General features: G+C 62.4%; 50 protein-coding genes and 3 pseudogenes (2 of these 53 cut by a window edge). 27 read left to right on the forward strand and 26 right to left on the reverse strand.

Translation table 11 applies throughout. The features are described 5' to 3' along the window. The 4 genes in view from NKH71_RS15830 to NKH71_RS15845 are tightly spaced (at most 25 nt apart) and all read left to right on the forward strand, a layout consistent with a single transcriptional unit that may run on beyond the window. Positions 1-648, forward strand: the 3' portion of a protein-coding gene (locus tag NKH71_RS15830) for an ABC transporter ATP-binding protein (protein WP_352495758.1). The gene continues 351 nt to the left of window position 1, outside the view; 648 of the gene's 999 nt are visible here — the last part of the coding sequence; the start codon falls outside the window, past its left edge; its stop codon occupies positions 646-648. A gap of 14 nt (positions 649-662) precedes the next feature. Continuing rightward, a complete protein-coding gene (locus NKH71_RS15835; RefSeq protein ID WP_352484000.1) occupies positions 663-1,613 on the forward strand; it encodes an ABC transporter permease in 951 nt (316 codons plus the stop codon). Then, on the forward strand, positions 1,603-2,418 hold the full coding sequence (locus tag NKH71_RS15840; RefSeq protein WP_352483989.1) for an ABC transporter permease: 816 nt from the start codon (positions 1,603-1,605) through the stop codon (positions 2,416-2,418). The genes NKH71_RS15835 and NKH71_RS15840 overlap by 11 nt, the downstream gene beginning before the upstream one ends. A 25-nt stretch (positions 2,419-2,443) precedes the next feature. Next, positions 2,444-3,871, forward strand: a complete 1,428-nt coding sequence (locus NKH71_RS15845) for a gamma-aminobutyraldehyde dehydrogenase (RefSeq protein WP_352483988.1) — start codon at positions 2,444-2,446, stop codon at positions 3,869-3,871. Between the two features lie 49 nt (positions 3,872-3,920). On the opposite strand, the gene nhaA is transcribed toward NKH71_RS15845, so the two are convergent. The 5 genes from nhaA to NKH71_RS15870 form a co-directional block, all read right to left on the reverse strand. Then, entirely contained in the window at positions 3,921-5,114 is a 1,194-nt protein-coding gene (gene nhaA, locus NKH71_RS15850; protein WP_352860112.1) for a Na+/H+ antiporter NhaA, read from the reverse strand. 91 nt (positions 5,115-5,205) lie between these two features. Beyond that, a complete protein-coding gene (locus NKH71_RS15855; protein WP_023676342.1) occupies positions 5,206-5,769 on the reverse strand; it encodes an ActR/PrrA/RegA family redox response regulator transcription factor in 564 nt (187 codons plus the stop codon). Between the two features lie 63 nt (positions 5,770-5,832). Continuing rightward, positions 5,833-7,158, reverse strand: a complete 1,326-nt coding sequence (locus NKH71_RS15860) for an ActS/PrrB/RegB family redox-sensitive histidine kinase (RefSeq protein WP_352717814.1) — start codon at positions 7,156-7,158, stop codon at positions 5,833-5,835. A gap of 91 nt (positions 7,159-7,249) precedes the next feature. Continuing rightward, positions 7,250-9,826, reverse strand: coding sequence for an ATP-dependent helicase HrpB (hrpB, locus tag NKH71_RS15865; protein ID WP_352790622.1), 2,577 nt, complete (start codon positions 9,824-9,826; stop codon positions 7,250-7,252). A gap of 75 nt (positions 9,827-9,901) precedes the next feature. Beyond that, entirely contained in the window at positions 9,902-10,792 is an 891-nt protein-coding gene (locus NKH71_RS15870) for a DMT family transporter (protein ID WP_352640679.1), read from the reverse strand. Between the two features lie 26 nt (positions 10,793-10,818). Here NKH71_RS15870 and NKH71_RS15875 point away from each other — a divergent pair, with 26 nt between their 5' ends. The 14 genes from NKH71_RS15875 to dhaK all read left to right on the forward strand — a co-directional run bounded on the left by NKH71_RS15875 (position 10,819) and on the right by dhaK (position 23,524). Then, positions 10,819-11,508 (forward strand): PIG-L deacetylase family protein, encoded by a 690-nt coding sequence (locus NKH71_RS15875; RefSeq protein ID WP_352895152.1) that lies wholly within the window; start codon positions 10,819-10,821, stop codon positions 11,506-11,508. A gap of 212 nt (positions 11,509-11,720) precedes the next feature. Next, a complete protein-coding gene (locus NKH71_RS15880) occupies positions 11,721-13,052 on the forward strand; it encodes an ABC transporter substrate-binding protein (RefSeq protein ID WP_023717957.1) in 1,332 nt (443 codons plus the stop codon). Between the two features lie 122 nt (positions 13,053-13,174). Further along, entirely contained in the window at positions 13,175-14,122 is a 948-nt protein-coding gene (locus NKH71_RS15885; protein WP_031211681.1) for a carbohydrate ABC transporter permease, read from the forward strand. Continuing rightward, positions 14,119-15,069, forward strand: a complete 951-nt coding sequence (locus tag NKH71_RS15890; protein WP_023717959.1) for a carbohydrate ABC transporter permease — start codon at positions 14,119-14,121, stop codon at positions 15,067-15,069. The genes NKH71_RS15885 and NKH71_RS15890 overlap by 4 nt, the downstream gene beginning before the upstream one ends. After that, positions 15,066-15,266 (forward strand): hypothetical protein, encoded by a 201-nt coding sequence (locus NKH71_RS15895; protein WP_023717960.1) that lies wholly within the window; start codon positions 15,066-15,068, stop codon positions 15,264-15,266. Before NKH71_RS15890 ends, NKH71_RS15895 begins: the two co-directional genes overlap by 4 nt. Before the next feature lie 3 nt (positions 15,267-15,269). Continuing rightward, entirely contained in the window at positions 15,270-16,382 is a 1,113-nt protein-coding gene (locus tag NKH71_RS15900) for an ABC transporter ATP-binding protein (protein ID WP_352495753.1), read from the forward strand. Beyond that, positions 16,375-17,388, forward strand: a complete 1,014-nt coding sequence (locus NKH71_RS15905; RefSeq protein ID WP_352895153.1) for an ABC transporter ATP-binding protein — start codon at positions 16,375-16,377, stop codon at positions 17,386-17,388. The genes NKH71_RS15900 and NKH71_RS15905 overlap by 8 nt, the downstream gene beginning before the upstream one ends. A 67-nt stretch (positions 17,389-17,455) precedes the next feature. Beyond that, a complete protein-coding gene (locus NKH71_RS15910) occupies positions 17,456-19,099 on the forward strand; it encodes a dihydroxyacetone kinase subunit DhaK (protein ID WP_352483979.1) in 1,644 nt (547 codons plus the stop codon). Positions 19,100-19,180: 81 nt separating this feature from the next. Then, positions 19,181-19,783 (forward strand): dihydroxyacetone kinase subunit DhaL, encoded by a 603-nt coding sequence (gene dhaL, locus NKH71_RS15915; RefSeq protein WP_352483978.1) that lies wholly within the window; start codon positions 19,181-19,183, stop codon positions 19,781-19,783. After that, positions 19,780-20,169 carry a dihydroxyacetone kinase phosphoryl donor subunit DhaM gene (gene dhaM / locus NKH71_RS15920; protein WP_172220312.1) on the forward strand — a complete coding sequence of 130 codons (390 nt, stop codon included), beginning with the start codon at positions 19,780-19,782 and terminating at the stop codon, positions 20,167-20,169. Before dhaL ends, dhaM begins: the two co-directional genes overlap by 4 nt. Before the next feature lie 22 nt (positions 20,170-20,191). Beyond that, the gene (locus NKH71_RS15925; protein ID WP_023717966.1) at positions 20,192-20,494 is read left to right on the forward strand and encodes an HPr family phosphocarrier protein; all 303 of its coding nucleotides are present in this window, start codon (positions 20,192-20,194) and stop codon (positions 20,492-20,494) included. After that, a complete protein-coding gene (ptsP, locus tag NKH71_RS15930; RefSeq protein ID WP_352790626.1) occupies positions 20,478-22,079 on the forward strand; it encodes a phosphoenolpyruvate--protein phosphotransferase in 1,602 nt (533 codons plus the stop codon). Before NKH71_RS15925 ends, ptsP begins: the two co-directional genes overlap by 17 nt. Before the next feature lie 9 nt (positions 22,080-22,088). Next, complete coding sequence (locus NKH71_RS15935; RefSeq protein ID WP_352790627.1) at positions 22,089-22,511, forward strand: hypothetical protein; 423 nt, start codon at positions 22,089-22,091, stop codon at positions 22,509-22,511. A gap of 26 nt (positions 22,512-22,537) precedes the next feature. Next, positions 22,538-23,524 carry a dihydroxyacetone kinase subunit DhaK gene (gene dhaK, locus NKH71_RS15940; RefSeq protein ID WP_352790629.1) on the forward strand — a complete coding sequence of 329 codons (987 nt, stop codon included), beginning with the start codon at positions 22,538-22,540 and terminating at the stop codon, positions 23,522-23,524. 282 nt (positions 23,525-23,806) lie between these two features. Here the strand turns inward: dhaK and NKH71_RS15945 are convergent, their stop codons facing one another. Continuing rightward, entirely contained in the window at positions 23,807-24,604 is a 798-nt protein-coding gene (locus NKH71_RS15945) for a DUF2259 domain-containing protein (protein WP_352790630.1), read from the reverse strand. Between the two features lie 171 nt (positions 24,605-24,775). Between NKH71_RS15945 and NKH71_RS15950 the strand changes: the two genes are divergently transcribed. Further along, positions 24,776-26,683: a propionyl-CoA synthetase gene (locus NKH71_RS15950; RefSeq protein WP_352790632.1), complete on the forward strand. Its 1,908-nt coding sequence runs from the start codon at positions 24,776-24,778 to the stop codon at positions 26,681-26,683. A gap of 128 nt (positions 26,684-26,811) precedes the next feature. Beyond that, a complete protein-coding gene (locus tag NKH71_RS15955; RefSeq protein ID WP_023717973.1) occupies positions 26,812-27,576 on the forward strand; it encodes a metallophosphoesterase family protein in 765 nt (254 codons plus the stop codon). Between the two features lie 102 nt (positions 27,577-27,678). Here NKH71_RS15955 and NKH71_RS15960 read toward each other — a convergent pair whose 3' ends face one another. Further along, complete coding sequence (locus tag NKH71_RS15960; protein ID WP_023717974.1) at positions 27,679-27,846, reverse strand: Thivi_2564 family membrane protein; 168 nt, start codon at positions 27,844-27,846, stop codon at positions 27,679-27,681. A gap of 222 nt (positions 27,847-28,068) precedes the next feature. Here NKH71_RS15960 and NKH71_RS15965 point away from each other — a divergent pair. Then, positions 28,069-28,401: pseudogene (locus NKH71_RS15965) on the forward strand (BA14K family protein); the annotation flags it as partial. Positions 28,402-28,510: 109 nt separating this feature from the next. Here the strand turns inward: NKH71_RS15965 and NKH71_RS15970 are convergent. Both NKH71_RS15970 and NKH71_RS15975 read right to left on the reverse strand, forming a co-directional pair. Next, complete coding sequence (locus NKH71_RS15970; protein WP_352495744.1) at positions 28,511-28,699, reverse strand: hypothetical protein; 189 nt, start codon at positions 28,697-28,699, stop codon at positions 28,511-28,513. Between the two features lie 164 nt (positions 28,700-28,863). Next, positions 28,864-29,929 (reverse strand): annotated as a pseudogene (locus tag NKH71_RS15975) (sensor histidine kinase). A 166-nt stretch (positions 29,930-30,095) separates the two neighbouring features. Between NKH71_RS15975 and NKH71_RS15980 the strand changes: the two are divergent. Then, on the forward strand, positions 30,096-31,400 hold the full coding sequence (locus NKH71_RS15980; RefSeq protein WP_352895154.1) for a glucoamylase family protein: 1,305 nt from the start codon (positions 30,096-30,098) through the stop codon (positions 31,398-31,400). Positions 31,401-31,442: 42 nt separating this feature from the next. Here the strand turns inward: NKH71_RS15980 and NKH71_RS15985 are convergent, their stop codons facing one another. The 6 genes from NKH71_RS15985 to NKH71_RS16010 all read right to left on the reverse strand — a co-directional run bounded on the left by NKH71_RS15985 (position 31,443) and on the right by NKH71_RS16010 (position 39,055). Next, positions 31,443-33,863, reverse strand: coding sequence for a polysaccharide biosynthesis tyrosine autokinase (locus NKH71_RS15985; RefSeq protein WP_352591603.1), 2,421 nt, complete (start codon positions 33,861-33,863; stop codon positions 31,443-31,445). 149 nt (positions 33,864-34,012) lie between these two features. Continuing rightward, positions 34,013-34,909, reverse strand: a complete 897-nt coding sequence (gene galU, locus NKH71_RS15990; RefSeq protein ID WP_352790635.1) for a UTP--glucose-1-phosphate uridylyltransferase GalU — start codon at positions 34,907-34,909, stop codon at positions 34,013-34,015. Positions 34,910-34,985: 76 nt separating this feature from the next. After that, the gene (locus tag NKH71_RS15995) at positions 34,986-35,936 is read right to left on the reverse strand and encodes a glycosyltransferase family 2 protein (RefSeq protein ID WP_352790637.1); all 951 of its coding nucleotides are present in this window, start codon (positions 35,934-35,936) and stop codon (positions 34,986-34,988) included. Then, positions 35,926-36,876 carry a glycosyltransferase family 2 protein gene (locus NKH71_RS16000; RefSeq protein WP_352790639.1) on the reverse strand — a complete coding sequence of 317 codons (951 nt, stop codon included), beginning with the start codon at positions 36,874-36,876 and terminating at the stop codon, positions 35,926-35,928. The genes NKH71_RS15995 and NKH71_RS16000 overlap by 11 nt, the downstream gene beginning before the upstream one ends. After that, positions 36,876-37,871 (reverse strand): glycosyltransferase family 2 protein, encoded by a 996-nt coding sequence (locus NKH71_RS16005; RefSeq protein WP_352895155.1) that lies wholly within the window; start codon positions 37,869-37,871, stop codon positions 36,876-36,878. The genes NKH71_RS16000 and NKH71_RS16005 overlap by 1 nt, the downstream gene beginning before the upstream one ends. A gap of 11 nt (positions 37,872-37,882) precedes the next feature. Next, the gene (locus NKH71_RS16010; protein ID WP_352790643.1) at positions 37,883-39,055 is read right to left on the reverse strand and encodes a glycosyltransferase family protein; all 1,173 of its coding nucleotides are present in this window, start codon (positions 39,053-39,055) and stop codon (positions 37,883-37,885) included. 292 nt (positions 39,056-39,347) lie between these two features. On the opposite strand from NKH71_RS16010, the pseudogene NKH71_RS16015 reads away from it, so the two are divergent. Then, positions 39,348-40,400: pseudogene (locus NKH71_RS16015) on the forward strand (polysaccharide pyruvyl transferase family protein); the annotation flags it as partial. Positions 40,401-40,622: 222 nt separating this feature from the next. On the opposite strand, the gene NKH71_RS16020 reads toward NKH71_RS16015, so the two are convergent. The 8 genes from NKH71_RS16020 to NKH71_RS16055 all read right to left on the reverse strand — a co-directional run bounded on the left by NKH71_RS16020 (position 40,623) and on the right by NKH71_RS16055 (position 49,379). Then, positions 40,623-42,086, reverse strand: coding sequence for a lipopolysaccharide biosynthesis protein (locus NKH71_RS16020; RefSeq protein ID WP_352790644.1), 1,464 nt, complete (start codon positions 42,084-42,086; stop codon positions 40,623-40,625). Then, positions 42,083-43,252 carry a glycosyltransferase gene (locus NKH71_RS16025; RefSeq protein ID WP_352790646.1) on the reverse strand — a complete coding sequence of 390 codons (1,170 nt, stop codon included), beginning with the start codon at positions 43,250-43,252 and terminating at the stop codon, positions 42,083-42,085. Before NKH71_RS16025 ends, NKH71_RS16020 begins: the two co-directional genes overlap by 4 nt. Before the next feature lie 187 nt (positions 43,253-43,439). Further along, positions 43,440-44,519, reverse strand: a complete 1,080-nt coding sequence (locus NKH71_RS16030) for a glycosyltransferase (protein ID WP_352790648.1) — start codon at positions 44,517-44,519, stop codon at positions 43,440-43,442. Between the two features lie 31 nt (positions 44,520-44,550). Then, positions 44,551-45,882, reverse strand: a complete 1,332-nt coding sequence (locus NKH71_RS16035; RefSeq protein ID WP_352790650.1) for a UDP-glucose dehydrogenase family protein — start codon at positions 45,880-45,882, stop codon at positions 44,551-44,553. Positions 45,883-45,967: 85 nt separating this feature from the next. Then, positions 45,968-46,834, reverse strand: a complete 867-nt coding sequence (gene exoK / locus NKH71_RS16040; RefSeq protein ID WP_352483971.1) for an endo-1,3-1,4-beta-glycanase ExoK — start codon at positions 46,832-46,834, stop codon at positions 45,968-45,970. 136 nt (positions 46,835-46,970) lie between these two features. Further along, on the reverse strand, positions 46,971-47,372 hold the full coding sequence (locus NKH71_RS16045) for a hypothetical protein (protein ID WP_023717989.1): 402 nt from the start codon (positions 47,370-47,372) through the stop codon (positions 46,971-46,973). Between the two features lie 256 nt (positions 47,373-47,628). Continuing rightward, positions 47,629-48,651 (reverse strand): glycosyltransferase family 2 protein, encoded by a 1,023-nt coding sequence (locus NKH71_RS16050; protein ID WP_352790652.1) that lies wholly within the window; start codon positions 48,649-48,651, stop codon positions 47,629-47,631. Positions 48,652-49,049: 398 nt separating this feature from the next. Further along, the gene (locus NKH71_RS16055; protein WP_352895156.1) at positions 49,050-49,379 is read right to left on the reverse strand and encodes an exopolysaccharide production repressor protein; all 330 of its coding nucleotides are present in this window, start codon (positions 49,377-49,379) and stop codon (positions 49,050-49,052) included. A gap of 548 nt (positions 49,380-49,927) precedes the next feature. Here NKH71_RS16055 and NKH71_RS16060 point away from each other — a divergent pair. Next, on the forward strand, positions 49,928-50,605 hold the full coding sequence (locus NKH71_RS16060) for a sugar transferase (RefSeq protein WP_292659405.1): 678 nt from the start codon (positions 49,928-49,930) through the stop codon (positions 50,603-50,605). A gap of 193 nt (positions 50,606-50,798) precedes the next feature. After that, the gene (locus tag NKH71_RS16065; protein ID WP_084642532.1) at positions 50,799-52,022 is read left to right on the forward strand and encodes a polysaccharide biosynthesis/export family protein; all 1,224 of its coding nucleotides are present in this window, start codon (positions 50,799-50,801) and stop codon (positions 52,020-52,022) included. Positions 52,023-52,146: 124 nt separating this feature from the next. Here the strand turns inward: NKH71_RS16065 and NKH71_RS16070 are convergent, their stop codons facing one another. Continuing rightward, positions 52,147-53,418 (reverse strand): O-antigen ligase family protein, encoded by a 1,272-nt coding sequence (locus NKH71_RS16070; protein ID WP_352790656.1) that lies wholly within the window; start codon positions 53,416-53,418, stop codon positions 52,147-52,149. Between the two features lie 330 nt (positions 53,419-53,748). Between NKH71_RS16070 and NKH71_RS16075 the strand changes: the two genes are divergently transcribed. Then, positions 53,749-54,501, forward strand: coding sequence for an SDR family NAD(P)-dependent oxidoreductase (locus NKH71_RS16075; protein ID WP_352483967.1), 753 nt, complete (start codon positions 53,749-53,751; stop codon positions 54,499-54,501). Positions 54,502-54,541: 40 nt separating this feature from the next. Here NKH71_RS16075 and NKH71_RS16080 read toward each other — a convergent pair whose 3' ends face one another. Both NKH71_RS16080 and NKH71_RS16085 read right to left on the reverse strand, forming a co-directional pair. After that, positions 54,542-55,123, reverse strand: a complete 582-nt coding sequence (locus NKH71_RS16080) for a DUF1349 domain-containing protein (protein WP_352790657.1) — start codon at positions 55,121-55,123, stop codon at positions 54,542-54,544. Between the two features lie 46 nt (positions 55,124-55,169). Further along, on the reverse strand, positions 55,170-56,606 hold the full coding sequence (locus tag NKH71_RS16085; RefSeq protein ID WP_352591647.1) for an aldehyde dehydrogenase family protein: 1,437 nt from the start codon (positions 56,604-56,606) through the stop codon (positions 55,170-55,172). A gap of 177 nt (positions 56,607-56,783) precedes the next feature. Here NKH71_RS16085 and NKH71_RS16090 point away from each other — a divergent pair, with 177 nt between their 5' ends. Next, on the forward strand, positions 56,784-57,502 hold the 5' portion of the coding sequence (locus NKH71_RS16090; protein WP_352483965.1) for a hydroxyacid dehydrogenase. 313 nt of this gene lie beyond the right edge of the window; only the first 719 of its 1,032 coding nucleotides appear in the window; it begins with the start codon at positions 56,784-56,786; its stop codon lies beyond the right edge, outside the window.

Below are 57,502 nucleotides of genomic sequence, written 5' to 3' on the forward strand. Positions count from 1 at the left end.
GCGCTGGCGCTGGTGCGGCTTCCCGGCTACGGCGCGCGTCGCCCTGGCCAGCTTTCCGGCGGCCAGCGCCAGCGCGTCGCGCTCGCCCGTGCGCTGGTCAACCAGCCCAAGGTGCTGTTGCTCGACGAGCCGCTCGGCGCGCTCGACCTCAAGCTTCGCGAGAACATGCAGGAGGAGTTGAAATCGCTGCAGAAGGCGCTCGGCATCACCTTCGTGTTCGTCACCCATGACCAGGGCGAGGCGCTGTCGATGGCCGATCGCGTCGCCGTCTTCAACGACGGCAAGATCATGCAGATCGGCACGCCGGAAGACATCTACCAGCGCCCCAAGACCCGCTTCGTCGCCGATTTCGTCGGCTCGTCCAACGTACTGCCGCCGGATTTCGTCCAGCGCTATGCCGGCCAGCATCGCTGGGGCAGCCTGCGCCCTGAATCCATTCGCATCGGCCGGGCGGCCAAGGGCGACGGCGTTGCGGCTCGCCTGGTGTCGACCAACTATCTCGGCGCGACGATAAGACTGGCGCTCGATGCCGAAGGCTTGCGGCTGCATGCCATCGTGCCGGCGGGTGCTGCCTTGCCCCGGGAAGGCGAGGCGGTGGTGCTCACCTTCAACCGCGAGCATTTGCATCTGATGGACGAGCTGGGATGAGCCTGGACGCCGCCATGCCGCGGGCCACGACCCCCGCCATCCTGCCGGGAAGCGGCGGCCTGCGCGGCGCGCTCTCCGACCTCTTCTGGCGCCGGCCCCAACTCCTGCTTCTGCTCATGCTGCTGCCGCCGGTTCTTTGGCTCGGCATCGTCTATATCGGCTCGCTGTTCGCGCTGCTTTTGCAGAGCTTCTTCTCGATCGACGAGTTCTCCGGCCTCATCAACCGCGAGTTCACGCTGAAGACGTATGGCGACCTGCTGCAGGCCGCCAATCTCGACATCATCCTGCGCACGGTAACGATGGCGGCGCTGGTGACGTTTGCGTCGGCGGTCATTGCCTTTCCCATCGCCTATTACGCGGCGCGCTATGCGCGCGGCCGTTGGAAGGCGTTGTTTTATCTCGGCGTCATGCTGCCGCTGTGGTCGAGCTACCTGGTCAAGATCTATGCCTGGAAGCTGATCCTCGCCAAGGAAGGCATCCTGACGTGGCTGCTGACCAAATTGCATCTTCTGTGGCTGCTTGATGCCTGGCTGTCGCTGCCGATCGTCGGCGGCAACTCGCTGTCGGTATCGTCCACCGGCACCTTCATCGTCTTTGTCTATGTCTGGCTGCCGTTCATGATCCTGCCGGTGCAGGCGGCCCTCGAGCGCGTGCCGGGCAATCTGGTCGAGGCTTCTTCCGATCTCGGCGCGTCACCCGGCCAGACCTTCCGCAACGTGCTGTTCCCGCTGGCATTGCCGGGTATCGTCGCCGGTTCGATCTTCACCTTCTCGCTGACGCTCGGCGACTACATCATTCCGCAGATCATCGGCACCTCGCGGCTGTTCATCGGCCAGGCCGTCTATTCGCAGCAGGGCACCGCCGGCAACATCCCGCTCGCCGCCGCCTTCACTGTGGTGCCGATCGTCATCATGGGCTTCTATCTCTGGGGCGCCAAGCGCATGGGGGCCTTCGATGCGCTCTGACCGCGGCCAATCCGCGCCGATCGGCCTGAAGCTCGCTGCCACCGGGGGCCTGCTTTTCCTGCACCTGCCGATTCTGCTGATCTTCGTCTATGCCTTCACCACCGAGGAGAAGAGCTTCGTCTGGCCGCCGCCGGGCCTGACCACGCAATGGTTCGCCGTCACCTGGAACCGCCCCGACGTCTGGCAGGCGCTGTCGCTGTCTGTACGGGTCGCGGCGATCTCGACCGCCATCGCGCTGGTCCTCGGCACGCTCTGCGCCGCCGCCGTGTCCCGCACAAAATTCTTTGGCCGCGAAACCATCTCGCTGCTGGTCATCCTGCCGATCGCGTTGCCCGGCATCATCACCGGCATTGCGCTGCGCTCGGCCTTCGCGCTGGCCGAAATCCCGTTCTCGTTCTGGACGATCGTCCTCGGCCACGCCACCTTCTGCGTGGTCGTCGTCTACAACAATGCGGTCGCCCGTTTCCGCCGCACGTCCGGCTCGATGATCGAGGCGTCGATGGATCTCGGCGCCGACGGTTTCCAGACCTTTCGGCATGTCGTGCTGCCCAACATCGCAACCGCGCTGCTGGCCGGCGGCATGCTTGCCTTTGCGCTGTCCTTCGACGAGGTCATCGTCACCACCTTCACCGCCGGCCAGCAGCAGACGGTGCCGATCTGGATGCTCGAAGAGTTGATCCGTCCGCGCCAGCGTCCGGTCACCAATGTCGTGGCCATGGTGGTGGTGCTGGTGACGCTGCTTCCCATCCTCGCTGCCTATTACCTGACCCGCGACGGCGACCAGATCGCCGGTTCGGGCAAATGATCTCGTTCATAAGGGAGAGACTTCCATGGACACGCAGATGCTGATCGGCTCGAAATTCGAAAAAGGCACCGAGACCGAGGAACCGATCCTCAACCCGAAGACCGGGGCGAGCATCCTCAATCTGCCCGAGGCCAGCCCGGCGCAGATCGAGGCGGCGGTGCTTGCCGCCGAAAAAGCCTTCGTCACCTGGTCCCGCACAACGCCGGCGCAGCGCGCCGGCTATCTCCTGAAGATCGCCGATCGCATCGAGGCCGCGGCACAGGATTTCGCGGCGCTCGAGGCGCTGAACTGCGGCAAGCCGATCAATGCCGTGCTTAATGACGAGATCCCGGCGATCGTCGACTGCTATCGCTTCTTTGCCGGTGCGGTCCGCTCGATGCCCGGCCAGGTCGCCGGCGAATACATTCCCGGCCACACCTCGATGGTCCGCCGCGACGCCATCGGCGTTGTCGCGTCGATTGCGCCGTGGAACTATCCGCTGATGATGATGGCCTGGAAGCTGGCGCCGGCGATTGCCGGCGGCAACACCGTCGTCTTCAAGCCGTCGGAACAGACGCCGCTGACCGCGCTGAAGCTTGCGAAAATCCTTGCCGAGATCCTGCCGGAAGGCGTCGTCAACGTCGTGCTCGGCCGCGGCGACAGTGTCGGCAACACGCTGATCAACCACCCGAAGGTCAACATGATCTCGATCACCGGCGACGTCGCCACTGGCAAGAAGGTGCTGCAGGCCGCCGCCAAATCGGTCAAGCGCACACATCTCGAGCTCGGTGGCAAGGCGCCCGTCATCGTCTTCGACGACGCCGATCTCGGTGCAGTGGTCAACGGTCTGCGCGCCTTCGGCTATTACAATGCCGGCCAGGACTGCACCGCCGCCTGCCGCATCTATGCCGGCAAGAAGATCTACGACAAGCTTGTCGCCGACCTCTCCGCTGCGGTCTCGACCATCAAGTATGATCGCCCCGACGATACCGAGAACGAGATCGGCCCGCTGATTTCGCGTCGCCAGCGTGATCGCGTCTCGAGCTTCGTCGAGCGCGCGTCTGAGCTCAAGCACATCGAGATCACCACGGGCGGCAAGCCGGGCGAGGGCTCCGGCTTCTTCTACCAGCCGACCGTCGTCGCCGGCGCGCTGCAGGAAGACGAGATCGTGCGCCGCGAAGTGTTCGGCCCGGTGGTCTCGGTCACCCGTTTTTCCGAAGTCGACGAGGCGGTGAACTGGGCCAATGACTCTGACTATGGCCTGGCGTCATCGGTGTGGACCAAGGACGTTTCGCGCGCCATGGCGACGGCCGCCCGCCTGCAATATGGCTGCACCTGGATCAACACCCACTTCATGCTGACAAACGAGATGCCGCATGGCGGGTTGAAACAATCCGGCTACGGCAAGGACATGTCGCTCTATGCGCTGGAGGATTATACAGCCGTCCGCCACGTCATGATTGCGCACGGGTAGGGTCCAGATGCGGGAGAAGGTGGCCTGAAGGCCGGAAGTGGCGGCGCGACTATTCTTCCGCCTCGTCCGTCCCGTCCGCCGCCGGCGCCACCAGCAGCACGGTGGCGCCGAGGAGCGCGGCGATGAAGGAGCCGGCGAGGATGCCGACCTTGACCGCGTCCTGCAGAGCGACGTCGCTGGCGAAGGCGAGCAGGCCGATGAACAGGCTCATGGTGAAGCCGATGCCGCAGAGCAGCGAAATGCCGATCATGTGCAGCCAGCCGGCATTGACCGGCAGATCGGCGAAGCCGAGCCGGATGGCAAGCGCAGAAGACCCGAACACGCCGACCAGCTTGCCGGCGACGAGGCCGGCGGCGACGCCGAGCGTCAGCGGCTCGGCCAGGGCGGCAGCGCTGAGACCGCCGAGCGAGACGCCGGCGTTGGCAAAGCCGAAAATCGGAATGACGAAAAAGGCGACGACTTTGTGCAGGCCGTGTTCGAGCCGGTGCAGCGGCGAATGGTCGAGATCGTGGCCGCTGCCCAGCGATATCTTCAATGGAATGGTGAGGGCCAGCGCGACGCCGGCAAGCGTCGCATGGACGCCCGATTTGAGCACCAAAACCCACAGAACGATGCCGAGCAAGACGTACGGCAGCAACGTCAGCACCCGCATGCGGTTGAGCACCACCAGCAGCGCGATGACCGAGAAGGCGGCGCCGAGATAGGCGAGCGACAGGCCGCTGGTATAGAACACCGCAATGATGAGCACGGCGCCGAGATCGTCGATGATGGCGAGCGCGGTGAGGAATATCTTCAGCGAGCCCGGCACGCGGCTGCCGAGCAGCGACAGCACTCCGAGCGCAAAGGCGATATCGGTGGCGGTCGGGATCGCCCAGCCGGACAGAGCGGCCGGATCGTTGCGGTTGATGGCGACGTAGACCAGTGCCGGCACCGCCATGCCGCCGGCGGCGGCGATGCCGGGCAGCACGCGGCGCGGCCAAGTCGAGAGCTGGCCGTCGAGCATCTCGCGCTTGATCTCGAGGCCGACCAGCAGGAAGAACACCGCCATCAGGCCGTCATTGATCCAGTGCGAGACGCTAAGCGGTCCGAGATAGGCGTGGAGGGCGGAGAAATAAGCCTCGCTCAGCGGCGAATTGGCGACGATCAAGGCCAGGGCCGCCGCAGCCATCAGGATGAGTCCGCCGGCCGCCTCGCTGTCGAGGAATTCGCGCAGCATGGAGACCAGCCGCTTTTCGTCCTGCATGTCGCCTCCGTCGTATCAGCGGCAAGGTCCGACACCGCCAAGCGATGATGCGCAAACAGCGCTGGCCGGGCAAGCCTGCAGTCAGAGCCTTTTAGCGCGGCGCGCGCTTGGCGAGGATACGCTGCAGCGTGCGGCGATGCATGTTCAGCCGGCGCGCGGTTTCCGAGACGTTGCGGTCGCACATTTCATAGACGCGCTGGATGTGCTCCCAGCGTACCCGGTCGGCCGACATCGGATTTTCGGGCGGTGCTGCGCGTTCGCCCGCCGTGCGGGTCAGGGCTGCAAAGATGTCGTCGGCGTCGGCCGGCTTCGACAGATAGTCGATAGCGCCGAGCTTCACCGCCGTCACCGCGGTGGCGATGTTGCCGTAGCCAGTGAGGATGATGGCGCGGGCATCGTCGCGCTTCTCGCGGATCGCGGCGACGACGTCGAGGCCGTTGCCGTCGGCCAGCCGCATGTCGACCACCGCGTAGGCAGGCGGATTGGCGCGCGCCTTGGCAACCGCCTCCTCGACGCTCTCGGCCGTCTCGACCACGAAACCCCTGGTTTCCATGGCGCGGGCAAGCCGCGTCAGGAACGGCTTGTCGTCGTCGACGATCAGCAGCGAGGTGTCCTCGCCTTCGACCATTGCGCCAATCGTTTCGTCAGTACTCATCGTGCTGAAAATCCTGCTGCCTGATTTTTACGCAAATATAGTTTCGCAACGCTATTGTCCAATTTAGGCCGTGTCGAACATGGTGGCCGAAGCCTGCTCGGGATTGAGGAAGACGCTGCGCGGCCACGATATCTGCACGATAGCGCCCTCGCCGGGCTCGCTCGAATTGCGGAAATCGAGCGTCGCGCCGGAGCGTTCGAGCAAGGTCTTGGCGATGAATAGGCCGAGGCCGAGGCCGCCGCCGGCTTCGGTGCCTTGTCGCGTTGACATATAGGGTTCGCCGATGCGGTCGATGATCTCGGGCGGAAAGCCCGGCCCGTCGTCGATGATCGTGAAGCTGACAACGGCCTCGTTCCAGCTCCAGCGCACGGTGACATTCTTGTGGGCGAAGTCGACGGCGTTCTCGACCAGATTGCCGAGGCCGTAGATGACGCCGGGATTGCGCCGGCCCACCGGTTCCGGGCCGATGCGCTCGCCCGGCCGAAGCTTAATCGAGATGCCGAAATCGCGGTGCGGTGCCGTCACTTCCTCGACCAGTGAGGTCAGCGGCAGGCGCGAGAGATGCACCTCGCTCTCGGAGGACAGGCTGGTCAGGCGCTTCAGGATTTCGCGGCAGCGCTCGCTCTGCGAACGCAGCAGCTTCACGTCCTCGCCGTATTTGGGATCTTCGCCAAGCGCCTTCTCCATCTCCTTGGCGACAAGCGCGATCGTGGCGAGCGGCGTGCCGAGCTCGTGCGCGGCGGCGGCGGCGAGGCCGTCGAGGGCCGAGAGATGTTGCTCTCGCTGCAGCACCAGTTCGGTGGCGGCAAGCGCGTTGGCAAGCAGCCGCGCCTCCTCGGCCACCCGGAAGGCATAGATCGCGGTAAAGGCGATGGAGCAGAACACCGCCATCCACATGCCGGCGACATAGATGAACGGCATCGCCAATGGCGCGCCCTCATGCCAGGGCAGCGGCAGGTGGTAAAAGACCAGCAGCGTCGCCGCCACGATCACCAGCGCGCCGAGCATGGCGGTCAGCCGCAGCGGCAGCGACGTCGCCGAGACGACGACGGGCACGGTCATCAGCAGCGAAAACGGATTGGTGAGACCGCCGGTCATGTAGAGCAGGCCGGCAAGCTGCAGGCTGTCGAAGGTCAGGATGGCAAAGGCCGAGGGCGGGGTAAGCCGATGCGCCGCCGGATAGCGGAAGGTCAGCAAAAGGTTCATCCAGGCCGAACAAGCGATCAGCGCAAAACACATGCTGACCGGCAGCGGAAATTTCAGCCCGTAAGCGACGACAAGCACGGTCAGGCTCTGGCCGACGATGGCAAGCCAGCGCAACCTGATCAGCGTGTTGAGGCGCAGCCGCTGGCTTTGCTGGAAGTCGGGTGCGTGCAGGATGTTTATCATGGCCAATGATTATAGAGGGGAAACAGCCGGAGGTCTTTTCCGAAAAAGCGCCGAAGCTGGCCTTCCGTTCGGGATAACAGTCCGGGAATCATTAGGTACCGCGCGGTTTGGCGCGGCTCGTGGCGGCGGCGAGAAGCGGGTTCTCCGGCCAGACATGCCTGGGATAGCGGCCGCGCATGTCTGTCCGCACATCGGCCCAGGAGCCGCGCCAGAACCCGGGCAGGTCGCGCGTCGTCTGGATCGGCCGGTGCGCCGGTGACAGCAATTCGAGCGTCAGCGGCACAGTGCCGTTGGCGATCGCGGGATGCCGGTCGAGGCCGAACAGCTCCTGCACGCGGATTGCCAGTACCGGCCATTCGCCTTCATAGCGGATCGGCAGCCGACTGCCCGACGGCGCGTCGAAATGGGTCGGCGCCAATGTGTCGATCTTGCGCTGCAATTCGTGCGGTACCAGCGTCATCAGGCCTTGCGAAAGCACGCTGGGATCGATCGCGGCAAAGGATGCGGCACCGGAAAGGAACGGCAGCAGCCAGTCGTCGAGGCGCTCGACGAGCGCCGCATCGGAGACATCGGGCCATGGCGCACCGAGGCCGCGATGCAGCCAGCCGAGCCGCTGCCGCAACGTCTCCGCTTCCCTGCTCCACGGCAGCTGCGACAGGCCGTGTTCGCGCAAGGCGTCGAGAATGGCGCTGTCTGCGTCGGCACCGGTCGGCGCCGGCAGCATGCGTTCGGACAACGTGATGGCGCCGAGCCGAACCGTTTCGCGCACCCGCACCGCGCGCCTATCGCGGTCGAAGCTCACCTCGCGGCGAGTCTCGATCTTTTCCGCCAGCGCGGTGCGGATGTCGGCCTCGTCGAGCGCCGCCGCCGCGGTGATGCGGGCGTTCTGCGCCTTACCCTGCAGATCGGCGACGACGAGCCAGGTCTCGCCGGCCAGCGGGTCGGAGGCGTCGAGCATGGCGCCGGAGCCGTTGGCAAGCACGAAGCGGCCACGCTCGCCGCGCGCTTTAGCGACCCGGTCCGGCCAGGCATGGATGAGGAGAGCGCCGGCGGTGCTGCCCTCTCCCTTGAGGGGAGGGTCGATCCGCGTAGCGGACCGGGGTGGGGTCGGTTCGGGCACGCCATCGGCGACCCCGCCGCGTCTCCCTCGTCTCGCTGCGCTCGGCTCGCTCGCCGACCCTCCCGTCGAGGGGGAGGGTGAAGCCTGCTTTGCCAACCTCTCGGCCAGCTGCCGGGCAGCGGTGGCACGCGGCGATCTTTCGGCATGAAAGCGCATCAGCCGCCGTTCGAGATCGGCACCATCGCCGCCAAGGCCGCGCTCGGTGAGCAGCATGGCCAGCATCGCCGCCTCGAGCGCCTGGCCGGTCCTTGCCGCCTCGGCGACCATGTGGGCGAGCCGGACCGGCAGAGCCAGCTTGCGCATCGCGGCACCGGCCTCCGTCAAGCGCCCTGCCGCATCGACGGCATCGAGCGCGCGCAGCAGCGCCCTTGCCTCGTTGAGCGCCGGAGCCGGCGGGGGGTCGAGGAAGGACAGGCTCGTCGGATCGGCAACGCCGAACGCCGCGCAATCGAGCAACAGGCCGGAGAGATCGGCTTCGAGGATTTCCGGTGGCGTGAAGGCCGGCAGTGCCGCTGTCTGCTCGGCCCGCCACAGCCGGATAGCGACGCCCGGCTGTGTGCGCCCGGCCCGGCCGGCGCGCTGGTCGGCGGAAGCGCGGGAAGCACGCACCGTCTCCAGCCGCGTCAGGCCGCTGGCCGGCTCATAGCGCGGCAGCCGCGACAGGCCGGAATCGATGACGACGCGCACGCCGTCGATGGTGATGGAGGTTTCGGCGATCGACGTCGCCAGCACGACCTTGCGACGGCCGGGCGGCGCCGGCTTGATCGCCGCGTCCTGCGTCCTGTTGTCGAGCATGCCGTAGAGCGGCACGATGTCGGCGCCGACCTTGCCCGCCAGCCGCTCGGCGGTGCGCTCGATCTCGCGCTGGCCGGGCAGGAAGACAAGCACGCTGCCCTCCTCCCCGGCAAGCGCCGAGCGGATCACCCTGGCCATGGCATCCTCGATGGTGACGCCGGCCGGCCGCTCGTCATAGCGGATGTCGACCGGAAAGGCGCGGCCTGCGCTCTCGATCACCGGCGCGCCGGAAAGCAATTTTGCGACACGCGCGCCATCGAGCGTCGCTGACATGACCAGCAATCTGAGGTCGGGCCTCAGCGCACCCTGCACGTCGAGCGCCAGCGCCAGCCCGAAATCACCGTCGAGCGAACGTTCGTGGAACTCGTCGAACAACACCGCCGAGACACCAGGCAGCTCGGGATCGTCGAGGATCATGCGGGACAACACGCCTTCGGTGACGACGACGATCCTGGTCTTCGCGGAAGTCCGGTTTTCCATGCGCATGGCATAGCCGACGGTTTCACCGGGCTCTTCGCCAAGCAGTTCGGCCATGCGGCGGGCGGCAGCGCGGGCGGCGAGGCGGCGCGGCTCGAGCAGGATGATCTTTCCGGCGCCGAGCCATTGCGCATCGAGCAGCGTCAGCGGAACCAGCGTCGTCTTGCCGGCGCCGGGCGGAGCCACCAGCACGGCGCTGTTACCATGGCTCAGCGCTTCATTGAGCGCCGGCAAGACCGCGGAGACCGGCAGGTCCGGCAAAGGTTTTGTCGTCATTGTCCTATGATGTGCAGCCAGTTGGCAGCGATCGCATATCAGCGGTGGCGGTCGCCGCGCAACCTTGGTACCAGCTCAAAGTCGGGTCCGCGAAAAAGGGTTCCAGCGCACCGTGCCAAGCCGCACCTCCTCGCGCACCATCGTCAGCAGGCCCGAGCCGCCGACCACGGCGAGCCCGACCAGCGACAGAAAATCGGGATATTCCCTGAAGAACAGCGCGCCCAGAACCACCGCCCAGACGATCTGCGAATAATGCGTTGGCGCGATGCGGTTGGCCGGCGCGTATTTGACCGCCAGCAGATGCAGCAACTGACCGCCGGCGGTAAAGGCGCCGGCCAGCACCAGCCACGCCCATTGCCTGCCATCCGGCAGCGAGAACGAGGTAGCCGCCGCACCGACGCCGTTGAAGAGCAGGCCGTAGCCGATCAGCACGCCGAGCATCGTCGTGCGCTTTTCCTGCGCGGCGAGCGAACGCATCAGGATGACATTGGTGGCGGCCAGGAAGGCGATGATGAACGCCGCCAGATGACCAAGATGCAACTCGCGAAACCCAGGCCTGACGACCAGCATCACCCCGGCAAAGCCAGCGACGACCGCCAGCCACCGCCATGGGCCGACCTTTTCTTTGAGGACGAGCGTGGCCAGGATGGTGACGAACAGCGGCGCCAGGAAGATCAGCGCATAGACTTCCGCCAGCGGGATGGTGGTGAAGGCGTAGACGCTGAGCACGCCGGAGGCGATGCCGGCCCAGGCGCGGGCCTGTACCGCCCAAGGCCGTGTCGTGCGCCAGAAATCGCGCCAACGCTCGCCTGGCGGCCTGGCAAAGAGCAGAAAGCAGCCGGCAAACAATGTCGAGAAGAAGCCGATCTCGAAGACGTTGAACTGCCCGCCCAGGCTTTTGACAACCGCGTCGCTGCACGAATAGCTTGCATAGGCGATGAGAGCGAGCAGAATTCCGTTGGGCACGTTTTCCATTTCCGGGAGGGATGAGAGTGAAGATATTGGCGCTTGGCGCGCATCCGGACGACATCGAGATCTTCATGTTCGGTACGATGGCCGCCTATGCCGCGCAAGGCGCAGAACTCTTTTTTGCCGTAGCCACGGATGGCGCCAGGGGCGGCTACGGCGATCCGGCCGCGCTTGCCCGCACGCGCCGCAAAGAGGCGACGGCGGCGGCCGGTCTGCTTGGCGTGACGCCGCGCTTCATCGATTTTCCCGATGGCGCGCTGGTGGCGGACGCCGCCCTGATCGCGGCGCTGAAAGCACTGATCGGCGAGATAGGGCCGGATCTGGCGATCACCCATGCGCCGAACGACTATCATGGCGACCACCGCGCGCTATCGGATAGCGTGCGCATCGCAGCGTCATTCTCGGTGCCGGTGCTGCATGCCGACACGCTCGGCGGCACCGGGTTTTCGCCAACGCACTACGTCGATATCTCCAGGCATTTCAATCTCAAGGCGGAGGCGATCCGGGCGCACCAATCGCAGGATCCCGAGCGTTTCGTCGACGCGGCGCGCACGCAGAACGCCTTTCGCGCCGGCCAGTGCAACGGCCCAGCCGGATCGTTCGCCGAGGCCTTCCGCTTCGAGCCGGTCTTCCCCTTCGCCGATATCCGCGCGCTGCTGCCGCCGGCCCCAGTGATCCGTCCGGTGGCGGTCAGCAACAAGACGGTGACCTAGGCAGGTCGCCGCAACTTCTCACGTTGCTTTCCTATCCAGCATGCTGCGGTGCAGCAACGAATTCGCTTGCCTTGTTTAGTAAAAATTGCATCACTAAACAAATTACTAAACATCCGACGTGTTGCCGCGCCGTTGTGTTTAGGCCCCGGAGGAGGGGTTTAGCGGGCTCTTGAAACCGTCATCCGGACGCGTTTCGCAAATGGGAGGAAGGCATGAAATCGACCTTGAAACTGGCGTTGGGACTGGCATCGACACTCCTCGCGTCGACAGCCGTTTCGAACGTCGCGCAGGCAGAAGATCTGACGCTTTGCTGGGCAGCCTGGGACCCGGCTAACGCGCTCGTGGAATTGTCCAAGGACTTCACCAAGGAAACCGGAATCGGCATGAAATTCGAATTCGTGCCGTGGACCAACTATGCCGACCGCTTTCTCAACGAGCTGAATTCGCACGGCAAGCTGTGCGACATGATCATCGGCGACAGCCAGTGGATCGGCGGCGCCGCCGAGAACGGCCATTACGTCAAGCTGAACGACTTCTTCGACAAGGAGAAGATCAGCATGGACGATTTCGTGCCGGCGACTGTCGTCGGCTACTCGGAATGGCCGAAGAACTCGCCGAATTACTGGGCGCTGCCGGCTATGGGCGACGTCGTCGGCTGGACCTATCGCAAGGACTGGTTCTCCAAGCCGGAACTGCAGAAGGAATTCAAGGAGAAATACGGTTGGGATCTCGGCCCGCCGACAACCTTCGACCAGCTGAGGCAGATCGCCGAATTCTTCCAAAAGCGCGAGATCGACGGCAAGACCGTCTATGGCGCCTCGATCTACACCGAGCGCGGCTCGGAAGGTATCACCATGGGTGCCATGGACGTCCTCTACAGCTTCGGCTTCCAGTATGAAAATCCGAAAAAGCCCTACGAGATGGAAGGTTTCGTCAACTCCGATAAATCGGTGAAGGGCTTGGAGTTCTACAAGGCGCTCTATGATTGCTGCACCCCTCCCGGCGCCTCGAACAGCTACATGGGCGAAGGCGTCGACGCCTTCAAATCCGGCCAGGTGGCGATGCACATGAACTTCGCCTTCACCTGGCCAGGCCTGCAGAAGGACGAAAATGTCGGCGGCGACAAGATCGGCTATTTCGTCAATCCCAAGGGTCCCGACGGCGACCAGTTCGCCCAGCTCGGCGGCCAGGGCATCTCGGTGGTCTCCTATTCCGACAAGCAGGAAGCCGCGCTCAAATACATCAAATGGTTCGCCAACAAGGACGTGCAGTCCAAATGGTGGTCGCTCGGCGGCTATTCCTGCCTCAACGCGGTCGTCAAGGACCCGGGCTTCCCGGCCAGCCAGCCTTATGCGCAGACCTTCCTCGACTCTATGGCCATCGTGAAGGATTTCTGGGCCGAGCCGAGCTACGCACCGCTGCTGCAGGCATCGCAGAAGCGCTTCCACGACTATGTCGTTGCCGGGCAAGGCTCGGCCAAGGACGCGCTCGACGGCCTCGTCAAGGACTGGACCGAGGTCTTCCAGGACGATGGCAAGATGTAATCGGATGTAACCGGCTCCTCCCGAGCCCATGACCGAACCGTCCCGTGCCGCCCTTGGCACGGGACACAGTTCAGATAAATTCCATTGTCGAGACGATCCAAGTGACCGAAGCAGGACTGACCATGCTCAATCGGACGGCGGACAGCGTTGCCCGGGCTACGCCTGAGCCGTTGGCCCGCAAGGTCCGGGGCATCAGCGACAAGGGCCTCGCCTGGCTGTTCATCTCGCCGACGATCCTGTTGCTTCTCGCCATCAATATCTTCCCGCTGTTCTGGGCGATCTACCTGTCCTTCACCAACTTTCGCGCCAATCGCCCCAACGAGGTGGTGAAGAACCTTGGGCTGGCCAACTACAAGCGCATCCTCGCTGACCAGGACATCTGGATCGCCATGCAGACGACGGCGCATTTCGTGTTCTGGACCATCCTGCTGCAGACGCTGATCGGCTTTACGCTGGCCTGGCTGATCGACCGCAAGTTCCGCGGGCACGCCTTCTGGACGACGATCATCCTGGTGCCGATGATGCTGTCGCCGGCGGTGGTCGGTAATTTCTGGCGCTTCCTCTACGAGCCGCAGATCGGGCTGTTCGCCTACGCCGTTTCGTTCGTCACCGGCATTCCGGCAACCGAGATCAGCATGCTGTCCAACGTGTCGCTGGCGCCATGGTCGATCATCATCGTCGATACCTGGATGTGGACGCCTTACGTGATGCTGATCTGCCTCGCCGGCCTGCGCTCGATCCCCGAATACATCTACGAAGCGGCCGAGGTCGACCGCGCCTCCAACTGGCGGCAGTTCTGGTCGATCACGCTGCCGATGGCGCTGCCCTTCATCATGCTGGCGGTGCTGTTTCGCGGAATCGAGAACTTCAAGATGTTCGACATGGTCAATTTGCTGACCGGTGGCGGGCCGGGATCGACCACCGAAGTGGCCTCGATCACGCTGAAGCGGCAGGCCTTCGAAAGCTGGCGGACGGGCTATTCCTCGGCCTTCGCCATCATCCTGTTCGTCGCGGTGTTCGGCCTGGCGAACATCTACGTCAAGGCGCTCAACAAGGTGAAGCAGAGATGAGCCTGACGTCAGCCCATTCGGTCGTCGCACCCTCGGCCACGTCAAAGCGCGTCGCCGGCACGATCATCGTCGCCTACGCGTTGATCTCGATCGTGCCGCTGCTGTGGATCTTCGCCACCAGCTTCAAGACGCCGCCGGATTCGATCGCCTATCCGCCGAAGATCCTGTTCCAGCCCAGCGTTGAGGGCTACTGCAACCTGTTCACGACGCGGACAAGGCAGACGCCGGAATACATCAACTCGCTGGGGCCGGCGACGGGCCTTTGCGACGAGACGGTGCGCAAGCGCAACATGGTGATCGCCGGCCCCTCGAACTTCATGCCGCGCTTCGTCAATTCGCTGATCATCGCCTTCGGCTCAACCTTTTGCGCAGTGTTCCTCGGCACGCTGTCGGCCTACGGTTTTTCGCGCTTCAAGGTGCCGCTCGCCGACGACCTTTTGTTCTTCATCCTGTCGACGCGGATGATGCCGCCGATCGCTGTCGCCATCCCAATCTACCTGATGTATCGCGAGCTTGGCCTGTCGGACACGGCTCTCGGCATGATCCTGCTCTATACGGCGGTTAACGTGTCGTTGGCAGTGTGGCTGCTAAAAGGCTTCATCGACGAGATCCCGCGCGAATATGAAGAAGCGGCGATGATCGACGGCTACACCAGGCTGCAGGCGTTCTGGCGCACGGTACTGCCGCAGGCGACCACCGGTATTGCCGCAACCGCCATCTTCTGTCTGATCTTTGCCTGGAACGAATATGCCTTCGCTGCGCTACTGACCTCGGGCACGGCGCAGACCGCGCCGCCCTTCATCCCGACCATCATCGGCGAAGGCGGCCAGGACTGGCCGGCGGTCGCGGCCGGCACAACGATCTTCCTGGTGCCGATCCTGGTCTTCACCATCCTGCTTCGCAAGCAATTGCTGCGCGGCATCACCTTCGGCGCGGTGCGCAAATGAACCTGACCGCAAAACGCAAATCGCGCTGGCCCGTTTGGGCCAGGCGCGGGCTGATGGAAAACGTCGCCACGGCGATCATCGCGATCGGCTTCCTGATGCTGTTCCAGCCCTTCGCGCTGGCGCTCTACACCTATTCCTTCATCACCATGCTGGCCGGCACGGCAATGTTCATCATCGTCTCGAAATTTCCGGAGTAGACGATGGCCGAGATCAGGGTCGAACATCTGAGGAAGGCATTCGGCGATTTCGTCGCCGTGCAGGATTCCAACTTCGTCGTCGAAGACGGCGAGTTCTTCGTCATGCTGGGGCCGTCGGGCTGCGGCAAGACGACGACGCTTCGTATGATCGCCGGGCTCGAACTGCCGACCGGCGGCAAGATCCTGCTTGGCGGCGAGGACGTCACCATGCGGCGTGCCCGCGAGCGCGACATCGCCTTCGTCTTCCAGCTGTTCGCGCTCTATCCGCACATGAATGTGAGAAAGAACATCGGCTTTCCGTTGCTGGCGCAAGGCATGCCAGGTGCTGAAATCCGGGCCAGGGTGGAAGAGACGGCGAAGCTTTTGCGGATCGACCATCTGCTCAACAAATCCGTCTCCGGGCTTGCCGGCGGCGACCGCCAGCGCGTAGCGCTCGGCCGCGCCATCGTGCGGCGGCCAAAGTGTTTCCTGATGGACGAGCCGCTCGGCACGCTCGACACCGAATTCCGCGACCTGATGGTCCATGAGCTGCGCGACCTGCACAACCGCATCCACGCCACCACCGTCTATGTCACGCATGACCAGATGGAAGCGATGTCGATGGCCGACAAGATCGCGGTGATGAACCATGGCGTCATCGAGCAGTTCGGCACGCCGCGCGAAATCTACGACCGGCCGGCAACGATGTTCGTCGCCGACTTCATCGGCTCGCCGCCGATGAATTTCCTCGGCTTCGGCGGCGGCCTTTCAAAGGGCGCCAGGGAAATTGTTGTGCAAGGCGCGAAGGTGGCCGTGCCGGAGGTGCGGGAGGATATTGCGCCGGCCGAGATGGCGCTTGGAATCCGGCCGGAGCACATCCGTTTCGATGACGCTTCGAAGCTGCGCGGCGCCATTTATGGCACCGAATATCTCGGCACCACGCAGATTGTGGCGGTGGAGACGGCAGACGGCATCATCAAGGCCAGGGTACCGGCCGAAATCCGGCTCAATCCGGGCGATCATGTCGGCCTGGCGCTGAGCAGCGCGCGGCTGTCGCTGTTCGCAAAAGGATCCGGCCGTGCGGTGCGCACCGAAATCCATGAGTCGGCCTCCCAGGGGAGAGCGCATCATGGCTGACGTTCACATCAAAGGCGTGACCAAGGTTTTTGGCGAGCATGTCGCCGTCGACAATCTCGACCTGCATATCGCCGACGGGGAATTCGTCGTGCTGCTCGGGCCGACTGGCGCCGGCAAGACGACGACGCTCAGGCTGATCGCCGGGCTGGAGCGGCCGGAAGCGGGCTCGATCCATATTGCCGGCCACGACACGACGACGCTGTCGCCGGCCGAGCGCGACACCGCTTTCGTCTTCCAGCAATATTCGCTCTATCCGCATCTGTCGGTCTACGACAACCTCGCCTTTCCACTGCGCTCGCCGGCGCGGAAAATGCCGGAGGACCAGATCCGCCGCCGCGTCGACGATGTGGCCAAGATGGTACGCATCCACCACAAGCTGAATAATCGCTCGATCAAACTGTCGGGCGGCGAGATGCAGCGCGTCGCCATCGGCCGCGCCTTGGTGCGCAAGCCGTCGATCTACCTGATGGACGAGCCGCTGTCGTCGCTCGACGCCAAACTGCGCGCCGATCTCAGGCTCGAGCTGAAGCGCATCCAGGCCGAACTCGGCGCCACAATGCTCTACGTCACCCACGACCAGATCGAAGCGATGACCATGGCCGACCGCATCGGCATTCTCGCCGACGGCGTGCTGGTGCAGATCGGTTCGCCGCGCACGATCTATTCTGAGCCGGCAAACCTTCACGTCGCGGCAAGGCTAGGCCAACCGGCAATCAATTTGTTGCCGGTCGGACTGCTGCCGGATGGCGGCGCGCCGGCGGGAACCAAGACGATCGGAGCGCGCACCGAACATCTTTCGATCGAGAAGGCGGCGAACGGCCATGCCGACGGCGTCGTCGATTGGGTCGAGCATCTCGGCGACCAGAACCATCTGCACGTGACGGTGGGGACCAAGAAGCTGGTGACGCTGACCGACCCCGACACCGACCTGGCGCAGGGCGACAAGATCATGATCCGCTATCGCTCGCCGCTGTATTTCGGCGCCAATGGGCGACGGCTGATGTGAGCGCTGCGCGAGTGTTTTCCTGGCACCTTTCAACCGGCAATTTCGGGCACCGGACTGGACCAATTCGATGAAGCATTTTTTCAATCGCAGGGATACGATCGTAACTGAGGCACTGGACGGCTTTCTCGGCACGACCGGCGCCGGCGATCTCGCTCGCCTCGACGGCTATCCCGAAATCAAGGTCGTCCTCCGTGCGGACTGGGATAAGAGCAAGGTCAGCATCATCTCCGGCGGCGGGGCCGGGCACGAACCCGCGCATGCCGGCTTCGTCGGCGTGGGCATGCTGACGGCGGCAGTATCAGGCGAGATCTTTGCTTCGCCGAGCGTGGAAGCAGTATTGGCCGCCATCCGCGCGGTAAGCGGTCCCGCCGGGTGCCTGCTGATCGTCAAGAACTACACCGGTGATCGCCTCAACTTCGGCTTGGCAGCCGAGAAGGCGCGCGCCGAAGGCTTCCGCGTCGAGATGGTGATCGTCGCCGACGACATTGCCCTGCCGGATATTGCCCAGCCGCGTGGCGTTGCCGGCACCTTGTTCGTGCACAAGATCGCCGGCCACCTGTCGGAAGCCGGCAACGATCTGGCGACGGTTGCCGCTACGGCGCGGGCCGCGGCGGTGGACATCGTTTCACTCGGCATATCGCTGTCGTCCTGCTCGATCCCCGGCCAGAGCCATGACGAAAGATTTGGCGCCGACGACGCCGAACTCGGCCTCGGCATTCATGGCGAACCGGGCGTTGAGCGGATTGCGGTGCAAAGTGCCGAAAGGCTGGTTGCGATCATGTCGGAGCGCCTTGCCGCGCGGCTCGATCCCGCCAGTGACTACGCCTTGCTGATCAACAATCTCGGTTCGGTGCCGCCGCTGGAAATGTTGCTTGTCACCAATGCGGTGTTGGCTTCACCGCTGGCACGAAAGGTGACGCTGACGATCGGGCCCGGGCAGCTTATGACGGCGCTCAACATGAACGGCTTTTCCCTGTCGCTGATCCGGCTCGATGCGCCTCGCGAAGTAGCCTTGCGGGCGCCGGTCGGCCCTCACGCCTGGCTGCCGGCAAGAGCCGTTCGCCCAGTGAGCGTCGTGCCGGTGGCCAAAGCCACCGGCCCGAACAACGCGTCAAAAGCCAGCCAGGATGCACGCACCGAGCAGTTGGTTGTCGCGGTCTGCGAACGGCTGATCTCGCTTGAAGGCGCGTTGAACGGACTGGATGCCAAGGCGGGAGACGGCGACACCGGATCGACTGTGGCGGCCGGTGCGCGGAGCGTGCTTAGCCGCCTTGAGACACTGCCGCTCGCCGACGCTGCCGCAACGCTCGCCACCGTCGGCGACATACTGAGTACCAGCATGGGCGGCTCCAGTGGCGTGCTGCTGTCGATCTTCTTAACCGCCGCCGCGCAGGCGTCGAAATCTGGCGAAACGCTTCCCAAGGCGCTTCTCGTCGGCCTGGATCGGATGTCCTTCCATGGCGGAGCGAGGGTCGGCGATCGCACGATGATCGATGCCCTGGAACCCGCCTTGAGGGCGTTGGATAGCGGCAGTCTGGAGGACGCGGCGGTCGCGGCGCGACGCGGCGCCGAGGCCACCGCGGCCATGCGCAAGGCCAAGGCCGGGCGGTCCGCCTATATTGGCAGCCAGCTCGACGGCGTGGTCGACCCCGGCGCCTTTGCCATCGCCGAGGTCTTCACTGCCCTCGCTGCGTTGCTCGAACCCGCTTGACTGGGGAAAAGAATGCTTCAATTGCCGGATATGCAATTTTCTCGTACTGCCGGCAGCGCGGAGGCCAGGAGCATGGGTGATATGGCGGTAGCGGATCTTTCCAGGCTAATCGAGGCGGCGGCAAACACCATCGCCGCCCATGCCGAAGAGCTGACCGGGCTCGACCAGGCGATCGGCGACGGCGACCATGGGCTCAACATGAAACGCGGCTTCGAGGCCGTGCGGGCCGAGGCCGGCGCGTTCGCGGCAAAGCCGTTGCCCGAGGCGCTGAAGGCGATCGGCACCAAACTGGTGATGACTGTCGGCGGAGCCTCCGGACCCCTGTTCGGCACGCTCTTCATGGCGCTCGGCAAGGAGATTTCCGCCGCGCCGGATCGCGCCAATCTGGCTGCGGCCTTCGGCAAGGCGATCGAAGCGGTGGCCGCCAGAGGCAAGTCGCAGGCCGGGCAAAAAACCATGCTCGATGTGCTGCAGCCGGTGCATGAGGCCCTGCTGCAGGGAAGGGCGGCAGCGGACATCGCCGAGGTCGCTGACAACGCAGCCGAGGCGACCGTGCCGATGAAGGCGTTGCGTGGGCGCGCCTCCTTCCTTGGCGACCGTTCGATCGGTCATATGGATGCCGGCGCACGCTCGACCGCGCTTCTGGTGCGGGCCGTAGCCGAGATAATCGAGAGGCGCGCATGAGCAATGTCGGCATCGTCATCGTATCGCATTCGCCGCTGGTCGCCGAAGGCACCGCCGATATGGTGCGGCAGATGGTCGGCGACGAAGTGCCGCTTGCATGGTGCGGCGGAAACGGCCATGGCGGGCTGGGAACCAATGTCGAGGCGATCATGGGCGCCATCGACAAGGCCTGGTCGGAGGCGGGTGTCGCCATCCTCGTCGATCTCGGCGGCGCCGAGACCAATAGCGAGATGGCGGTCGAGATGATCGGCGAACCACGCGCCCAGAAGATCATCGTCTGCAATGCGCCGATCGTCGAAGGCGCGGTGATGGCGGCGACCGAGGCTTCCGGCGGCGCCTCGCTCAAGGAAGTGGTGGCGACGGCGCACGAACTGTCGCCGTCGTGAGTGAACGGGAACTTTGACAAGCATGTCCGCAGCAGCCGAAGCCAGCGTCCTGATCACACATGAGGTGGGACTGCATGCGCGTCCTTCGGTGAAGTTCACCAAGCTTGCCAAGACGTTTTCGGCCGACGTCGAGATTGCGCTCGCCGCCAACGGGCCATGGTTCGACGCCAAGAGCATCGTCAAGGTGATGGCTGCGAAAGCGCCGAAAGGCACTGTCCTGCATATCAGGGCCAGAGGCGACGGCGCCGGCGAGGCCGTCGGGGCACTGGTCGAGCTGGTGCGGCGCGATTTCGACGAAGGCAAGGACCATGCCCGAACCGCTTAGGCTGCAGGGCATTTCGGCATCGGCCGGCTATGCCGAGGGGCCGCTGTTCGACCTCGACCAGGCTGCTGTGCGTTATGTCCGCAAGGCGACTGCCGCGGACGAGAAAGCGGCGCTTGAGGCCGCCATCTCCATTGCCGCAGGCCGGCTCGCGATATTGATCGAAACCAGCGACAGCGAGGCGTCCGATATCCTCGAATTCCAGCTCGCCATGCTGGAGGACGATGCGCTGACCGCCCCGGCCTTTTCGCACATCGCCGAGGGCATGGCCGCTGATGTGGCTTGGCGGCAGGCACTCGACGCCGAAATCGCCGGCTACGAAACATCCGAGCAGGACTATTTCCGTGCCCGCGCCGCCGACATGCGCGATATACGCGACCAGGTGCTGCGCGCACTGACCGGGGGCGGCGACATTGCCGCGCCGGCGGGCGCGATCCTCTACGGCGAGGATATCGCACCGACGCGCTTCCTCGAAACCGACTGGAGTGCGGGCGGCGGCATTGCGCTGAAAGCCGGAAGTGCCGCAAGCCATGTCGCCATGCTGGCGCGCTCGCGCGGCGTGCCAATGATAGTAGCGCTGGGGCCGGCCGAACTCGGTGCTTCGCCGGCTCACCTTGCCGAAATCGCGCTGCTCGATGCCGAACATGGCGGCATCGTATTGGCACCTTCGAAAGCGGAGATCGCCATATTCCGGCGATCGTCGTTGTCTTTCGCGGCGCATCGCGGCAAAGCGGCAGCCTATCTGACAAGGCCTGCGGCAACGAAGACCGGCATAGCGGTCCGGGTGCAGGTGAATATCGCCGATCCGTCCGATGTCGACAGCATCGATGCTGCGACGTGCGACGGCGTCGGGCTGATGCGGACCGAATTCCTGGTCGGCAAGACGCTGCCGGACGAGGAGACGCAATATCGCGCCTACCGCAAAGTGCTGGAATGGGCAGGCGACAGGCCGGTGACGATCCGAACCGTCGATGCTGGCGGCGATAAGCCTGTGCCGGGCCTGACCGTCGAGGAATGTAATCCATTCCTTGGCCTGCGCGGGATCAGGCTGTCGCTGGCGCGTCCGGAGGTCTTTCGCATACAGATCCGCGCCTTGCTACGTGCCGCCATGCACGGCAATCTGAAGGTGATGTTCCCGATGATCGCCGTCCCGGAAGAATATGAACGCGCGACGGCGCTGTTCGCGGAAGAGCAGGCTGACCTTTTCGCGCGCGGCATCGCGCACAAAATGCCGCCGCTTGGCATCATGGTCGAGGTGCCGTCGGTGGCCATCGTACCGGAGGTATTCGCCGAGGCCGCTTTCTTCTCGATCGGTTCAAATGATTTGACCCAATATGTGATGGCCGCCGCTCGCGACAACATTTCTGTCGCACATCTGAATTCCGTCAGGCACCCGGCCGTGCTCCGGCTGATCGCCTCCGTTGCCGCCTTCGGCCGCGAGCATAATATCCCGGTCAGCCTGTGTGGCGATGCCGGCGGCGACCCCGCCTCGATCCCGGCGCTGCTCGAAACCGGCCTGCGTGACCTCTCCGTCGCTCCCGCCCAACTCGCGATGGCCAAGGCGGCCATCGCGGACGTTTCGATCTAGGGCCCCGGCATGGCAGACAAGGCGTCGCAATCCGGCCCCGAAGAGACTATCCGCGCCTACAAGACGATCCTGTCGCAGGTGATCGACCAGCGCCCATCCGGCATGCGCCAGCGCCTCGCCGACGCGCTCGGCAAGCACCGCAGCTTCGTCACGCAGATTTCCAGCCCGGCCTATTCGACGCCGATACCATCGAAGCATTTGCCGGCTATCTTCTCCGTCTGCCATTTCAGCCCGGCCGAACGTGATCATTTCCTTGAAGCATATCATCGGGCGCATCCGGGAAAGATGTCGCTGGCCGCAGGCATGCGGAAGACACGCCATGTCTCGCTGATCGTTCCCGATTTCGGCGACGATAAGCAGAATGCGGCGCTCGACCGGGCGGTCAATGATTTCATCCAGAAGATCACCAGCATCGCCGGCAAGGGCAGCTGACGCTGGGCTATTTCGGGAGGACAGCCATGAAGAAATTTCTGAATTCGGTCGACACGGTGCTGACCGAGAGCCTCGACGGCTTCGTTGCCGCGCATGCCGACATTCTGGCGCTTGGCGAGGAACACAAATTTGTCCGCCGCAAGCTGCTCAAATCGGGCAAGGTGGCGCTGATCTCCGGTGGCGGCTCGGGTCACGAGCCGCTGCATGGCGGGTTCGTCGGGCACGGCATGCTGGATGCCGCCTGCCCCGGGCAGGTGTTCACCTCGCCGACGCCGGACCAGATGATGGCGGCCGTGGAAGCCGTCAATACGGGCGCCGGCTGCCTGTTCATCGTCAAGAACTACGAGGGCGACGTGATGAATTTCGACATGGCCGCTGAAATGTCGGAAGGCGTGATGCAAATCGTGACCAATGACGACGTCGCGGTCGAAAACTCGTCCTACACCACCGGCCGGCGCGGCGTCGCCGGTACGCTGGTGGTCGAGAAGATCGTCGGCGCGGCGGCCGAACAAGGCATGCCACTGGAGTCTTTGAAGGCGCTGGGCGAGCGCGTCAACGGCGCAACGCGCTCGATGGGCGTGGCGCTGACCAGTTGCACCGTGCCGGCGGCGGGCAAGCCGACCTTCGACATCGGCGACGGCGAGATGGAGTTCGGGGTCGGCATCCATGGCGAGCCCGGAAGGCGGCGCGACACGTTGAAGAGCGCCGACGCTATCGTCGAGGAGATCTGTACCGCGATCCTCGGCGATCTGGGCGACGGCGCCAAAGGCCGGGCGCTGCTCTTCGTCAACGGCTTTGGCGGCACGCCGCTGATGGAGCTTTATCTGATGTACAACAGCGCCCGCAAAACCTTCGAGAAGCACGGCGTGACGGTGACCCGGTCGCTGGTTGGCTCCTATGTGACTTCGCTCGACATGGCCGGCTGCTCGATCACGCTGAGCATGTTCGACGCCGAGACGGCAGTGTTTTGGGATGCGCCTGTGCACACCGCCGCGCTGCGCTGGGGCATGTAGCGGCGGAGAATGCCTCAGAGATAGTCGGTGATAAGACCGACAGCAGCAGCGTGGTGCATCGCCAGACTGTTGTCCTCCTCACCCTAGGTAAGATAAGGGACTCAGCGGGCTTGCGGAGTTGGGGCATGCCTTACAATTGGGATCGGGCGCCGACAGGTTTCGAGCGTCATGGGAAAATGCTGGCAGCCGCCTTGCTGATCGCCGGCGGGGTTTGCCTCATGCTCGCTGCGCTGCCGCTTTAGGAATCAACTCGAGTAGCAGATTATTTCTCAGCGGGTTGTCTCAACGCGCCTGCCCTGTCACGGCTATGAAACGGCGGTCACGCCCTTCAAATCCCTGGCTGAAACGCTGCACGAGTACGACAAGCACGCCTGCTTTGCGGTCGGGGGTGAATGCGTAAGATTCCGACAGGCTGTAGGAAGTCGGGCAATTCCTCGAACCCGGCACCGCCCTGTCCTCATGCAGCAGCTTGATCGGCTTGCCGTCCTGACCCTGCAGCGTCAGGCGAAAGCCGAGCGCCTTGCCGGTCGTTTCGCCTTGCTGCGTCCTGTCGAAACTCGATGAACAATCCGCCGTGCTGTCGGCAAGGATCTGGTCGAGCTGGATGGTCGAGATGCCAAGCTCGTCATAAGTCGGCCAAAGCCATTTCTGCGAGACTTGCTCGAGGCGCGCAATGTCGTTGTAGGCGACCATGTCGTCGGGAAAGGTGAATTTGTCGAAGCCCGTCCGCTCGCCGCGCAGTGCGATGGCATATTTGGCCAGCAACGGCGCTGCCAGCTCGGCGGCCTGTGCCCTCGCCTGCGCAAGTGTCAGCGTCGAATCCTCCGTCTCGTCAACGATGAGGATCGGCTTGCCGCCGACGAACTCATCGGTGCGGGTGTCGATGATTTCGATCTCCGACCAGCCCGAATCCGAAGCACCGGCATCGAGCGTGCCGTACTGCTCGAAGGCGAAATAGTTGCCGTCGGGCGAAAAGCCGATGATGCGCCGTGCCGCCGCATCGCCGGCCTGAGCAGCTGAAGCGAGTGCGAACGCCAGCGTCGCAACGACGGCAAATCCAAGCTCGTATCGCAGTTTCATCGCGCCCTGCCCCCAATGTCGAAAATTCGGCCGTATCAGCCCCGCAGGCCACGACGACCCTGCATTTGCGGCCGAATTAGACCGACGGCAAACGAAAAGCACAAATACATGGTTACAGAAAGCAGCATACGCTATTTCAAGGACAGCAAACATTCCTGGGGAGCAAGCTGGATGGCGTCACGCTACCACGAGGTCTATGATGGCTGGAAACGCGACCCGGAAAAATTCTGGGCCGATGCCGCCGGCGCAATCGACTGGTTCTCGCCCTTCGAGACCGTGTTCGATGCCAATGCCGGCGTCTATGGCCGGTGGTTCAATGGTGCCTCGTGCAACACCTGCTTCAATGCCGTCGATCGTCATGTGGCGGACGGCCGCGCCGACCAAATAGCGCTTATTCATGACAGCGCGATTTCGGGCACAATCAGGAAATTCACCTATGCCGAGTTGAAGCGCGAGGTGGTCGCACTGACCTCGGTACTCAAGAATCGCGGCATCCAAAAAGGCGATCGCGTCATCATCTACATGCCGATGGTGCCGGAAGCAGCCTTCGCCATGCTTGCCTGCGCGCGGATCGGCGCCGTGCATTCAGTGGTCTTCGGCGGTTTTGCCTCACATGAGCTCGCCACGCGCATCGACGATGCCAAGCCGAAGCTGATCATCTCGGCGTCCTGCGGCCTGGAGCCCGCGCGTGTCGTTGCCTATAAGCCGCTGCTCGACAAGGCGATCGAGATGTCGCGGCACAAGCCCGAAGCCTGCCTCATCCTGCAGCGCGACCAATTGCGCTGCGAGCTCAGGGAAAACTACGACATCGACTATGCCGACGCTGTGGCGCGGGAGCGGGCCGCGGGTGCCAATGTCGACTGCGTTCCGGTGCTTGCCACCGATCCGCTCTACATCATCTACACGTCCGGCACGACCGGCCAGCCAAAGGGCATCGTGCGCGACAATGGCGGCCACATGGTCGCGTTGAAATGGTCGATGGAAAACGAGTTCGGTGTGAAACCCGGCGAAGTGTTCTGGGCGGCTTCGGACGTCGGCTGGGTGGTCGGCCATTCCTACATCGTCTACGGCCCGCTGCTGCATGGCTGCACGACGGTGCTGTTCGAAGGCAAGCCGGTCGGCACGCCCGATGCCGGCACCTATTGGCGTGTGATCGCCGAGCATGGCGTGGTCGCACTTTTCACCGCGCCAACCGCCTTCCGCGCCATCAAGGGACAGGACCCGAGGGGCGAGTTCGTCCCGAAACACGATCTGTCCCGGTTCCGCACGCTGTTCCTTGCCGGCGAGCGCGCCGATGCGGAAACCATCAAATGGGCCGAGCAGAAATTGAACCTGCCGGTGATCGACCACTGGTGGCAGACCGAGACCGGTTCGCCGATGACCATCAATCCCGCCGGACTGGGCCTGCTGCCTGTCAAATACGGCTCGCCCGGCATGCCGATGCCCGGCTACGACATTCGCGTGCTCGACGATGCCGGGCATGCGGTCAAGCGCGGCACACTGGGCAACGTTGTGGTCAAACTGCCATTACCGCCCGGCTGTCTGCCGACGCTGTGGAATGCCGACGAGCGGTTTCGCCAAGCCTATCTCGAGGAGTTCCCCGGCTTCTACAAAACGGCGGATGCCGGCATGATGGACGAGGACGGCTATCTCTATGTCATGGCCCGCACCGACGACATCATCAACGTCGCCGGCCACCGGCTGTCGACCGGCGCCATGGAGGAGGTGTTGGCCGCGCATCCCGACGTTGCCGAATGCGCCGTCGTCGGCATCGCCGATGCGATGAAAGGCCAGGTTCCGCTCGGCTTCGTCGTGCTGAATGCCGGCGTCGACCGCGACGCGGGCATCATCGAAAACGAGGTGGTCGCGCTGGTGCGCGAACGGATCGGCCCGGTCGCCGCCTTCAAGACGGTGGTGACGATCAAGCGCCTGCCGAAGACGCGCTCCGGCAAGATCCTGCGCGGCACCATGCAGAAGATCGCCGACAAGGAGAAATGGAGCATGCCGGCGACGATCGACGACCCCGCCATCCTCGACGAGATCACCGCCGCGCTGAACGGCCGTGGCATCGGCCTGTAAGACGCCGAAGCCGAGTTGCGTCCGAAGCTCCGGTATGGAACGACCGGTGCCAGACATGGTATCCACGCGCTGCGTCGCCAGGTTGTTTCGAGATCGAGGCGCATTCATAGCCATACGAGACGCCATTCGTGACCTTGTTCCAGCGATCGAGAAAGCCCCGGACCGTGGCGCGCCAGCGGCTCGAGATGGATCTGCAGGACACGGTCGTCTATGCGATCGGCGACGTGCATGGCTGCTATAAGGAGCTTCGCTCCCTGGAGCAGAACATCCTGGTCGATTCTGCGTCTTTCGAAAGGCGCAAGCTCATCATCATGCTCGGCGACTACGTCGATCGTGGCCCCCAGTCGGCGCGCGTGCTCGATCATCTGCTGGCGCCGCCACTCCAAGGCTTCCAGCGCGTCTGCCTTGCCGGCAACCACGAAGTCGTGATGCTGAACTACCTCGACGGGATCATTTCGAGAGAATCGTGGCTGGCGATAGGTGGCCTGCAAACGCTGTTTTCCTACGGCGTTGATCCGTCGCGCATGGCCGATCTCTACGGTTCAAGCGAGGAGGTCGACCGGCGCATCCGGGAGATCATTCCAGCCGGCCATGTCAGCTTCATGCGTGCGCTGCCGGTCATGGTCTATTCGGCCAAATTCGTGTTCGTACACGCCGGCATCAGGCCCGGCATCGAGCTGGCCGCGCAAGACGAGGACGACCTGCTCAACATCCGCTCGGAGTTCTTCGAAGCCGCGCATCTTCTCGAACGTTATGTCGTGCACGGGCATACGCCGGTCGACATTCCGAAGCTTGAGGGACGCCGGCTTGGCATAGACACCGGCGCCTTCCAAACCGGCCAGCTGGCCGCCCTCAGGATCGTCGACAACCGCGCGAGGCTGATATTTTCCTAGAGCGGGAAGGTCTCAAGCCGCCTGCTCATGAGTGGGTGTAAAGCGCTGGGTTGTCTTGCTCGCTCGGACGCCAGCAGCGTCGCATATCCCAACCGTGATGGCTTAAAACACTGCGAGGTACTTCAGCAGCGAAATGATGCCAATAATGATCACGACAATCTGGGCAATCTGACGAGTGCGACCATCAAGCGGCAGCCGATTGACCAGATACAGCACCAGAATGATGACAAGGAAAGTGATCAGAATGCTGATCAACGGAGTGCCGGCCATTGTCCCTCACTGTATGAAACGTAGAAAAAAGCCAGCACACCGCGTCGAGTGAAGATTGCCCATGCTTGTTCGAGCCGTAGCACCTGACAAGTGATTCGAACAGCCTGGCTGGCGGTGTCGAAGGCTGTCTGGCACGCCACAGAACCTTAACCTCTTTAAATCGTTTTAAATCCGAGAAGGGATATCAACCATTCCTTCAAAGGAGATTTATGAACAAGATATGTGGCGACGGTCGACTACAAGCCGTGGATGAAGCGGAAATCCAACCGCAATCGCAATTTTTCGCGCAACGATGGCGTAAACTGGATCGGTCATCGCGGCTATCGTGAATACCATCGCGGTTATCGCCGTCATGGTGACTACTGGTTTCCTCTGGCGGCCTTCGCTGCCGGCGCGGTGATCAGCGGCGTGATCATTAACAACAACCAGAACCCGGTCGATCGCGGCGATTCGCATGTACAGTGGTGCTACGACCGATACCGGAGCTATCGAGCTTCAGACGATACATTCCAGCCTAGCTATGGCCCTCGGCAGCAGTGTAATTCGCCGTACTGAAACGTAAGGTTTTTGACCGCATCAACAACCTCGCATCGCGCGGGGTTTTCGTAGCGGCGCCAAGGCGGCGATGGAAAAGCGAAAGTAGCGTGGATCTCGGCTTGAGTGTCTATTCCAGACGGAATTCGACAGCGTGCGCTTCAGCCTCGGCAATGAGGCCGCCGTCGACGGCGGCTTCGAACGCTTTGGCAAAATACTGATCATCGGAAGTCTGGTGATCCTGGCCCGAAAGATCGATCGGATACGCGCCGATCACCCGGCCCGTAATTTTCTCGATTACTGTCACCGTCCGCTGCATTGGTTTCTTCTTCAATTAAACGGAACCTATAGCACAGAGAATAGGAACATCAGCGGCAGCCGCTCGCGAGCGGCTTCGCAACGTTCGAGCTACACCACCTGAGGGGACACGACCTTCAAGGCGATATTCGGAACAGCCGCTTGAAACGCATGCCAAGCACCAAACTATGCTGCTTTCGGCATCCGCGACGTGAACGTCGCTCTGGTAATGGCAATCGTCGTGCCAGTATTGCCCGTGACCGTGTCAATGCGTGCTTCAAGCTGTTTGACAAGCGCCTCGACGATCGCTGTCCCCAGTCCCGCACCTGGAATGTCGCGAACGGGTTTGCCCCACCCGTTGTCCGATACGGTCAACTTCCAATCCTCCGCATCGGTCTCATAGGTCACCAAGATCAGCGACCTTTTCTGTCGAGAATGCATACTTGATGGCGTTGAGAACGAGCTCGGTAACGATCAGGCCAAGGCTGACCGCCTTCTGGGAATCTATCCTTCCATTTTCCGCCATAACGTTTACAGCAATAGCCTGTGCTTCCCCGATCATCGAAGCGGCCAAACTGCTGCAAAGCTTGGACAGATAAGAACCAACCTCGATTTCGTCGGCACCGGTTGAGGCATGGAGATGCCGCTGCACTTCTGCTACCGACAGCACGCGTTGATGGGCATCCTTCAGGTGCTGCCGCGTTTCATCTGAGGTGACGGACCGAGCCTTCAGCAGCAAAATGCTGGCGATGATCTGCAAGCTGTTGGCGACCCGGTGCTCCATTTCGCGCAGCAGCACATCCTTCTGCCGCAGCAGGTCTTCGGTGCGGCCGAGAAGTTCTTCCTTTTCCCTTTCTATGGCGCGGCGCGCCGTGATGTCATTGAAGGCGAGCAGGATGGTCGCGGCTGAACTGTGGTCGTAAAGGACCTTCCGCGCGTTGAGCAGCATCGTGCGCCGGCCGATATCGGGGAAATCATGCTCGACCTCGAAGCCGTCCATGGCGGTCTTCTCGGGAATGATCGTCTCCAAGAGCAGGTGAAGCGCTGGAATGTCCCACTGGCCGTCGCCCAGCGCGTAGAGCAGCGAGCCGTGCGTCTGCTCGGGGTCGACCCTGAAGGTCTGATAGAAGGAGTGGTTGGCCGCCAGCACGCGAAAGTTCTCATCGAGAACGAGGAAGGGTTCGACCATCGTATTGACGATGGCCTGCGCCAGCGTCTGCGCGTCTTCGATATTCGCAATGGGATGGAACATAGGCTTCGAGGCCAATCCAGGGGCTGTTTCCCCTTGATTTTCTTTCTACCGGGTCGCCAAGCACCTGTCGCGAATTGAATCGGCCTGACACGAGTGAGCGGCCGGTCCGTGCGCACAATTGTTTTAGGAATGGCCTTAGGACACCCGAGGCACTAACACCGGCTCGATGATTCCAGCACTCGACCTCCCGGAAAATACTCTCGAGCTCGACGATGATGCGCTGTTGGATGTCGTGCAGCGGCAGACGGTGCGCTATTTCTGGGAAGGCGCGCATCCCGTCAGCGGTCTTGCCCGCGACCGGCAAAAGACCACAGGTGATCCTGCCAACGATCTGGTGACGATCGGGGGGGCCGGTTTTGGCATTGCAGCCATCATCGTTGCGGTCGAGCGGGGATGGATCGACCGCACCGCGGCTTTGCTGCGATTGCACGGCATGCTCGATTTCCTGGAGAACTCCCCGCGCTACCACGGCGTTTTTCCGCATTTTATCAACGGGCGAACTGGTGCGACGATCCCGTTTCGTCGCAAGGACGACGGCGCTGATCTCGTCGAAACCACCTTCCTGTTTCAGGGTCTGATTTGCGCCCGTGAGTATTTCGCCGGGATGACAACTGGCGAAGTGCGCCTGCGCCAGCGCGTGGACGCGCTGTTGCTACAGGCCGAATGGAACTGGTTTACACGCGGCGCTCGGCAACTCATGTGGCATTGGAGCCCTAATTTTGGCTGGGCGACGGACAGCCCGATCAGGGGTTGGAACGAATGCCTGCTCACTTTCGTGCTGGCGGCGGGATCGGCGCGCCACCCTATTGATCCGGGAATCTATCACGAGGGTTTTGCTGTAGGACTTGGCTTTCGAAACGGGCGCGACCATGACGGGATCGTGCTGCCGTTGGGAATGAATTCTGGTGGCCCGCTCTTCTTTTCGCACTATTCTTTCTGCGGGCTCGATCCCCGGGGCCTAAGTGACCGCTACGCCGATTACTGGCAACAGAACGTCAGTCATACGCAGATCAATTATCGGCATTGCGTTCGCAATCCCCATAGCCATTTGGGATATGGACCGGACTGCTGGGGTCTGACCGCGAGCCATGGGCCGCGAGGATACGTCGCGCATGCACCCGACAGGGACTTTGGCGTGATCACTCCGTCTGCTGCCCTGTCGAGCTTTCCCTATGCCCCGGCGGAGGCGATGCGCGCACTGCGTGGCTTCCTGGGCAAGCCTCGAAAACGCATATGGGGCCGCTTCGGCTTTGTTGACGCGTTTTGCGAAAGCCGCAACTGGTACTCCCGAACCTATCTGGCGATCAATCAGGGGCCGATCATCGCGATGATCGAGAACCATCGTACAGGGCTGTTGTGGCGGCTTTTCATGAGGGCGCCGGAAGTGCGCAGAGGCTTGGAGAGGCTTAGCTTCATCAGCAAGCATCTCAGAATGTCAACACCCCTAATAGATCTTTGCGACGCCGGGTGATTCCGCTTCGGTGCAAAAATGCTCGAAACGCGCGGACCGCACTCAGGCAGCCGCCTTTGTGCGCGCTTCTGATTTTTCCAGATAATAGCTCGAATATTTGTCGAAGAATTTTTCCGAGCCGCCGATCGCGCCATACTTGGCGAGTTTCTTCAGCTCGACCTTGTTCAGGACCGCGCCAATGATCTTCTTCGCGATATAGGGTTCCGAGCTGAGCATCGATTGCACCATCGCACGCGGCGTGCGTCCCCACTCGGTGACCAGCACGAAGCCGTCGACAAGCGGAGCGAAGGCCTTGGCGTCGACGACAGGCCCGAGCGGCGGCAGATCGACGATGATGTACTCGAAGGTTTCCTTGGCGTTGTCGATGAAGCGCCGCATGCCGGCCGAAGACAGAAGCTCGCTGGTATGCGAAAACTGGCCACGCAGGACGGCCGGGATGATCACCAGTTTGGTCTGCCGGTCGATCTTGCCGACCGACTGCCAGGTCTGCCCGCTCACCACCGCTTCCATCAAGCCCTGCTCGGCCTCCATGCCGAGGCTGCGGCTGAGGCCGGGATTGCGCAAGTCGCCGTCGATCAGCAGCGTTTTCGATCCGTTGGCGGCAAGCAGCCCGGCAAGATTGGCCGCCACCGTCGACTTGCCTTCGCCCGGAAGCACCGAGACCACGCCGATGACCCGGCTGCCCTGGCCTTCTATCACGACGTCAAAGGCGATCTTTGCGTTGCGCAGCGTCTCGGAGAACATCGATGCCGGTGCATCAACGGTTACCCGCATGCGCGCACGTTTTTCGGCTGCCGACAATGTTTTGGAGGGCTGGGATTTGGACGACTTGGCGGTCTTGGATTCAACGACTTTGACGTCAGGCTGACCGCCATTGCGCTGGTCATCCTTGCCAGCCTTGCCGATGACCGGGAGATAGCCGAGGAATTTGAGGCCGACACGGTCGCGCACATCCTCGCCGGTCCTGAAGAAGCGTTCCCTGAATTCATTCAGACCACCAACCCCTGCCCCCATCATTATGCCAAGCGCCAGCGAAAGCCCCAGCACGATGGCCGTTCGCGGGGTTGCGGCCGACTGTGGCATCGTCGCGTCCGAGATGACCCGGATCTTGCCGACTGGGAAGGATTGCTGTTGGGCGGCCTCCTCATAGCGGTTCAGGAATGTCTGGTAGAGTGTCGAGAGCGCCGTCGCCTTCTGGTCCAGTTCACGCAGCTTGACCTGCGACTGGTTGTCGATGGAGCTCTTGCCTGCCGCCAGGGCGACATTTGCGCGGAGCGCGGTTTCGCGCGCCAGAGCGACCTCGTATTCGTTGCGGTAGCTTTCGGTCAGTTGCTTCAGCTCGCCGAAAATCTGCGCCGATATGTCGGCCTTCTCCTTGGCGAGCGCGACGGCCTGCGGATGTTGCGGGCCGAAATTGGCTTCGACGTCCTGCTGCCGCTTGGCGACTGTGAGATAGCGGTTCTTCAGCGTCGTGATGACGGAGCTGCTCGGCTGGTCGTTCGATATCGCGGCGTCCTTGAACGCATTGTCCGACCCGCTTTCGACGATCGACTTGTACTGCTGATAGCGGGCGCCGGCACGTGCGGTATCGGCCTGTGCGACGATCAGCTGAGTGTTGAGATCGGACAGTTGCTTGTCGCTGATCAGCTGGCCGTCATTGACGGCCAATCCATGTTCGGCCCTGAACTTTTCGACCGCCAGTGCGGCCGCCTGGGAGCTCTCACGAAGCTCGGTCAGCCGGCCCTGCAGCCAGACAGCCGCCCGCTCGGTCGCGTCGAAGCTGGCATCAAGCTGATCGGCGAGATAGGCGTCGGCATAGGCCTTGGTGATGGCGGTCGCAAGCGCCGGATCCGTCGCCTGAAAGGAGATGCTGATGACAAAGCTTCGGCCGATCCGCTCGGCATCGAGTTGGTTCTGCAGTTTGAAGATTGCGTAGTCGCGGGACGACGACGATGCGGTGATCGCGTCACGCGTCGCGGCATCAAGCTGAGTGACATCGGTTGTGCTCGCGGCGCGCTTGGGGCGGACAGACTGGATGATACCGCGTACAAAGCTTGCGACCTTAGACAGGGCCGATGTCGGAGGGTTCATGAAAGCGTCGTTCTGATCGAGCTTCAGCTTGTCGACGACCACCCCCGCCAGCCTGGCCGACTGTAGAATTTCGATCTGGCTCAGAACGGCGGAGTCGGTCTGCATGCTGACCGACGCCGCCGAAATATCGTCGACGACCTTGTTCAATCCTTCGTCGATCAGCACGCTGCTCGTCGCCACATAGGTAGGAGGCGTGGTCTGCAAATAGAGCACGCCGAGAAAGAGACCGATGATGGCGCAGGCGGCAACCACTTTCGCCTGCCGCGCGGCCATGCCAAGCAGACGCTCGATGTCGATGAAGTCTTCGGCGTTTGCCGCACTCGAAGTCGGCAATGGCGTCCTCTTGTCGACAGGAAAATTGGCATAGTTCATCTTCGGTCCAATTCTAGTTTGCAGGCGCTACCGCCTCGAAGATCGGCACATAGGGTGCAAACCTTGCGCCGGACAGTGCGCGTTACGCGCGGCGCAACGGCCTGTCCTGCGTCATCAGCCGCACCCACAATGCCTCGAAAAAATGGACATTATGCGGCTTCTTCCCGACGCTGATGCGACCGGACGAATTCCTGCAGCATCTCGAAGATCGGACCCTTCATGTCCTCACGCGCCAGCGCGAAAGCGACATTGGCCTGGATGAAGCCCTCCTTCGAACCGCAGTCGAACATGCGGCCGTTGAAAGGCTGGGCGAAGAAGGCCTGCGTCTGTGCGAGACGCACCATTGCGTCGGTCAGTTGGATCTCGTTGCCGGCGCCGCGTTGCTGGCTGCCCAGCAGCGAGAATATCTCGGGCTGCAGGATGTAGCGGCCGTTGATGTAGAAGTTCGACGGCGCGTTGGCCGGTGCCGGCTTTTCGACCATGGCCGTCACCTCGAAGCCGGTGCCGACATCCGCGCCGCGCCCGACAATGCCGTATTTGCTGGTCTCGGTCGGATCGCAACGCTCGACGGCGATAACGTTTGCGCCAGTCTGCGCATAAAGATCGGCGACTTCGGCAAGACACCCTCGCCCGCCAAAGGACACCATATCCGGCAACAGCAACGCGAAAGGTTCGTCGCCGATGACCTCTCGCGCGCACCAGACGGCGTGGCCGAGGCCTTGCGGCGACTGCTGACGGATGAAGCTCGTCGCGCCGGCGACGGGAAGCAGGCTCTCGAGCGATTCGAGCTGCGCCTTCTTGCCGCTCTGCTCCAGGGTTCCGATCAGTTCAGGATGCAGATCGAAATAGTCCTCGATCACCGCCTTGTTGCGGCCGGTGACGAAGACTATGTGCTCGATGCCGGCCTCGAATGCCTCGTCCACCGCATATTGCACCACAGGCTTGTCGACCACCGGCAGCATTTCCTTCGGCACGGATTTGGTCGCCGGCAGGAACCGCGTTCCAAGCCCCGCCACCGGTATGACTGCCTTCCTGACTTTTTTCATTGCATGTTCCTTCTGAGGAGATCGATTTCAACCCTGTCGCAGGCGGCGAAATTTGTCTTCATTCGCCTGCAGCCCTTTACCTCCCCGCCACCACGGCAAACTGTGCCGCTACCCTTCGCAGCCGGACGGCGATCGGCATGCTCATATGCCGAACCGCCGCCGGATCGCTGAGCGCCGTCCATATCGCCTTGAGCGGGGACCGCGCCTTGATGTGCTGAACCAGCGACAGGAATGATGCCGCCCGCCGCAGGCTGCGAGCGCGCCTGGCGAACGCCGCCGCGGCCGCAGCATCCATGGAATGGGTCGCGGCGAAGGTGGCATCGGCCCGGCGCATCGCCTCGACGTGATGAAGTTCGAGCACCCGGGAGATGGAACCGGTGCGAATGTGGTAAATATAGCCCGTGGTCGGCTCGACCACGCATTTGCCGCCTTTGGCCAGCGCACTGGCCAGGAGGATATAGTCTTCGCCAATGATCAGGCTTTCATCGTAACGAAGCCCGTTCTCGTTCAGGAACCGGCGCTGGAAGATCGGCTTGACGTAGCCGAGATTGAACCTCGATTCGAAGAGGACATTGCCGCCGATGAAATCCGCCAGCGAGATTTCACCGAGGCCTTCCAGATAGTCGGCCGGGAACATCGTCTCTTCGGCAACGCCATCTTCGCGAACGACCTGCAGATTATCGACCGCGATCTCGGCGCCCGCTTTCTCCGCGCGTTCGATCATGGTGCAGATTCGCCCGGGATAGACCGCGTCGTCCGAATCGAGAACCGCGACCCACCTGCCGCGGGCAAGCTCAAGGCCGGCGTTCCTGGCGCCGCCGGGGCCACGATTTTGCTCAAGCGCGACAACGCGTACGATATCTTCGGGGTAGGATCTCGCCAGGTCGAGCGTCCGGTCGCGCGACTTGTCGTCGACGACGATGACCTCGACGCTGACATTGCGCTGGGCGACGGCGCTGGCAATCGCCCGATCGATCGTCGCCTCGGCATTGTAGGCGGCAATCACGAAGCTCACGTCAGGCTGCACGCTTGCCCCCTTGCTGCGGCGAAGACAGGCCGTATTGGCGGATTTCACGAACCCCGACGAGGCCGCTGACGACGCCGACATGCATAATGCCGCGAAGGACGCTGCGGTTCCGTCGGACGGGGTCGATGGCGACCGGAATTGCCGACAGGAAACTATAGCCGGCCTTTGCCGCGGCAATGCCGACCTGCTTGAGCCGGGAAAGGCCGCGCGCGTTGCGCCCCAGGAGGTGACCATGCGTCTGCCCGACGCGGAACCGGCGGCGGCCGAGCCAGTCGAATGCCGCCCTGGCAGGCGGCACCACTTCATCGACCCAAGCCTCTGGCGAAAAGGCGATACTGCCGCCGGCCTTGACCATCTGGTCGAAGAATTCCGTATCTTCGCCGCCGGTCTGGCCACGTGCCAGGCTGAAGCGCCGGCCGCGCAGGCTCTCAGCGCCAATTCTGAGCAGGACGTTGCAGGTGTAGCCGGTGCGGATCTCGCCGCGCACCCAGACCGGCGAGGTCGAGTGGAAATCGCCTTTGCGCATCCAGTCGGGCGCATCCGGCAGGTAACGGGCTTGCACCGGCCCGAGCACGGCCGCAGCACCAGTTGCTTCCACCGCCGCCACCAGTGCGGCAAGCCAGCCAGCGGTGGCCGTCTCGTCGTCGTCGATAAAGGCGACGAAATCCGCCGCACTGGCATCGAGGCAAGCGTTGCGCGCGATCGAAATGTTGCGGGCCGGGGCGTGCCGGTAGGTCACCGGCAGCTTCAACTCCCCCGCTAGCTTGGCGACCAGCGTTTCGGCCGTCGGCGTATCGTCGTTGTCCGCGATGATGACACCGACATCGAATCCCGCGGGCATATCCATGGCTCCTACGGAGCGGAGCGTGTCGACAAGCTCCGGCCGGCGAAATGTGCAGACGCAAATATCGATGCTTCGATTTTTCTTGACCGGGTCCATCACGCTACCCCGCGCTGCGGTCGCGGTGCTAGCAGCTGCAGCCAGAAGCCGACCGACCAGCCGAAATGCATGACCATTGCCGAGACCCCGGCAAGCGCAATGTCGGGTTTGCGCTGACTGACCGCGGTCCAGAAGCCGTAGCCAAGGCAGACCGAGACCCATAGCAAAAGCGGCACGGCCGCCAGCCAGTGGACGAAGGAAAAGGCGGCGAGAAGAACCACGGGAAACACCAGAAGCGGCACCATCTGCCGGATCTTCGGGATCATGCGGTGCTTGAGAACGTTCTTCGCCCGGCCGCGGCCATAGCCGAGATACTGAAAATAGAGGCCCTTCAGCGAGGAGCGCGGGTAGTAGACCATTTGTGTCTTACCGGTCATCCAGATCCGGTAACCGGCCTGACGGAGCCGATAGTCGAGTTCGGCATCCTCATTGTGGCTGAACGTCTCGTCATAGCCACCGACCGCGGTGAAGGCCGATATCCGGATCAGCGCATGGTGGCCATGATCGACCCATTCCCCCGCCGAAAGGTGCCGATGCTTGGAGCCGCCGGTGCCGAGCCTGGAATTCTGGGCCGCGGCCGCCGCCTTCTGCACCATGCCGCTGCCACTGGTCAGCATCGAGACGACGACCGAATCCGCCCCGGTGGCCTGCGCTTCTTCGACCAGCCGGTCGCAATAGTCGGCGGGATAGCCGCCATGCGCGTCGATGCGAATGAGATAGTCGACGCCCTCCCCGAACCTGGCAACGGCGAGATTGATCGCCGCGCTCTGCAAGCGCTTTTCATTGTGGAGCAGGATCACCCGCGGATCTCTTACGGCGATATCTGCGACGATCGTCCTGGTGTTGTCCGTGCTGCCGCCATCGGCAACGATGATCACGGCGCCCACCCTCTCGGCCGCAGGGCGAAGCTCTCGAAGCAACGCGCCGATGTGGGCCGCCTCGTTCAGGCACGGAACGATGATCATGCAGGATGGGAGCGTTTCGGTTTGCGTCATCGGCAGTCCTTCTACGCCAATGCTTCGGCAGCATATCGACCGGGAGCCGCAGTAAGGCCGCGGAGTTTTTCGACGAGCGCCCGGCAATCGGCGCGGTCGTGGCTCCAGGTGCGCGGATTGCGGGCGAGAACACGTGCCCTCAATGTCTCGAACCGATGCTGCTCCATGGTGCCGAGGGCAGCTTCGAGCGCCTCGGGCGTGGCTTCTGGCAAAAGAACGCCGATGCCTTGCCGGTCGAGAAACCGGCCGGTCTCGGTGTTGCCCATCGAGATCGGCACGGCTCCGAAGCGGCAGCCCTCATAGAGACGGTTGGGCAGCAGCCATTCGGAATTCAGGCCTTGCTCAAAAAAGTCGATGGCCCAGGAAAAGTGAACCTCGCGGTAGATCGCCGCCATATCCTCCGGATTGCGGTAGGGCCCGCCAAACGAGAGCCAGGGTTCGGATTCGACGAAACCGTGGAAATCGGGAAATTCAGACAGCGCCGGGCGGCCCCTGAGGACGATTTCGAAGCGGCCGTCGAGGCGGCGCGTAAATTCGGCCAGAAGCTCCAGGGAACGGCGGCAGCGGAGCGCACCGAACCAGCCGATCCGCCAAGGCGGCGCAACGGGATTCTCCGCCGTCATGCGGTCATCCAGGGAAGCCGCGGCTGGCTCGAAATATTTGTTTTCGAGCAACTCGACCGGCGCCGCAATCTGTCCGAACGGCTTGAAATAGTTGGCGATGAAGGCCGGCGAGCTGGTCACCAGAAGCTTCACATCCCTGGCCAGGAAGCGTTCCGCACCGCGCATCGCCCAGCCCAGCGGATCGTCGCGAAGCAACAGGCGATGGATGTCCAGGCACTCGTAGACGATCGGCACAGTTGCCTGGAAAGCCGATCTGGCGCGCCGGGCAAGCGCCAGCATTTCCAAATTGCGCGCGATAATGAGGTCGGGCCGTTGCATTGAACCTAGCTTGGAGCCGGTCGAGACCACCGCCTTCATGATCGCCGCCAGACGCTGGCCGAATCGGCCATCACGCGTCGGGCCGAGATCGATCGGCTGCAAGCCCTCGACATCAGCAACCGCGCTTGCCGTTCGACGAAAGCCCGCCAGCGTAACCTGGGCGCCGCCTGCCTTGAGCATTATGATCCGCCGGCGCACTGCCGGGTCGGAGACGTCGTGTACTAAGTACAAGACATGCAGCATGAAAACTCGACCGCTGTTGGCCCGCCCGCGACAATGCTAGTACAGCTCTTGCTGCATCGCAACATTTTTGGTTGCAGCGTAGCAAAGATCCACATTTTTTGTTGCACTGCAAAATCGATGGGTTAATCTCACTCTGCTTGGGCCGCATGGACCGCGCGTTGGCCCTGCCATTGGGCTGCGCGCCAATAATCACGACGCGAGGACCATCCTTGGCGTGCAGCATTTTCGGCCAACCCGCACCTCGGCATCCGTCGATCGAACCGCGGGACTACTCACGAAATGAGGTCATTCCATGAAGATCGCGGTTGAAAACACCGTCTGCCTGAATACCGGGGATGCAGCGATTCTCCTGGCGATTCGCCATGTTTTCAAGACGATCGTGCAGGACGATATCCAGTTCTACGTCTTCGACAGCCAGCCGGAGGTGGCGGCGAGGCTCTACACGAAGAAGGAGTATCCGGATCTCGAATTCCACAAGCTGCTGTCGGAATCGCTGTTCCGCTACAAATACGGCAGTGGGCTGAAGAACCTGATCAAGCCGATCTACAATCGGCTCGTACTCAATGCCCTGCGGCGGTTCGGCATCCGCGGCGTTCTCGGGCGTTTGTTCAGCTCAAGCAATCGCCGTGGTCTCGAGATCTACAAAGACGCCGACCTCGTGGTCACGACAGGCGGAACCTATCTCGTCGAGACCTACAATCTGGAACGGCGCCTCAATCAATTCCGGATCGACGCGATTCTGGGCAAGGACCCGGTCTTCTTCACGCAATCGCTCGGCCCGTTCAACAAAAGTTACAATCGCCAGGAGTTGAGCCCGATCTTCGACCGGAGCCCGCTCATCCTGCTGCGCGATGAACGTTCGAGAGGCCACATTGTGGACATGGTGAAAGACCCCGGCAAATGCCACGTCGTGGCCGACGCCGTCTTTGCGCTGGCCGATACCGACAGGATCGGAAGTTTTCTGGCCTCCGGCCAGTCGGCGACTGTCACCGGCCGCGTCGCCATTTCCGTCCGTCACTGGAACTATGTCAGCGACGGCGAGGGCGGTATGCGCCGCTACATCGACTCGATCCGCGAGATTGCGACCATCCTGGTCAGGGACCACGCCAAGCAGGTGACCTTCGTCTCTACCTGCCAGGGCGTGCCGGAATACGCCCATGACGATTCCAAGACGGCGCGGGCGATCGTTGCCGAACTCGATCCGGAGATCGCCAAGCATGTGAGCGTGGACGCTTCGTTCCACACGCCGGAGCAACTGATGGCCCTGGTGAAAGGCTTCGACTTCGTCGTCGCGACGCGCATGCACATGATGATCATGTCGCTCTGCGTCGGCACGCCGGTGCTGCCGATCGCCTATGAATTCAAGACCAAGGAACTCGCCAAGCGGATCGGCGTCGCCGACCTGCTGCTCGACATCGACACGGTGACGCCCGAGGAAGCGAGCGAGAAGCTCGGCAGACTTACCGCCAATCTCGACCTCTATCGCAGGACGAGCCTTCAGGCAGTGCTTGAGGAGCATGCGTCGGCGATGTCGGCAGGTGAGCTTTTGAGGCCGGTTATTGCCTGCCTAGCGGGCGTTGCGCATGGCGCTGGAAAGCGTGGTGAACAACGCACTGCGCGACTGGCGAAGGGCAAGCATGAGGATCAGGCCGATCGAATAATTGAGGGCAACCGCCAGGACCACCGCGAGCAGGTCTGACTGGCCGGTCAGCGATACGGGCAACTCCCGGTAGACGGACCAGGCAAGCAGCGACGACATGATGAAAAGCCCCTGCATGATCAGGAAGTCGGCTGCGGTCACCGGACCGACCCGATGGACAAGAACGGCAAGCACCGGGACGCGCAGCATATAGCCGCTGATCGCGTAGGCCGCGGCGACACCGACGGCGCCCCAGTGCAGGCCGATGATGAAGGCGGCGACCGTCGTCAGCGACGAGTAGATGCCCCAGTGGAACATGGTCTTGGTCTTGCCCTGGCAGATGAAGATCCATCCGGTGGTGCTTGAGACGGACTGGATCAGGCTGGCGATGCCCAGCCAGGCGAAGATCGGCGCCACCGCTGTCCAGCGCTCGCCGAAGAGAAGCCCGACGACCTGGTCCGACGTCAGCGTCAGCGCCGCGATGCCGGGCATGGTGATGGCCGCCAGCATCCAATTGGTCCGCACATAGATGTTGCGAAACCGCGCCTTGTCCTCATGGATGCGGCTCAGCAGCGGCACCATCACGCGTGTCAGCGGCTGGTTGATGTTCTGCAGCGGAAACAGCAGGAGCTTATAGGCGCGGTCATAGTAGCCGAGTTCGATCGCGCCCGAATATTTTCCGATCAGGATGTTGTCGAGATTGCGCGAGAAGAAGTTGGCCAGATTGAAGCCGGTCAGATTGGCGCCGAAGGACAATATGTCGGTATCGACCTTCAGGTCCGGCCGCGACGGCGTCCAGCGCGCCACCTGCCATGCCGCGGCCAGCGCGACAACAGCCGAAACCGCCGGGCCGATGACCAGCGACCAGTAGCCCAGTCCCGCATAGGCGGCGATTGCGGTAGTCGCAAGTCCGGCAGCGGCGGTTATCACATCGTTCAGCGCGAGCTGGCCAAAGCGCAAATGACGGTTCATCAGCGCCAGCGGCACCGCGGCGAGGCTGCCAAGAAGCAGCGGCAAGGCAGAGCCGATGGTGATCCCGACCATGCGTTGATCGCCGTAGAAGGCGGCGATGGCGGGCGCCAGGCATGCCACCACCACGGCACTGCCCAGCCCAACCAGCGCGCTGATCCAGAATACCTGGTTGAGCTGTTCGGTGCTGATGTCCTTGCGCTGGACCACAGCCTGCTGCAGGCCTAGGTTTTGAAGCAATCCGACAAAGGCCACGATCGGCCCGACGGAAGCCACGAGACCAAAATCCTCGGGGACCAGCAGACGCGCAAGCACGATGACCGAGAGAAACTGGATCGCCATCTTGAAGCCTTGCGCGCCGATCGTCACCACGCCGCCGCGCAGAGCGACGCGACCGAACTGGGGGGGCGGGTTGGCGTTCATGCCGGGCGCCTGGCTTCGGCCAGTTGAGCAACGATCTGCGCAAAACGTTCGTTGAGCAGGTCCGCGTTGAAATCCTGCTCGATCTTGCGGCGCGCCGCACGTGCGATGCGCTCGCATTTGTCCGGGTTCTCGGCCACCCAGACAAGCTTGCGGGCCAACGCCGCAACGTCTCGCTCCGGTGCGAGGAAGCCTGTCTCCTGATCCTCGATCAACTCGGGGATGCCCGAGTGATAGGTGCTGACAACAATCAGCCCGGCGGCCATAGCTTCCATCAGCGCCACCGGAATACCCTCGAGATCGCCGTCCTGTGCAGCAACGCTGGGCAGCAGGAATACGTGGGCGTCGCGCAGGCGCTGCTTGACCTCGGCGTGCGGGCGCGGCCCGAGGAAAGTCACCCTGTCGGCAACGCCGAGATTTGCGGCGAGCTTCTTCAACTCTTCCAGCAATTCGCCGCCGCCAATCACCGTATAGACCCAGTCGCGCCGCGGAAGGCCGGCGAGGGCGCGCAGGGCGAATTCGATGCCCTTCTTTTCGGTCAGCCGGCAGACCGAGATGAAGGACAGCGTGTCCCGGTCCCAGGAACGCCAATGATAGCTGATCTCGCCCGGCCGCACGCCCATATGGTGAACCATGACTTGCGCGGCAGGCGCGCCGACGCCGATCAGGGCGTCGCGGAAAAACGCGTTCACCGGCAGCTGGAGAACGCCCTTTTCGAAAACAACCTTGTAGCGCGTGAGCGTGTCGTCATGCAGCGGTTCGCCGACATCGCGGCCGTGGAATATGGTTACCAAAGGAGCGGAAATCCGGCCTCGTTTCATGGCGCGGGCAACGCGCATGCCGTTATTGCCGAAATGCGCGACGATCACATCGGCGTTCTGCAATTTGCGCGCAAAGGCGATGTCGATAGCGGTCGAGAGCTTATCCCAGAACCTGCCCGACCATCTCCTGAGCATCGGGCGAAAGCGCCCCAGTCCGCCCCACCAGCAGACGACCTTGCCAGGCAGCGCCTGCCAGCGGCGATCGTCGATGTTGCTGTCCTTGCCGAACGACGTCTCGTTGCAGACGACGCCGACTTGCATGCCGCGCTCGAGGCACCCTTCTATCTGGTCGAGGACGAAGGTCTCCGACAAACAGGGGAACTTATCAACTACGAAGCAAATCTTCATCGAATGGACGATCTTTCGAGGCCGGTCGGCGATCTGCTCGCGCGGATGAGGGCTGAAGCCCGTCGCCGCCGTGCGAGGCGCCCCAAGCGTCTGGTGTTGTGCGTGCCGTTGTCCCAAAGCAGCTCCCACCCCGGTCAGGCGCGAGAGCCGGCTTTTGGGGAACGTGCATGGTTTTGGACGAAATGCATCAGGCGGCATGCTCCAGCGCGCCTTGCCTGGCGTTGTCGAGAACGCCGAGGAAGGTCGCGAACTGAATGTCTGGATTCATTTGCGGCCGCTCCGAAAACAGCTGCGCCGCCGCCGACAGCCGGTCGTACTCGGCCTTGTCGCTCCATAGCCGCCTGACTGCGGCGACCCAGTCGTCGAGCGGTGCGTCATAGTCAAGTACAACGCCGCCGGCGCCGATCGCTTCCGGCAGGCCGCCGCGGCGGGACCCGACGACCGGAATGCCGCTGCAATGGGCCTCGGATGCCACGCGCCCCCAGGCCTCTTCCCATTTGCTGGGCGCCAGCAGGATCTTGGTGCGGCCATAGACGGTCTTCATGTCGGTGGTACGGCCTTCCAGCCTGACGTTGCGCAGCGGCGCGATGGTCCGTTCGATCTGCGCCCGGTGGTCGTCGTCGAGCTTCCAGCTTTCGACGAACAGAAACGGGATTTCGGGGCATTGGCCGGCGATGCGCACGGCGAGTTCGAACCCTTTTTCATTGTAAGGGTTGATCAGCGTGACGAATTCGCCGGTCGTCGGGGTGCTGTAGAGCCTGGGATTGATGGTCGGCGGAATCACGGTCGAGTCGATGCCGAACTTTTCCTTATAGGTGCGCGCGGTGAATTCGGAATTGGCGATATAAAGCGCCGAATGCAGTTCGCGCAGGTCGCCGGCCAGTTCGTGGAATTCGACGTTCCGCAGATAGACCACCAGCGGCACGCCGAGCGCCTGCAGCGCTTTTCCGATCGGCACCGATTTGTGGCACTGCACGACGGCGACATCGGGATCGAGCCGTTCGACCGCGAAGCGCGCCGCCTCCCAGGGAAACCACGCCCGCACGACCGGATAGCCGGGATAGCTGTCGATGACCGCACGCTGGCGAAGCAGCTTCATCTTGGCGCGCGCCTTGAAGCCAAACATGCCATCACCGAACAGTGCCGCCAGGACCGAGGCGTCATGACCGTGCTCGCGCAGCTGCTCGACCAGATGGTGCGTGCTCGACTGAACGCCACCGCTGAACTGCGGCGTGTAGCCGTTGCCGCCTGCAAACAGAACTTTCATGGACCTGGCTCCTTGCTGGACCGCCTTATCGTCACGCCGCCATTCTGCCGATGCTGTGGTATTCGATGCCGTAGCGGGCGATGACCTTGGGGTCGTAGAGGTTGCGTCCGTCGAAGATGACGGGCGTGGTCAGCGCGTCCTTCAATGCATCGAAGGACGGCGCACTGAAGCTCTTCCACTCGGTCACGATCAAGAGCGCGTCGGCGCCTCGCACGGCGGCCTCCTTGGTGCCGCACAATTGCAGGTCGTCGCGCAACCCGTAGATTGCCTGGCATTCCTGCATCGCTTCGGGATCGTAGGCTTGCACATTGGCACCGGCGGCCCAGAGCGCCTCCATCAGCGTGCGGGCCGGGGCTTCGCGCATGTCGTCGGTATTGGGCTTGAAGGCCAGGCCCCACAGCGCAAAGGTCTTGCCCTTGAGATTGCCCTTGAAATAGCGGTCCACCTTCTCGAACAGGACCGACTTCTGCTGGTTGTTGCGCTCCTCGACGGCACGCAGCAGCTTGGCGTCGAACTTGATGGCTTCGGCGGTCTTGATCAGGGCGCGCACATCCTTCGGGAAGCACGAGCCGCCATAGCCGAGGCCCGGATAGATGAAGTGGTAGCCGATCCGCGGGTCGCTGCCGATGCCCTTGCGGACCTCCTCGATGTCGGCGCCCAGTTGCTCGGCCAGGTTGGCCATTTCGTTCATGAAGCTGATCTTGGTCGCCAGCATGCAATTGGCCGCGTATTTAGTGAACTCGGCACTGCGCACGTCCATCACGATCATCTTTTCGTGGTTGCGGTTGAACGGCGCGTAGAGCTCGCGCATCACCGCCTCGGTGTCCTCGTTGCTGGTGCCGACGATGATGCGGTCGGGCTTCATGCAGTCGCTCACGGCGGACCCTTCCTTGAGGAATTCCGGATTGGAGGCGACGTCGAAAGCCAGATCCTCGCGCCCGCGCGCCTTCAGCGTCTCGGCGATCCTGGCCTTTATCCTTTCGCAGGTACCGACCGGCACGGTCGACTTGCCGACGACGATCTTGGGCGCATCCATCTCACGGCCGATGGCCTCGGCGACGGCCAGCACATATTTCAGGTCTGCCGAACCATCCTCGCCCGGAGGCGTGCCGACCGCGATCATCTGGATATGGCCATGCTTGATCGCCGCGGCGGCGTCGGTGGTGAACTTGATGCGGCCGGCGGCATGGTTCTCCTTGACCATGTTTTCGAGCCCAGGCTCGAAAATCGGGACATGACCCTGGTTGAGCCGCTCGACCTTTTTTGCATCGATGTCGACGCAGACCACCTGATGGCCGACTTCGGCAAGCACCGCCGCCTGTACAAGACCGACATAGCCGATTCCAAAGACAGTCAAATTCATTCGGTTTCATTCCTGTTCAAGGCTTCGGGGCCTGTTCGAGCTTCGGGCTCGGACCACCTTCGGCCCGGCGGGTTCAGATGCGCTTCTAGTTCGTTTTGCATGCCAGCGATTCCGGGAATTGGCAGGGCTGGCCGAGTGCGGTGAATGCAACGCGGTCCACTTGCATGGCGAGCTTGCGGCCCGGATCCGAGAACGGCCCCATCCAGCCCTTCATCGTATCGCTGCCCCACAGGCTGAAATAGATTCTTTGCGAATGGGTGGGCAGCTTCGCCGGATCGGTGATCTCGTGGACAAGCTTGCCGTTGACGTACCAGCGCAGCCGGTCCTTTTCCCAGACGAAGGCGTAGTCGTTGAAGGCCTTGTCGGTGCCCCCGGCGACGTCGACCAGCTTCTCGTTCTTGCCCTTGCCGGCTATGTAGGCGTTGACCTGGACCTTGGACGTGTCCTTGGTCAGCACCTCGAAGTCGATTTCATCATGCGGCTGCTTGTCGGCATCGCCGACGAAGCTGAAGAATGCCGCGTTGACGCCGGAGCCCGTGTCGGTCTTCATCCGCGCCTCGTAGGTGCCGTAGCCGAAGCGCTGCTTGGTCTGGATCTCGGCGCAGGCGAATTCGCGATCCTTCAGCTTGCGCTTCTCGAAACCGAGCGTCAGCATGCCGTCGGAAAGGCCGATCAGGCTTTTGGACCAGGTGCAGTTCTGATGCTTGCCGTTCGTCCAGCCGTCGGAAATGTACCAGCGCGCGCGACTGAGGCTGGTGAAATCATCGACAAAGGACGGCGCGGTTGGGAGATCCTGGGCGCGGACGGGCACCAGGCCCGCAACCAGGCTGCCGAGAACGATCAGCAGAAACGCGCCGTCTGAACGGAGCCGCCGCAGCTTGCCTGGGATCGGGCGCGTGAACGGGGTGCCGCCGGTTGCCGGGGTGGACGTGCTTTTAGGATCTGCGTTCATATCAAACTCACCTTTGTGCTGTGCGCCCCCAAAGCGATCGTTCGAACCGTGACGAAACAAGCTAATCTTGACCTCTGTCGCTCCTAGGCTCCGTGTAGCGTGCCCAAAACCATTGCGCCGACTCCGGGATATTCGCTCAACCTGTGCCGGGACCGGCGGGTTTCACAAAATCGGTCCTTATGTCTGGGCCGTTCTGCCGATCCTCCTCGAAGATTTCATCCAGCGAATGACGGAGATCCTTCATCATCTGCTTCTGGCGCGAGAGCGCAGCGATGCGCCGCTCGCAATTCAGGATCGACCTAGTCAGTTCGCCAACTTCGGAAGACCTGCGGGAGGAGACCGCCCCGTTTTCCATGGCCTCGACCAGGAAGGCGGCATTGGTGGCCGTTGTCCTGTAGCGGTTCTCAAGTCCGTTCTTCTCCGCCTCGACCTCGGCCGCGATCTGGTCCAGCAGCTTCGCCAAGCGATCGAGTCGCGCGGTGTCGGTCTGTGTGTCGCGCGCCGGATCTCTCGATCGGAAGCGAAAGATCGAGGCCATGCAGTCAGCGCCCCATCATCGTCGAGACGATGACCGGCCTTGGCGCCCGACCACGTTCAAAAGACATTTCTCGCATCGTCCAGCTCCTCTGACAGGGGATGTCTCGGGCCAGTTCGGTTGGCCGTCCAAAATTGTTGCACCGCAACATAGATTGCCATTCCCCGCGCGCATAGGCAACCACCTAGATCGTAAACTCATAAATCGCGTCGAAATGGTGCGAGCCGACCGAGGTAAGGCGATCGCCACGTTGACGAGCCTAGCTTTCGCCGGCTGTGCTGGTTCCGGCCATGAGGAAGCGCAGCGGCGGCACATGCTGACGCTTCGCGGCGAAGCCAGCGCGGCGAAACAGCGCATCCAGCTTGTCGGAGGCAACGCCGCGGACGACGGCCGTGAGGTTGGACGAGCCGGCCAAGGCATAGGCCACAGCCGGCGCCAGCCCGCGCTCAGTCTTCACGTCTAAGAACTTCCGCAACCGGTATTTGTCGCGAATGTGCCGCTCGTGCCTTCTCAGCGCAGCCTTCGATGCCTCCGGCAAACTGTCGATCGCAAGCAGTGCCAGGTCGGCATCGGCCAGATGCCTCAGATCCTGGGTGTTGTGCCGTCCGCTCAGCGAATCGGCGCGCACGATCGCGCCGTAGCCACAGGATTTGATGACCTTGAAGCGCGCGCCATGCGCAACCGCGCGCGCATAGAGTTCATAGTCTTCGCCAAGGCGCAGCTTCTCGTCGTAGCGCAGCCCATGCCGATCGAGGAAGGCGCGGCTGATCACGGGTTTGAGGAAGCCCAGTTCCCCTCGTTGCACACGGCGCCTGGAGATGTTGGCGTCGATGAAACCCTCGAAATCGAGGAATTCCGGCTCGGGCGAAAACGGTGGAGCGACGATTTTCGAGACGTCGGTTGCCGCGTCATCCCTGACAAGCATGATGTTGTCTGCCGCGAAATCCCAATCGGTGCTGGCGAACAGTCTGTGAAACCTGCCTTCGAAAAAGAAATCATCAGCGTCCAGGATGCTGATGAACGGCGACCTGGAACCGGCTATCGCGGCGTTGCGGGCAAAGGAGGGGCCGCGATTGACGTCGAAGCGGATGACGGAAAGGCGGCCCGTGCCGTCGTCGGCTGCATGGGCGACTTTCGCGGTATCGTCGGTGGACGCGTCGTCGACGACGACGACTTCCGCAACCTCCGGCTCGCGCAATGCCGATGCAATGGCAGCCGGGATTGTCCGCGCCGCGTTACGGGCAGCGATGATCACGCAGACTTGGGATGATGTCATGGACATGCCTCTCGATTGCAGAAATCGTTGCGGATTTCCTCGCCCTCCCCGCTCAATGCCTCACCGCCCGTCTGACATGCATCGGCCCAAATGCCTATGCTGCAAGTGCGAAGCAAGCATCGCCAAAATCATCGGCGCCGTCCAGTTTTTCATTTGGCTGGGTGTCATGACGCGGCTGGGCAGGCGGCGAGCCGCAATCGGGATAGCTCCCGAAAGGCGCCGCTTGGCAGAGCCGCTCCTGCACGGCCCGGATCAAGCCACTGGCGCGCTCAGTTGGCCAACCAGTCACTGCCGAGTAGGTCGTGGCGATGGAGAGCGGCCGCTTGGTGGAGGCCGGGAGCATCGAGGAATTGAAGAAACGGGATGCCGACTTGCGGCGTGTTGCTGGAGGCCAACGCCCGAAATCAGTGAAGGCCTCTCCTGGCGCTTAATTTCTCGCCTTCGGCCGCTTCGTTCGAACTCAGCTTTCGTTCTGCGTCGCGAATTTTGTCGGCCGAGGTCGGGGCATTTCTTGCGACCATGGCAAAGACCAGCAGAAAATAACCGAGTTGGATGACTATGGCGCAGCCGATGACGCGAAAAAGCGTCGTGCCGAGCGAGGCGCCGCCCAAATAGGACCAGACGACCACGATCGCCAGCGCAAAACACATTCCGATAATGAACTTTGGCAGTGACATACCCGATAGCCCATCAACCGGCTCGGGAAAAAATGTCGACAAGCCCACCCCGAGCACCTCCCTTAAACTCTGCGAGCTTGTTTAGGTTGCCCGCTTCTGGCCGGTTGCTTCCGGCCTTGCCCAATCTGTCCATACTCCGACAGAAACAATTTGCAACTCTATTGAGGCGAGCAATAGGCGGCAAGGGCAGCTACGGAATAATTTTAAGCGAATCCTCAGGATCGCCTCTGCCATGGTGCAATGCACACGTCGGCATCACCACTGATTGACGGATATCGACTCGCTCCAGTAAGATTTATAATATTGACCAGTATCTTATCATAACATCAGTCGATATTTTGAACTTCTAAGTGACGGCAAAGCTCCACAACCGGGTATAAAGAGCGATTCGCCCAAAATCAGCCCCAAAATTGGACTAGATTTTCCAAAATTGCCCATAATCTGTCGCCTTTGCGACATAAAGGCAAAATTTTGTGCAGGACGAGTTCATTATTTAGTCAGTTCATGACGCGACTATTACAGCCGGCTGGGAAATTGTGTGTTGCGCTGCAGCATTTTTTTGGTATCGTGCGCTAAACCATCCGTTCAACGTATGGAGTTTACGCATGAGGGACGTAGCCAAGCCGGCCGACGCGGATTTTTCGCAGGCCGGCGTCGATTTTCCGCCGCCGATCGGCGGCCTGCTCAAACGCAGCTTCGATATTGCCGGTTCGCTGATCGGCCTGATCGCTCTCAGCCCGCTGTTCGTGATGATAGCGCTGCTTGTCAGGTTTTCCGATGGCGGGCCGATTTTCTATGGTCATAGCCGGATCGGCCGCGGAGGACGGATTTTTCCGTGCCTCAAGTTCCGCACTATGGTTCCAGACGGCGAGCGGGTGCTTGCTGCCTATCTCGCCGCGAATCCGGAGGCCAACGCCGAATGGATAGCGACCCGCAAGTTGAAGAACGACCCGCGGATCACGCGCGTCGGAGCGGTGCTGAGGAAGCTCAGCCTCGATGAGTTGCCGCAGATCATCAACATCCTGCAGGGGGATATGAGCCTGGTTGGGCCTCGTCCCGTGGTACGCGATGAGTTGGAGATCTATGGCAATTCGGCCGTCTATTACCTGAAATCGCGCCCCGGCCTGACCGGGCTCTGGCAGGTTAGCGGACGCAACGATGTTTCCTACGACAGCCGCGTCGCGTTCGATCGACACTATGTCGAGAACTGGTCGATGTTCGAAGACATTCGCATCATCATCAAGACCGTACCTGCGGTCTGGATGTCGCGAGGCTGCTACTGACGGCCGCTTGCTGGCCGTGCATCGAGGAGCGACTGTCCAGAATTCGAGCTCGGAACTCAGGCCCCGGGACTCAGGCATCGGGACTCAGGCATCGGGCGGGGCAAACCAGATCGGAAACGCTCAGTTGAAAGCAGATATAATCGATATCTTTTGCACCGGCATTCTCTCCAGACGCATGCGGCGAGTACGACTTTTGACGACTTGCCTCACGCTGGCGACCGGCCTGTCGCTGGCCCTGCCGCAGTTTGCCTTCGCCGATGACTATCGGCTTGGAGCACAAGACAAGCTAACCATCCGCGTAGCGGAATGGCAGACCGTCGAAGGCACGTTCCGTGACTGGTCGGCCATCAATGGAGAATACACGGTCGGGCCGGCAGGAACCTTGTCGGTGCCGTTCGTCGGCGAGATGCCCGCATCCGGCAAGACGACCTCGGAGATCGCGGCATCGCTCGGCGAGGCGCTACAGCGTAAGCTCGCCCTGGCTGACAAGCCCGAGGCCTCCGTCGAAATGGCGCAGTACCGGCCGTTCTATATTTCTGGCGAGGTGCAATCGCCCGGACAGTATCCTTGCGTGCCTGGGCTGACGGTGCTGAAAGCGATGAGCATTGCCGGCGGAACGCGGCGGAACTCGGAGAGCGGGCAGCGCTACGACCGCGACCTGATCAATGCCAAGGGCAATTTCGACGTACTTCAAGACCAACAGGTCAGGCTGATCGTCAAGCGCGCCCGCATCGAAGCGGAACTGGCGAACAAACCGTCATTCGAAGTGCCGAAAGAAGTGGCCGACGATCCGAAGCTGCCCAGCATCGTTGCCGATGAGACGGCGATCCTGGCGGCCGACCAGAAGAAACTCAACCTACGCTTGCAGGCGCTCGACGACTTGAAGGCGCTGCTGCAGAGCGAGATCGATTCGCTGCAGAAAAAGATCGTCAACCAGCAGAAGCAGGTCGATCTGGCGAAGGAGCAGCTCAACGGTATCGGCTCGCTGGCGCAAAAAGGCCTGGTCGTCAACACCCGGGTTTTGAATTCCCAGCAAACCATCGCCGACCTCGAAGGCCAGATACTGGATTACGAAACGGCGATTCTCACGGCCAAGCAGTCGATCAGCAAGGCCACTCAGGACGCTATCGATCTGGAGAACACCCAGAACTCCACCCTCGCGACCGACCGGCAACAGACGGAAGCCGACCTCAACGAAGCGACGCTGAAGCTGAATATGGAAAAAGGCTTGATGACCGAAGCCCTGTCGGGCAACCCCATGCCGCAATTCTATGGCAACAACGAACCAGCCGCCATGTCGTTTTCCCTGGTGCGGGTGGTCGACGGCAAGACCAGCGAAATCACCGCCGACGAAGACACGCCGGTGCTGCCCGGGGACGTGATCAAGGTCAAACCGGCGCCCCTGGCCATCCAGTAGCTTCTTTCCACCGGAGCGAAGCACCCACCTCGCAGGCGGCGGCCTGCGGGGTTTTGGGCTTCGTATTTTATGGATCAGAAAACAAGGCGGCCTTTGGGCGACGAACAGCCCGGATCGGCCCGCTCTAGCCTCGCACGGCGTCCGGTTCCTCGAGATGGTTCGCGGCGCTCCACCGGGAACGGGCGACGGACGGCACCTTCACCAGCTTGAAGTAGCTGTAATACAGCAGGAACGATCCCATGATGTAGGGATTGAGGGTCTCGACCTCGACGAAGGAGCGGATGAACAAAAGCACCATGACGCCTGCGAGAATCACAGACTCGGCTTGCCATGTCCTGAATATCAGCGCCGAGACGTGCCCCCAGAGCGTGCGCAGGATGATCAGCGACAGCAGTGTCGCTCCGACGAAGCCGAGTTCCACCAAGGTCTCGATGTAGGTGTTGTGGAAGTGGAAGCCGCTTCGGGCGGCGATGTAGAATTCATTCCACAGCCGCTCGGCCTCGGAGAAGCCCTGCACCCAATACGCCGCGTAGCCGACGCCGAGGATGGGCGATTGCTGCGCGGCATTCCAGCCCTGCTGCCAGAGGTAGGTTCGTCCGGTGAGCGTCGAATCCTTGCCGAAGAGGCCAAGGACAAAGTCCATTAGCCCGAGATTCAGCGCAATCACGGTGCAGGCGACCAGCCCGCCTGCACCGATCACGAAAATAACCCGGCGATGGCGGAGCGAAAGCAGCTTGCCCATGGAAAGCAGCGCGACCAGGGCGAGAACCGCCGGGGTCGATGCCATCGAAGTGGCCGAATGCGACACGACCAGCAGATAGCCCGACAGAAGGACGATTGGTACAATCAACAAAAAACCTATGCGGCCGCGCCTGAGAAAGGCCAGGTAGACAACGCAGAAATAGATGCCAAGCGATGCGACAAAGCCGATCTGGTTCTTGGAGCTGAAAGCGCCGACGAAATTGTATGTCCCGTCGAGAACGTCGTAGGAATAACTCGCGACCTTGAGCGAGTAGAGCAGGACGACGAAAATCCCTATTAGGGCGCCTATGGTCAAGGTCCGGACGCTGACCGTGCGCGCGGCAATGTAGGCGCATGCGATATGGGAACAATATTGCACGGCCGTCCTTGCCGTGGTGCCGGGAGCTGCCGACCAGAACACCGAGAAGCAGACATAGGCTGCAAACGCCAGCGGAAGCCAGGCGCTGGAAGCGTGCCTTAATATTTTCCGGTAGTCGACCAGGATGAGCGGCAGCCAGACTGCATAATAGGCCAGGATCATGGCCTGGCCGAAAATGGTCGAGTAGGAGAACGCCCAGATCGAGACGGCAACGGCAAAGCTGCCATAGACCGTGTTCTTGTCCGGATCGATCAACAGAGATTTTGGAATCTTCATCTCGGTATCGGTTTTCCGCCCTTGCAGCTCAATGCCGATTTCATGGGCCGCTCATGGGTCGATTCATTGGATCGATGGGAGCCTCGCCTGCAGGCGCTCGCATTGTGCAGTGCAATATAGCGCATCCGGCGCTGCATGTCACCTGGATGACAAACTGGGCGAAGTCGTTCCTGCAGTTCTCCCATGCCGGACGAGACGATTTGGCCAGGAGGCAGTGCCGTTCAATTGCCTGGTGCTGGCCCATCACGAAGCTGTTCGGAGGCTGCAAGTCCGCGCTTGAACTTGTCCGCCGTTGACTTCACATTCGCCGCCGATTGGGAGGAAGACCACATGCCGATGAGTTTCGCGGGACGATTTGCCGGACGATCTGCTGTTATCACCGGCGGCGCCTCAGGCATCGGCCTTGCCGTCGCGCAAAGGATCACTAAGGAAGGCGGGCGTGTTTCGGTCTGGGATCGCGATGCCGCCCAGATCGAGCAGGCCAAGGCCATTGTTCCAGGCCTGCACAGCGTCACCTTAGACGTCGCCGACCCCATAGCGGTCGAAGCCGCCGCCCGAGAGACGATCGAAGCGATTGGCGCAGTCGATGTCCTTGTCACCAGCGCTGCCATCACCGGACCGAACATGACGACCTGGGAGTATTCCGTAGAGGATTGGCGCCGGGTCATCGACATCAACATCAACGGCGTCTTCTTCTGCAACAAAGCGCTGGTCCCGCATATGCTCGAACGCAATTACGGCAGGATCGTCAACATCGCCTCGATTGCCGGCAAGGAAGGAAACCCGAACGCCTCGGCCTACAGCACCTCCAAGGCCGCGGTGATCGGCATGACCAAATCGCTTGGCAAGGAACTGGCCAAGACCAGGGTAACGGTGAACTGCGTCACGCCGGCGGCCGTGCGCACCGCGATCTTCCAGCAGATGAGCCAGCAGCACATCGACTTCATGCTGTCCAAAATACCAATGGCGCGGTTCGGCGAGGTCGAGGAGGTGGCGGCGCTGATTTGCTGGATCGCGTCCGAGGAATGCTCGTTCACGACGGCGGCCGTCTTCGACGTCTCCGGCGGCCGGGCGACCTACTGAGGCCGGCCGGACGCAAACCGCCCGACCGGATCGCGGCGCCTCAGTCGTGAAGCTGCCGCGAGATCGGCGGGCCGATCGAAAAGTCGCTGAATGTGACCTCGAAGCCCTCGCGCTGCGGCGAGCAGCACATCATGCCGACATCGACCGTTTTCGACGGCGGGAAATAGGCAAGCCGCACCGGCTTCCAATGTTTGTCGGTCGCGTCCAGATACTGGACACGGATCGTCTCGGCATGACGCGTCAAGCGGATCCTGACGCCGTCCGGGTTGGCCGGAATATTGGCCAGCGACCAGTCGGAGGCATCGTTGGTGACGACGACGGAAAAATACATCAGCCCGTCGGTGTATTCGATGCCGGCCTTGATCCAATGGGTCTCGCTCAGGCGGACCATAAGCCCGGCTTGGTCGTAAAGCACCTCATAGTGCCCCTTGGCCGTGACTTCGGCGCTGAAATCGCCCTCGACCTCACGATAGAGGAAATGGCCATTGTCACGCCAGAAGCCGTAGAACGTCTCTCGCCAGAAGTCGGTCTCCTTGCCGGTCCGCACATGCACCGTATTGTCGCCGAACTCGTGGTGCGGCGGCGGATTGAGCCAGGTCAGGTCCGTATTTTCAGATGCCATCGATTTGCTCGCCTGCCTGGCTGGTCCCGGATGAGTGCCGCCGTGATCAGCCAGCGAATGTATAGGCGGTCTTCACGGTCGTGTAGAACTCCGCGGCGTAGCGGCCCTGCTCGCGTGGGCCATAGCTCGACCCCTTGCGCCCGCCGAAGGGCACGTGGAAGTCGACGCCCGCCGTCGGCAGGTTGACCATGACCATGCCGGCTTCCGAATTGCGCTTGAAATGCGTGGCATGCTTGAGGCTCGAGGTGCAGATGCCGGACGTCAGCCCGAACGGCGTGTCGTTGGCCACCGCCAGCGCCTCATCATAATTCTTGACGCGGATGACGTTAGCGACAGGTCCGAAAATCTCCTCACGGGAAATGCGCATGGCGTTGGTGGTTTCGGTGAACAGCGCCGGTTGCAAATAGAAGCCGCGGGTTTCGCGATCGAGCCGCTCACCGCCGAAAGCGAGATCGGCACCTTCCTGACGTCCGATGGCGATATAGTCCTCGTCCTGTTTGAGCTGGCTCTGGTCGACCACCGGCCCGATCTGGGTCTTGGCATCGAGAGCGTCGCCGATGACCAGCTTGCCCAGGCGATCTTTCATCGCCTCGACGAAGCGGTCATGGATGCCGTCCGTCACCACCAGGCGGGACGACGCCGTGCAGCGCTGGCCGGTCGAGAAGTAGGCGCCGTTGACCGCGCAGTCGACGGCGACGGCAAGGTCGGCATCATCGAGCACGACAAGCGGGTTCTTGCCGCCCATTTCGAGCTGGAACTTGCGCATGTGCTCGACGCTGGCGGCGGCCACGCGCTTGCCGGTGCCGACCGAGCCGGTGAAGGTGATGGCGTTGAGATCAGGGCTGTCGAGCATGGCCTGGCCGACCACCGAACCTTTGCCCATCACCAGGTTGAGCACGCCGTTGGGCAGTCCGGCGCGGTGCAGGATGTCGACAATTGTCCAGGCGCTCTCCGGAACGAGTTCCGCCGGCTTGAAGACGATAGTGTTGCCGTAGGCCAGCGCCGGAGCGATTTTCCAGGCCGGAATGGCGATCGGGAAATTCCACGGCGTGATGATGCCGACGACGCCGACCGCTTCGCGGGTGATCTCGACGCCGACGCCGGGCCGCACGCTTGGCACCAGCTCGCCCGACAGGCGTAGCGTCTCGCCGGCGAAGAAGTCGAATATCTGGGCAGCCCGCACAGTCTCGCCAATGCCCTCGACCAGCGTCTTGCCTTCCTCGCGCGCCAAGGCCCGGCCGATTTCATCTTTCCGCGCGGTGATCTCGTCCGACGCCTTCCTCAGCACCGCGTGGCGTGCCAGCAGGCCCGATCGGGACCATGCCGGAAATGCCGCCTTCGCCGCCGCGATGGCCTGCCGGGCGTGCTCGGCGCCTCCCGATGCATATTCGCCGACCACGTCGTCGAGATTGGACGGGTTGATATTGCGGGAGCCGGCATCGCCCACCCACTCGCCATCGATGAGGTTCTTTCGAAACGGGATCATGTCGCTGTCTTCCTTGTCGTCCTTCGATCGCCGTCTATCTGGACCACCGACCGCCACACCGCAAGGCCGAAAGGCGGGCAAACTTCTCCTCCTCGACAGGCATGTGATAGGGGTCGGGCTGGAAAAGATGATTCCAGTATGGTGCGTCGTGGATCGCACGGGAGGAAAAGTATCATGTCCGACAACGCGTTGCCGCTGGTGATCAGCGCACCCCATCCACGCACGCTCGACCTGATCTTCACGCCGGCTGCGCTGACGAAATTTCGGTCGAAATACCGCATCGTCGAAACATCGCCCGAAGGTGTCGCGGCGCTGCCGGCCGATATCCTTGGCGAGGCGCGCTACATTGTCGGCCAGCCGCCGATCGCGCCAGAGACACTGGAAAAAATGAAGGCGCTGCGCTGCATCTTCAATGTCGAGAGCAACCTCATCAACAACATGCCATATGAGACGCTGTTTTCGCGCGGCATCCATGTCGTCACCACTGGGCTGGTCTTTGCCGAACCGGTGGCCGAGCTCGGCCTTGCCATGGCGCTCAACCTTGCCCGCGACATCGTCGATGCCGACCTCGCTTTTCGTCAAGGCAAGGAATTGTGGGGCGGCGACGGCAACCGGACGGCGCGGCTTCTTTCCGGCGCGGATGTCGGCATCATCGGCTTCGGCGATCTCGGCCGCGCGCTCAACCGGCTTTTGACGGGTTTTCGCACGCGGACAAAAGTCTTCGACCCGTGGCTGCCGCCGTCGATCCTGATCGAGAACGGCGTTGAGCCGGCCTCGCTCGATGAAGTCCTGTCGAGCAGCGATTTCGTCTTCGTCGTCACTTCGGTGACCAGCGAAAACCAGGGTTTCCTCGGCGCCGAAGCCTTTGCCAGGATGCGCGAGGGATCCGCTTT

Origin of the sequence: Mesorhizobium sp. M0983 (assembly GCF_040318975.1) — a bacterium.
GTDB lineage: Bacteria > Pseudomonadota > Alphaproteobacteria > Rhizobiales > Rhizobiaceae > Mesorhizobium.

What these genes read in the sequence shown, in the direction of transcription:
- NKH71_RS16075 (WP_352483967.1), top strand. Translation starts at nt 53,749, where the DNA reads ATGCCGATGAGTTTCGCGGGACGATTTGCCGGACGATCTGCTGTTATC.
- NKH71_RS15845 (WP_352483988.1), top strand. Translation starts at nt 2,444, where the DNA reads ATGGACACGCAGATGCTGATCGGCTCGAAATTCGAAAAAGGCACCGAG.
- NKH71_RS15885 (WP_031211681.1), top strand. Translation starts at nt 13,175, where the DNA reads ATGCTCAATCGGACGGCGGACAGCGTTGCCCGGGCTACGCCTGAGCCG.
- NKH71_RS15900 (WP_352495753.1), top strand. Translation starts at nt 15,270, where the DNA reads ATGGCCGAGATCAGGGTCGAACATCTGAGGAAGGCATTCGGCGATTTC.
- nhaA (WP_352860112.1), bottom strand. Translation starts at nt 5,114, where the DNA reads ATGCAGGACGAAAAGCGGCTGGTCTCCATGCTGCGCGAATTCCTCGAC.
- NKH71_RS16080 (WP_352790657.1), bottom strand. Translation starts at nt 55,123, where the DNA reads ATGGCATCTGAAAATACGGACCTGACCTGGCTCAATCCGCCGCCGCAC.
- NKH71_RS15970 (WP_352495744.1), bottom strand. Translation starts at nt 28,699, where the DNA reads ATGCAGCGGACGGTGACAGTAATCGAGAAAATTACGGGCCGGGTGATC.
- NKH71_RS15935 (WP_352790627.1), top strand. Translation starts at nt 22,089, where the DNA reads ATGGCAGACAAGGCGTCGCAATCCGGCCCCGAAGAGACTATCCGCGCC.
- NKH71_RS15860 (WP_352717814.1), bottom strand. Translation starts at nt 7,158, where the DNA reads ATGATAAACATCCTGCACGCACCCGACTTCCAGCAAAGCCAGCGGCTG.
- NKH71_RS15945 (WP_352790630.1), bottom strand. Translation starts at nt 24,604, where the DNA reads ATGAAACTGCGATACGAGCTTGGATTTGCCGTCGTTGCGACGCTGGCG.
- dhaK (WP_352790629.1), top strand. Translation starts at nt 22,538, where the DNA reads ATGAAGAAATTTCTGAATTCGGTCGACACGGTGCTGACCGAGAGCCTC.
- NKH71_RS15925 (WP_023717966.1), top strand. Translation starts at nt 20,192, where the DNA reads ATGTCCGCAGCAGCCGAAGCCAGCGTCCTGATCACACATGAGGTGGGA.
- NKH71_RS15905 (WP_352895153.1), top strand. Translation starts at nt 16,375, where the DNA reads ATGGCTGACGTTCACATCAAAGGCGTGACCAAGGTTTTTGGCGAGCAT.
- NKH71_RS16025 (WP_352790646.1), bottom strand. Translation starts at nt 43,252, where the DNA reads ATGAAGATTTGCTTCGTAGTTGATAAGTTCCCCTGTTTGTCGGAGACC.
- NKH71_RS15880 (WP_023717957.1), top strand. Translation starts at nt 11,721, where the DNA reads ATGAAATCGACCTTGAAACTGGCGTTGGGACTGGCATCGACACTCCTC.
- dhaL (WP_352483978.1), top strand. Translation starts at nt 19,181, where the DNA reads ATGGCGGTAGCGGATCTTTCCAGGCTAATCGAGGCGGCGGCAAACACC.
- hrpB (WP_352790622.1), bottom strand. Translation starts at nt 9,826, where the DNA reads ATGACGACAAAACCTTTGCCGGACCTGCCGGTCTCCGCGGTCTTGCCG.
- NKH71_RS16060 (WP_292659405.1), top strand. Translation starts at nt 49,928, where the DNA reads ATGAGGGACGTAGCCAAGCCGGCCGACGCGGATTTTTCGCAGGCCGGC.
- NKH71_RS15855 (WP_023676342.1), bottom strand. Translation starts at nt 5,769, where the DNA reads ATGAGTACTGACGAAACGATTGGCGCAATGGTCGAAGGCGAGGACACC.
- NKH71_RS16050 (WP_352790652.1), bottom strand. Translation starts at nt 48,651, where the DNA reads ATGTCCATGACATCATCCCAAGTCTGCGTGATCATCGCTGCCCGTAAC.
- NKH71_RS16020 (WP_352790644.1), bottom strand. Translation starts at nt 42,086, where the DNA reads ATGAACGCCAACCCGCCCCCCCAGTTCGGTCGCGTCGCTCTGCGCGGC.
- NKH71_RS15910 (WP_352483979.1), top strand. Translation starts at nt 17,456, where the DNA reads ATGAAGCATTTTTTCAATCGCAGGGATACGATCGTAACTGAGGCACTG.
- NKH71_RS16045 (WP_023717989.1), bottom strand. Translation starts at nt 47,372, where the DNA reads ATGGCCTCGATCTTTCGCTTCCGATCGAGAGATCCGGCGCGCGACACA.
- NKH71_RS15950 (WP_352790632.1), top strand. Translation starts at nt 24,776, where the DNA reads ATGGCGTCACGCTACCACGAGGTCTATGATGGCTGGAAACGCGACCCG.
- NKH71_RS15890 (WP_023717959.1), top strand. Translation starts at nt 14,119, where the DNA reads ATGAGCCTGACGTCAGCCCATTCGGTCGTCGCACCCTCGGCCACGTCA.
- NKH71_RS15985 (WP_352591603.1), bottom strand. Translation starts at nt 33,863, where the DNA reads ATGAACTATGCCAATTTTCCTGTCGACAAGAGGACGCCATTGCCGACT.
- NKH71_RS15835 (WP_352484000.1), top strand. Translation starts at nt 663, where the DNA reads ATGCCGCGGGCCACGACCCCCGCCATCCTGCCGGGAAGCGGCGGCCTG.
- NKH71_RS15960 (WP_023717974.1), bottom strand. Translation starts at nt 27,846, where the DNA reads ATGGCCGGCACTCCGTTGATCAGCATTCTGATCACTTTCCTTGTCATC.
- NKH71_RS16070 (WP_352790656.1), bottom strand. Translation starts at nt 53,418, where the DNA reads ATGAAGATTCCAAAATCTCTGTTGATCGATCCGGACAAGAACACGGTC.
- NKH71_RS16030 (WP_352790648.1), bottom strand. Translation starts at nt 44,519, where the DNA reads ATGAAAGTTCTGTTTGCAGGCGGCAACGGCTACACGCCGCAGTTCAGC.
- NKH71_RS16010 (WP_352790643.1), bottom strand. Translation starts at nt 39,055, where the DNA reads ATGCTGCATGTCTTGTACTTAGTACACGACGTCTCCGACCCGGCAGTG.
- NKH71_RS16000 (WP_352790639.1), bottom strand. Translation starts at nt 36,876, where the DNA reads ATGGACCCGGTCAAGAAAAATCGAAGCATCGATATTTGCGTCTGCACA.
- NKH71_RS15895 (WP_023717960.1), top strand. Translation starts at nt 15,066, where the DNA reads ATGAACCTGACCGCAAAACGCAAATCGCGCTGGCCCGTTTGGGCCAGG.
- NKH71_RS16035 (WP_352790650.1), bottom strand. Translation starts at nt 45,882, where the DNA reads ATGAATTTGACTGTCTTTGGAATCGGCTATGTCGGTCTTGTACAGGCG.
- NKH71_RS16005 (WP_352895155.1), bottom strand. Translation starts at nt 37,871, where the DNA reads ATGACGCAAACCGAAACGCTCCCATCCTGCATGATCATCGTTCCGTGC.
- ptsP (WP_352790626.1), top strand. Translation starts at nt 20,478, where the DNA reads ATGCCCGAACCGCTTAGGCTGCAGGGCATTTCGGCATCGGCCGGCTAT.
- galU (WP_352790635.1), bottom strand. Translation starts at nt 34,909, where the DNA reads ATGAAAAAAGTCAGGAAGGCAGTCATACCGGTGGCGGGGCTTGGAACG.
- exoK (WP_352483971.1), bottom strand. Translation starts at nt 46,834, where the DNA reads ATGAACGCAGATCCTAAAAGCACGTCCACCCCGGCAACCGGCGGCACC.
- NKH71_RS15980 (WP_352895154.1), top strand. Translation starts at nt 30,096, where the DNA reads ATGATTCCAGCACTCGACCTCCCGGAAAATACTCTCGAGCTCGACGAT.
- dhaM (WP_172220312.1), top strand. Translation starts at nt 19,780, where the DNA reads ATGAGCAATGTCGGCATCGTCATCGTATCGCATTCGCCGCTGGTCGCC.
- NKH71_RS15840 (WP_352483989.1), top strand. Translation starts at nt 1,603, where the DNA reads ATGCGCTCTGACCGCGGCCAATCCGCGCCGATCGGCCTGAAGCTCGCT.